Origin of the sequence: Pseudonocardia tropica, from assembly GCF_040105315.1 — a bacterium.
GTDB lineage: Bacteria > Actinomycetota > Actinomycetes > Mycobacteriales > Pseudonocardiaceae > Pseudonocardia > Pseudonocardia alni.
In genome coordinates, this window is sequence record NZ_JBEDNP010000004.1 from 167,502 (window position 1) to 225,172 (window position 57,671).

General features: G+C 74.4%; 43 protein-coding genes (2 of these 43 cut by a window edge). 14 read left to right on the forward strand and 29 right to left on the reverse strand.

The genetic code is table 11. The annotated features are described in order from the left end of the window. From WHI96_RS08685 to WHI96_RS08720, 8 genes are all read right to left on the reverse strand, one after another. Window positions 1–1,406, reverse strand: the 5' portion of a protein-coding gene (locus WHI96_RS08685) for a DEAD/DEAH box helicase (RefSeq protein ID WP_345652411.1). Its footprint begins 694 nt before the window's first position; only the first 1,406 of its 2,100 coding nucleotides appear in the window; the start codon lies at window positions 1,404–1,406; its stop codon lies beyond the left edge, outside the window. After that, complete coding sequence (gene brxD / locus WHI96_RS08690) at window positions 1,403–2,734, reverse strand: BREX system ATP-binding protein BrxD (RefSeq protein WP_345652910.1); 1,332 nt, start codon at window positions 2,732–2,734, stop codon at window positions 1,403–1,405. Before brxD ends, WHI96_RS08685 begins: the two co-directional genes overlap by 4 nt. Beyond that, complete coding sequence (gene pglZ / locus WHI96_RS08695; RefSeq protein ID WP_345652408.1) at window positions 2,728–5,454, reverse strand: BREX-2 system phosphatase PglZ; 2,727 nt, start codon at window positions 5,452–5,454, stop codon at window positions 2,728–2,730. The genes brxD and pglZ overlap by 7 nt, the downstream gene beginning before the upstream one ends. Beyond that, a complete protein-coding gene (locus WHI96_RS08700; protein WP_345652405.1) occupies window positions 5,451–9,194 on the reverse strand; it encodes a DUF6079 family protein in 3,744 nt (1,247 codons plus the stop codon). The genes pglZ and WHI96_RS08700 overlap by 4 nt, the downstream gene beginning before the upstream one ends. Continuing rightward, on the reverse strand, window positions 9,191–12,784 hold the full coding sequence (gene pglX / locus WHI96_RS08705; protein ID WP_345652403.1) for a BREX-2 system adenine-specific DNA-methyltransferase PglX: 3,594 nt from the start codon (window positions 12,782–12,784) through the stop codon (window positions 9,191–9,193). Before pglX ends, WHI96_RS08700 begins: the two co-directional genes overlap by 4 nt. A gap of 29 nt (window positions 12,785–12,813) precedes the next feature. Continuing rightward, window positions 12,814–14,001, reverse strand: a complete 1,188-nt coding sequence (locus tag WHI96_RS08710; RefSeq protein WP_345652401.1) for a Fic family protein — start codon at window positions 13,999–14,001, stop codon at window positions 12,814–12,816. 67 nt (window positions 14,002–14,068) lie between these two features. After that, the gene (pglW, locus tag WHI96_RS08715; RefSeq protein ID WP_345652399.1) at window positions 14,069–18,352 is read right to left on the reverse strand and encodes a BREX system serine/threonine kinase PglW; all 4,284 of its coding nucleotides are present in this window, start codon (window positions 18,350–18,352) and stop codon (window positions 14,069–14,071) included. Between the two features lie 105 nt (window positions 18,353–18,457). Further along, on the reverse strand, window positions 18,458–20,716 hold the full coding sequence (locus tag WHI96_RS08720) for a GmrSD restriction endonuclease domain-containing protein (RefSeq protein ID WP_345652397.1): 2,259 nt from the start codon (window positions 20,714–20,716) through the stop codon (window positions 18,458–18,460). A 151-nt stretch (window positions 20,717–20,867) separates the two neighbouring features. Here WHI96_RS08720 and WHI96_RS08725 point away from each other — a divergent pair, with 151 nt between their 5' ends. Both WHI96_RS08725 and WHI96_RS08730 read left to right on the forward strand, forming a co-directional pair. Then, window positions 20,868–21,209, forward strand: coding sequence for a hypothetical protein (locus WHI96_RS08725; RefSeq protein ID WP_345652395.1), 342 nt, complete (start codon window positions 20,868–20,870; stop codon window positions 21,207–21,209). Further along, window positions 21,209–21,763 (forward strand): DUF3558 family protein, encoded by a 555-nt coding sequence (locus WHI96_RS08730; protein WP_345652392.1) that lies wholly within the window; start codon window positions 21,209–21,211, stop codon window positions 21,761–21,763. The genes WHI96_RS08725 and WHI96_RS08730 overlap by 1 nt, the downstream gene beginning before the upstream one ends. A 2-nt stretch (window positions 21,764–21,765) precedes the next feature. Here WHI96_RS08730 and WHI96_RS08735 read toward each other — a convergent pair whose 3' ends face one another. The 4 genes from WHI96_RS08735 to lipP1 form a co-directional block, all read right to left on the reverse strand. Continuing rightward, window positions 21,766–22,194, reverse strand: coding sequence for a pyridoxamine 5'-phosphate oxidase family protein (locus WHI96_RS08735; RefSeq protein WP_345652389.1), 429 nt, complete (start codon window positions 22,192–22,194; stop codon window positions 21,766–21,768). A 17-nt stretch (window positions 22,195–22,211) separates the two neighbouring features. Then, complete coding sequence (locus WHI96_RS08740; RefSeq protein ID WP_345652386.1) at window positions 22,212–22,607, reverse strand: transglycosylase family protein; 396 nt, start codon at window positions 22,605–22,607, stop codon at window positions 22,212–22,214. Between the two features lie 199 nt (window positions 22,608–22,806). Next, entirely contained in the window at window positions 22,807–24,027 is a 1,221-nt protein-coding gene (locus WHI96_RS08745) for an MFS transporter (protein ID WP_345652383.1), read from the reverse strand. Window positions 24,028–24,141: 114 nt separating this feature from the next. After that, the gene (gene lipP1, locus WHI96_RS08750; protein WP_345652381.1) at window positions 24,142–25,113 is read right to left on the reverse strand and encodes a LipP1 family hormone-sensitive lipase; all 972 of its coding nucleotides are present in this window, start codon (window positions 25,111–25,113) and stop codon (window positions 24,142–24,144) included. A gap of 208 nt (window positions 25,114–25,321) precedes the next feature. Here lipP1 and WHI96_RS08755 point away from each other — a divergent pair, with 208 nt between their 5' ends. Then, window positions 25,322–25,801 carry a hypothetical protein gene (locus tag WHI96_RS08755; protein WP_345652379.1) on the forward strand — a complete coding sequence of 160 codons (480 nt, stop codon included), beginning with the start codon at window positions 25,322–25,324 and terminating at the stop codon, window positions 25,799–25,801. An 89-nt stretch (window positions 25,802–25,890) separates the two neighbouring features. Here the strand turns inward: WHI96_RS08755 and WHI96_RS08760 are convergent, their stop codons facing one another. From WHI96_RS08760 to WHI96_RS08780, 5 genes are all read right to left on the reverse strand, one after another. Then, window positions 25,891–26,382 carry a Dps family protein gene (locus WHI96_RS08760; RefSeq protein ID WP_345652376.1) on the reverse strand — a complete coding sequence of 164 codons (492 nt, stop codon included), beginning with the start codon at window positions 26,380–26,382 and terminating at the stop codon, window positions 25,891–25,893. Window positions 26,383–26,509: 127 nt separating this feature from the next. Continuing rightward, window positions 26,510–26,767 carry a universal stress protein gene (locus tag WHI96_RS08765; protein WP_349302362.1) on the reverse strand — a complete coding sequence of 86 codons (258 nt, stop codon included), beginning with the start codon at window positions 26,765–26,767 and terminating at the stop codon, window positions 26,510–26,512. Between the two features lie 156 nt (window positions 26,768–26,923). Then, a complete protein-coding gene (locus WHI96_RS08770) occupies window positions 26,924–28,729 on the reverse strand; it encodes an NAD(P)/FAD-dependent oxidoreductase (RefSeq protein WP_345652370.1) in 1,806 nt (601 codons plus the stop codon). A gap of 157 nt (window positions 28,730–28,886) precedes the next feature. Beyond that, the gene (locus tag WHI96_RS08775; RefSeq protein ID WP_345652368.1) at window positions 28,887–29,714 is read right to left on the reverse strand and encodes a DUF1684 domain-containing protein; all 828 of its coding nucleotides are present in this window, start codon (window positions 29,712–29,714) and stop codon (window positions 28,887–28,889) included. Window positions 29,715–29,763: 49 nt separating this feature from the next. After that, window positions 29,764–30,591: a hypothetical protein gene (locus WHI96_RS08780; protein ID WP_345652365.1), complete on the reverse strand. Its 828-nt coding sequence runs from the start codon at window positions 30,589–30,591 to the stop codon at window positions 29,764–29,766. A 100-nt stretch (window positions 30,592–30,691) separates the two neighbouring features. Between WHI96_RS08780 and WHI96_RS08785 the strand changes: the two genes are divergently transcribed. Genes WHI96_RS08785 through WHI96_RS08795 form a run of 3 tightly spaced genes read left to right on the forward strand, consistent with a single transcriptional unit; the run spans window position 30,692 to window position 34,657 of the window. Next, the gene (locus WHI96_RS08785; RefSeq protein WP_345652362.1) at window positions 30,692–32,563 is read left to right on the forward strand and encodes an amino acid adenylation domain-containing protein; all 1,872 of its coding nucleotides are present in this window, start codon (window positions 30,692–30,694) and stop codon (window positions 32,561–32,563) included. A gap of 47 nt (window positions 32,564–32,610) precedes the next feature. Next, window positions 32,611–33,873 (forward strand): DNA polymerase IV, encoded by a 1,263-nt coding sequence (dinB, locus tag WHI96_RS08790; RefSeq protein ID WP_345652359.1) that lies wholly within the window; start codon window positions 32,611–32,613, stop codon window positions 33,871–33,873. Window positions 33,874–33,922: 49 nt separating this feature from the next. Next, on the forward strand, window positions 33,923–34,657 hold the full coding sequence (locus WHI96_RS08795) for a Clp protease N-terminal domain-containing protein (protein WP_345652356.1): 735 nt from the start codon (window positions 33,923–33,925) through the stop codon (window positions 34,655–34,657). A gap of 188 nt (window positions 34,658–34,845) precedes the next feature. On the opposite strand, the gene WHI96_RS08800 is transcribed toward WHI96_RS08795, so the two are convergent. The 6 genes from WHI96_RS08800 to WHI96_RS08825 form a co-directional block, all read right to left on the reverse strand. Then, window positions 34,846–35,721, reverse strand: coding sequence for an HTD2 family dehydratase (locus tag WHI96_RS08800; RefSeq protein WP_345652353.1), 876 nt, complete (start codon window positions 35,719–35,721; stop codon window positions 34,846–34,848). Then, window positions 35,718–36,512 carry an alpha/beta fold hydrolase gene (locus tag WHI96_RS08805; protein WP_345652350.1) on the reverse strand — a complete coding sequence of 265 codons (795 nt, stop codon included), beginning with the start codon at window positions 36,510–36,512 and terminating at the stop codon, window positions 35,718–35,720. Before WHI96_RS08805 ends, WHI96_RS08800 begins: the two co-directional genes overlap by 4 nt. Next, window positions 36,509–37,945 (reverse strand): wax ester/triacylglycerol synthase domain-containing protein, encoded by a 1,437-nt coding sequence (locus WHI96_RS08810; RefSeq protein WP_345652347.1) that lies wholly within the window; start codon window positions 37,943–37,945, stop codon window positions 36,509–36,511. Before WHI96_RS08810 ends, WHI96_RS08805 begins: the two co-directional genes overlap by 4 nt. Next, entirely contained in the window at window positions 37,942–39,459 is a 1,518-nt protein-coding gene (locus WHI96_RS08815) for an HAD-IB family hydrolase (protein ID WP_345652344.1), read from the reverse strand. Before WHI96_RS08815 ends, WHI96_RS08810 begins: the two co-directional genes overlap by 4 nt. After that, window positions 39,446–41,848: a glycerol-3-phosphate 1-O-acyltransferase gene (locus WHI96_RS08820; protein WP_345652342.1), complete on the reverse strand. Its 2,403-nt coding sequence runs from the start codon at window positions 41,846–41,848 to the stop codon at window positions 39,446–39,448. Before WHI96_RS08820 ends, WHI96_RS08815 begins: the two co-directional genes overlap by 14 nt. A 103-nt stretch (window positions 41,849–41,951) precedes the next feature. Beyond that, window positions 41,952–43,373 (reverse strand): aspartate aminotransferase family protein, encoded by a 1,422-nt coding sequence (locus WHI96_RS08825; RefSeq protein ID WP_345652339.1) that lies wholly within the window; start codon window positions 43,371–43,373, stop codon window positions 41,952–41,954. A gap of 115 nt (window positions 43,374–43,488) precedes the next feature. On the opposite strand from WHI96_RS08825, the gene WHI96_RS08830 reads away from it, so the two are divergent. Together WHI96_RS08830 and WHI96_RS08835 are read left to right on the forward strand one after the other, a co-directional pair. Beyond that, a complete protein-coding gene (locus WHI96_RS08830) occupies window positions 43,489–45,018 on the forward strand; it encodes a PucR family transcriptional regulator (protein WP_349302357.1) in 1,530 nt (509 codons plus the stop codon). Window positions 45,019–45,128: 110 nt separating this feature from the next. Next, the gene (locus tag WHI96_RS08835; protein ID WP_345652333.1) at window positions 45,129–45,656 is read left to right on the forward strand and encodes a hypothetical protein; all 528 of its coding nucleotides are present in this window, start codon (window positions 45,129–45,131) and stop codon (window positions 45,654–45,656) included. Here WHI96_RS08835 and WHI96_RS08840 read toward each other — a convergent pair. After that, window positions 45,569–46,678 carry a glycosyltransferase family 4 protein gene (locus tag WHI96_RS08840; RefSeq protein WP_345652330.1) on the reverse strand — a complete coding sequence of 370 codons (1,110 nt, stop codon included), beginning with the start codon at window positions 46,676–46,678 and terminating at the stop codon, window positions 45,569–45,571. The two genes, WHI96_RS08835 and WHI96_RS08840, sit on opposite strands and share 88 nt — an antisense overlap. 186 nt (window positions 46,679–46,864) lie before the next feature. Here WHI96_RS08840 and WHI96_RS08845 point away from each other — a divergent pair, with 186 nt between their 5' ends. Beyond that, window positions 46,865–47,284, forward strand: a complete 420-nt coding sequence (locus tag WHI96_RS08845; protein WP_345652327.1) for an ATP-binding protein — start codon at window positions 46,865–46,867, stop codon at window positions 47,282–47,284. A 90-nt stretch (window positions 47,285–47,374) separates the two neighbouring features. On the opposite strand, the gene WHI96_RS08850 is transcribed toward WHI96_RS08845, so the two are convergent. Then, window positions 47,375–48,274, reverse strand: a complete 900-nt coding sequence (locus WHI96_RS08850; protein ID WP_345652907.1) for a methylenetetrahydrofolate reductase — start codon at window positions 48,272–48,274, stop codon at window positions 47,375–47,377. Window positions 48,275–48,486: 212 nt separating this feature from the next. Here WHI96_RS08850 and WHI96_RS08855 point away from each other — a divergent pair, with 212 nt between their 5' ends. From WHI96_RS08855 to WHI96_RS08870, 4 genes are all read left to right on the forward strand, one after another. Beyond that, window positions 48,487–49,587 (forward strand): polyprenyl synthetase family protein, encoded by a 1,101-nt coding sequence (locus WHI96_RS08855; protein ID WP_345652905.1) that lies wholly within the window; start codon window positions 48,487–48,489, stop codon window positions 49,585–49,587. Between the two features lie 5 nt (window positions 49,588–49,592). Further along, window positions 49,593–51,152: a phytoene desaturase family protein gene (crtI, locus tag WHI96_RS08860; RefSeq protein ID WP_345652324.1), complete on the forward strand. Its 1,560-nt coding sequence runs from the start codon at window positions 49,593–49,595 to the stop codon at window positions 51,150–51,152. 92 nt (window positions 51,153–51,244) lie between these two features. After that, window positions 51,245–52,858, forward strand: a complete 1,614-nt coding sequence (gene mptB / locus WHI96_RS08865; RefSeq protein WP_345652322.1) for a polyprenol phosphomannose-dependent alpha 1,6 mannosyltransferase MptB — start codon at window positions 51,245–51,247, stop codon at window positions 52,856–52,858. Continuing rightward, entirely contained in the window at window positions 52,839–53,834 is a 996-nt protein-coding gene (locus WHI96_RS08870; protein ID WP_345652319.1) for a phytoene/squalene synthase family protein, read from the forward strand. The genes mptB and WHI96_RS08870 overlap by 20 nt, the downstream gene beginning before the upstream one ends. Before the next feature lie 18 nt (window positions 53,835–53,852). Here WHI96_RS08870 and WHI96_RS08875 read toward each other — a convergent pair whose 3' ends face one another. Beyond that, window positions 53,853–54,206: an Rv2175c family DNA-binding protein gene (locus WHI96_RS08875; RefSeq protein WP_062396076.1), complete on the reverse strand. Its 354-nt coding sequence runs from the start codon at window positions 54,204–54,206 to the stop codon at window positions 53,853–53,855. Between the two features lie 123 nt (window positions 54,207–54,329). Here WHI96_RS08875 and pknB point away from each other — a divergent pair, with 123 nt between their 5' ends. Continuing rightward, window positions 54,330–56,192 carry a Stk1 family PASTA domain-containing Ser/Thr kinase gene (gene pknB, locus WHI96_RS08880; protein WP_345652315.1) on the forward strand — a complete coding sequence of 621 codons (1,863 nt, stop codon included), beginning with the start codon at window positions 54,330–54,332 and terminating at the stop codon, window positions 56,190–56,192. A 131-nt stretch (window positions 56,193–56,323) separates the two neighbouring features. Here the strand turns inward: pknB and WHI96_RS08885 are convergent, their stop codons facing one another. The 3 genes in view from WHI96_RS08885 to uriH are tightly spaced (each overlapping or abutting the next) and all read right to left on the reverse strand, a layout consistent with a single transcriptional unit that may run on beyond the window. Then, window positions 56,324–57,187 (reverse strand): ribokinase, encoded by an 864-nt coding sequence (locus tag WHI96_RS08885; RefSeq protein ID WP_345652312.1) that lies wholly within the window; start codon window positions 57,185–57,187, stop codon window positions 56,324–56,326. Next, a complete protein-coding gene (locus WHI96_RS08890) occupies window positions 57,184–57,375 on the reverse strand; it encodes a hypothetical protein (RefSeq protein ID WP_345652309.1) in 192 nt (63 codons plus the stop codon). The genes WHI96_RS08885 and WHI96_RS08890 overlap by 4 nt, the downstream gene beginning before the upstream one ends. After that, window positions 57,372–57,671, reverse strand: partial view of a uridine-preferring nucleoside hydrolase UriH gene (gene uriH / locus WHI96_RS08895; RefSeq protein WP_345652306.1) — the 3' portion only. It continues 681 nt past the right edge of the window; only the last 300 of its 981 coding nucleotides appear in the window; its start codon lies beyond the right edge, outside the window; the stop codon is at window positions 57,372–57,374. Before uriH ends, WHI96_RS08890 begins: the two co-directional genes overlap by 4 nt.

Here is a 57,671-nt window from a genome sequence, read left to right on the forward strand (position 1 = left end):
AACTGGGGCGGTGCGGTGAACACTGCGGTCATCCCCATGAAGTGCCGGCGCCCGTACCGCTTCTCCGCGGCCGGCCCGATGCCCATCAGCTCGCCGTCCCGGTCCACGAATCCTTCCTCGAGCAGATGGTCGAGGATCGGCCGGGAACCGTGGTCGAACGGGTGCAGGCCATTCCAGGCGTCGAGCGCGAGCTCGGTCCCTACGGAGTTCTGCTGCAGGCAGAGCGCGAGGAGTTGCTGGGCGACGATGTGCCGTGGCTCGGGCGGTGCGGTGACGGGTTCGACGTAGCCGGTCCCCCACAGCCGTAGCAGGCCGGCCGCCCACAGCAGTGACTTCTTGTCGAGGGCCAGGAACAGGCAGTTCCGGACCGTGCCGGGACGCCGTCCGGTGCGGCCGAGCCGCTGCAGGAAAGACGCGACCGTGCGCGGTGCGTTGATCTGAACGACCCGGTCGAGGTCGCCGACGTCGATGCCGAGCTCCAGTGTGGACGTCGCGACGATCACACAGTCGCGGGCGTCGGCGAACGCGGCCTCGGCCTGGCGCCGCTCGTCCACCGACAGCGACGCGTGGGAGAGGAACGTCGTCACTCCGCGTTCGCGCAGCGCGGTGCCGAGCTTCTCGACCAGCGCTCGGCTGTCGCAGAACACCAGCCGCTTCTCACCGCGGTGCAGCGCCGCGAGGACGGTCGCGGCGTTGTCGACCGAGCCGACGTAGTCCAGCTCGATGTCGGCCTCGGCGGCCGGGCCGCCGATCTGCGGTGCCACCACGGTCGACGTGCGGGTGCCGCGTCCGGAGCCCTGCAACCACTCCAGCAGCTCGGCCGGGTTGCCGACGGTCGCTGACAGCCCGATCCGCTGCAGGGGACGGCCGCACACACCGGTCAGCCGTTCCAGGACGGCGAGGAGGTGCCAGCCGCGGTCGTCGCCGGCGAAGGCGTGCACCTCGTCGACGACGACGGCTCGCAGCCCGGCGAAGAACCGCTCGTGGTCGACGCGGTTGCCGACCAGCATGGCTTCCAGCGACTCGGGCGTGGTGAGCAGGACGTCCGGCTGGTCGGTCAGGATCCGCTGCCGCGCGGACGGTGTGACGTCGCCGTGCCAGAGCTCGACGCGGCGGCCGAGCCAGCCGCCGTAGGCCTGCAGGCGCGGCAGCAGGTTGTTGAGCAATGCCTTGAGCGGGCAGACGTAGAGCACCGAGGTGCCGGTCCAGCGCTGCTGTTCCATGGCGGTGAGCAGCGGGAACATCGCGGCCTCGGTCTTGCCGCCCGCGGTGGGGGCGAGCAGCACGGCGTCGTCGCCGCGCAGGACCGGCTCGATGGCGTCGGACTGCAGCGGCCGCAGGTTGCGCCAGCCGAGGGTGTTGACGACGTGATAGGCCAGTCCGGGTGCCAGGCGGTCGACACTCACGGGAGGTCCAGGGCGACGTCTCCAGCGCTCCCGGGCCGGGCCGCGTTGCGCTCGACGTCGGTCATCTCGCCCGTGCTCAGCGTCAGTGCGTAGTGCCGGCGCGGGTCGAAGTCGGTGTGCTCGTCGACCCGGTCGAGGACGTCCTGCACCAGCTTGCGCAGGTAGAGCCGGGGCGCGATGCCCACCTTTCCGCCGAGCTCGCCGGTGAGGGCCCGGGCGAGCTCGTCGAGATAGCCGTCATCCACCGTGGACCGGAGGCGGTCGGGGTGACGCGCCGCCCCTGCGTACAGCTCGCGGACGGCGCGGCCGAGCTCGGAGAGCCGGTCCAGGTCGAACCCGGTGAGTCGGAGCTGAACGGCCCGCGGGGAGTCGAACCGTGGATCGGTGGCGAGGTCGGTGGCGAGACGCTGGTCGAGGGGTGGCAGCCGCTTCACACCCTGCTGCCCGTCGAAGAACGCGGGGGTACCGGTGATGATGAGGAAGAGGCCGGGGAATCGTCCGGAGTCGATCTCGTCGAGGAGCTGGCGCAGCGCGTTGAGGCCCTTCTCCCGCACGTCCCCCCGGACCCGCTGCAGGGTCTCGATCTCGTCAAGCACCACGAAGAGACCGGGGTGGCCGGAGTCGCGGAGCACGCTGAGCAGCCCCTGTAGGAAGCCGAGTGCGCCGAAGTGGTCGAGGTCGCCGCGGACCCCGGCAGCGCGGCGGGCCGACGCCGCGACGGACTTCTGGCCTCCCAGCCAGGCGATGAGCGCCTCGGCGGTGGCGATGTCGCCGGCCTGCTGGGCCTGCCGGTACCCGCGGATCGCCGCGGCGAACGCCGGGGTGGTCCGGGCGACGGCGGCGAGCCGCTGCTCCATGAGGCCGTCGACGGCCGAGGCCAGGCCGGCTGCGTCGGACTCGTCGACCTCGCCGGCGTCGAGTACCTCCTCCTCGAGGGTGTAGAGCCAGGAGTCGATCACCGCGCGGAGCGCCGAGGGTGGGTGTGTGCTGGTCGTGAGCCGCTCGGTCAGGCGCCGGTAGACGGTCTCCAGCTTGTGCAGCGGCGTCTCGGTCTCCGAGATCTGGATCTCCGAGGTGGCGAGGCCGGCGCGCTTGGCCCGCTCGGCGAGCCATCGGGCGAAGAACGTCTTGCCCGAGCCGTAGTCGCCGCGCACGGCGTGGAAGGCGGCTCCGCCGCGGGCGGCGGTGGAGATGTCGTCGTCCATGGCGTCGGCGAACCGGTCGAGGCCGACGGCGAGCAGATCCAGACCGGAGGCGGGAACGGTGCCACGGCGCAGTGCGTCGATGACGTCGCGGCGACGGGCCTCGCTGACCGGGCCGGTCACGATCCGCCCAGCCCGAACTGCAGGTACAGCATGTCGATGTCGAGCCGTGCGGTGCGGCCGTCGAAGACGATCACCGGATACCCCTCCACGTTGAGCAGCCGCTGCAAGTGGGCGAGGACGATGCCGGGGTCGCGGCCGGCGCGACCCAATCGGGCCACCGCAGCGGTACCGGTCAGCTCCCCCCCGGCTGCGACCAGGGCGTCGATCAGGTCGGCGACCTGTACCGGTTCGGGCGCCCGGCGCACGGACGCGTGCTGGGCGGTGAAGCGGGACGACGCGATGACGCGACGCCCGACGGTCCTCGTCGGCGGCGGCGCCGGCGGTACAGGAGTCACGGCGGCGGGGACCGGCATGTCGTCGAGCGTCGGCTGGGTGTCCTCGACGACCTTCGCGGGCTTGCGCTTCCTCGCCGGCGGCGCAGGGACCGAGGTGGGGGGTGACGCTGTCGGGCGCCCGTTCCACCAGTCCGGTCGCGTGCTCTCCGCGGGGAGCACCGCGTATCCCATCGGAACGGGCCGGTCCCCGGCCGGGACGAACACCAGCACGGGGACGGTCATCTCGGCCAGCGAGGCGCCACCGTGATATCCGGCGCGCCGGTTCGTGTACCGGATCGACTCGTCCCACGGCACCACGACCCGACCGTCGCCCTCCAACACGCGCGGTCCGCGCAACTCGATCTCGCCCTCCCCGGGGGTGCCGGTGCGCCATCGCGCCGACGGGGCCGCCGCGCCGTCGCCGCCCTTCTCCGACGCGGTGGAACGTTCCAGGACGTGGCCGTGATCGGAGACGACGACGACGGGGCGGCCGTAGCTGCGGGCCGCGTCGAGCAGGTCGGGCAGGTAGGTGATGTCGGCCAGCCGCCAGCCGGTGCGGTCGCCCTCCCGGCCGTGGTCGAGAGCGTCGTCGACGGTGTTGAGCACGACACCGACCACCGTCGCCGGATCGGCGAGTGCTTCGACGAGCTGTTCGGAGAGCCGTCGTCCGGCGGCTCCGGCAATGTCGGACTTGTGGAGCAGAACGGCGCCGCGCCGGTGTCGGTTCCAGAGCGCGGTGAACCCGTCGCGCTCCGCGTTCCGGTCACCGGTCCGGGCCCGCCCGGCGAGCAGGCTGGTACGTGAGGCGCGGGTGACCGACGGGACGACGGCGACGGCGGCCTCGCGCCCCGCGTCGTCGCGACTGATCTCGGTCCAGCCCCGGTCGAGGATCTGCTCCCCCAGCTCGGCGGCGACGGCGGCGCTCATCCCGTCCACCACGATCACCAGTGGGGCGTCGTTCTCGGTGAGCAGCGGCGCGACGACCTCGTCGAGGACCGACTCGACGAGCAGAGCGCCGCCGGGCGCAGCCGCGGCGGCGTGTTCGGTCCAGGACCGCAGGCGAGTGGCGAAGCGCTGGTCCTGCCGGTCCCGCCGGACGCGGGCGGCGTCGTGGATGCGTCCGAACGCGTGGCCGACGGCCGCGCCGGCCGACACCTCCCCCGCCCAGACAGCGGTCAGCGCGCGGTCGACCCAGCCACCGATGCGCAGATGTGCGGCGACGGCGTGGGCGACCGGACCGGGCTCGGTGGGCTCGGGTAGCGCGAGCCAGCGCATCAGGCGGACCGCCATCTCGGCGGCCGCGACCCGTTCGGGGAGCAGCCGCGCGATCCGGTGTTCGCGCAGCCGGTCGAGCGCGCCGAGGGCGGCGGGTACACCGGTGTCGTCCGGCTGCGGGGTGAGTGCCGCGGCGACGGCGGCGAGCCGGCCCCGGAACCCGGAGGGCAGGAACGGGTGGTCGTCGGCCTCGATGCCGCGGGCGGTCGCGATGGTGTCGGCCCGGTCGAGGACCTCGCCCACGCGGTCGCGTGCCTCGGCCGCGCCGAGTCCGCCGCCCTCGGCGTGGACGATCCAGCGTTCGAGGGTGCCGAGGACGGCGGTGACGAACGCGTCGCGGCTGCGTTCGTCGCTCACCACGTCGCCGAGCAGGCTGCCCACGGCCATCATGGTCTGCGCCGGGACGTCCGGTTCGTCGATGAGGGAGACGAGAACACCCAGGGGGAGCACGTCGGTGGCCCGGCCGACGCGGACGAGGCGGGTGAAGAGTCCGGCGAACGGGCCGACGGTCTCGCCGAGCCAGCGGGCGAGACCGTCCTGCTCGGCCGGCGGCAGCGCGACGAACCGGTCCGGTCCCGTGGTGCGCGACCACTCCAGCAGCGTCCCGGCGTCGGGGGCGGCGTCGTCGAGTCCGAACCGGACGGCGACGAGGGCGCGGACCGCGGCGGCGTAGGTGAGCACCGGCCCGGTGCGGGACCAGCCGTCGGGTGGCTCCGCGGTGAGCAGGGCGTCGAGCAGCCACGGCTCACGCCGCACACGCGGCTCGACCTCGCCGGCGCCGAAACGCTGGGCGACGATCTCGGCCCGGTCGACGGTCAGGGTGCGCTGCCGCAGGGCGTGGCCCCGCACGTCCCAGCCGAGGACGTTGTCCGGCACCCCGGTGGTCACCACGAGGACCGACGTGTCGTCGCCGGAGTCGCGATGCTGCTGCCACGCGTCGAGCACGCCCAGGACGGAGTGTTCGTCGGCGACGGTGACCGTGCGGATGGTGTCGCCGACGTCGACGGTGAACGATGCCCGCGCGGCCGGGGCGTAGCGACCGTGCACCAGGACCAGGCGTCGGTTCGGGTCGCGCGGCAGGGCGCTGCGCAGCAGCTGGCCGAGGGTCCGGTCGTCGACCTCGGGCGGGGTCACGCGCTGCCCTCCTCGACGACCCGCCAGATGACCTCGTAGCGACGCCGGGGGTGGGCGCCGATCTCGGCGCGCAGGTCGGTGAGGAGCGCGTCGAGCCCGGCGGCGGTCAGCTCGCGTCGCCCGCTGTCGCGTCCCGGCTGCGGAGTCCCTCCGCCCGTCGGCGGTGGGACCGGATCGGCGGGCCCGGGCCGGGGGACGACCGGACCCGGACCGACCGGGTCGGGAACGACCGGTGGCCGCGGCGTGGCCGCCGCGATGATCGCGACGACGTCGTTCGAGGCCTCCCGCAGCACGGGAGCAAGCGCGGTCGTGAACTCCTCGGCGCCGACCGCGCTGCGGAGGCGGGTGGCGAGCTGTTGCGCGCGCTCACCAACCGTCGGGTGCTGCTGCAGGCCGAGCGCCGACCCCAGCAGCGGCCACTGGACGGCAGCCAGTCCGTCGCGCACCGCAGACGCGGAGGCGATCGCGGCCCCCAGTGTCTGGTCCGACACGTCCGGGGCGCCGGCGTTCGCGAGCGCACGGACGAGAGCGGTGGCACCGGCCGTGGCCGACAGCGTCGCGAGCAGGTCCGCAGCCGCGCGGGCCGTGGTGATGCGGGGAGCGTCACGGGGCACGCCGAGATCGTCGGTGTGCCGGACCAGCGCCTCCCAGACCTCGACGGTGCCGCGCTCGGACCGGGCGACCTGCTCCTGCACGCGGGTCGCGAGCAGCGCGACGTTCCGGGCGAACAGCGGCTCCGGAACGGTGACCCCGAACAGGGTCGCGGCCCGGTCGCGGGCGAGCGCGAACTCGGCGGGGTCGGGCAGCTCCTGGGCCCGCAGCGCGTCCCCGGCGCCCATCCGATCCAGGTCGGGAGCGTCGGCCGGTGCGCCGTGCCGGATCCACGCGCGGTCGGCGAGCAGGGCGTAGGTCGCGACGACCAGGTTGGCGACGGGCCGTTCCAGGCCCGGCCCGGCGAGCTCGGCGATCCAGCCGCGCATCGCGTCGACGGGGTAGTCGCCGGTCACCCCGAGCGAGGCCGCGTGCTGTTCGATGCGCTGCTTCCATTCGACGTGCAGGTACAGCGGACCGTCGGCGACCTCGCCGAGGCCGAGGCCGTGCACCACCCGCCGGACCAGTTGCAGGTCCTTGCTCGCGACCTCGGTGCGCCGGTCGCCGGTGGACATCGCTTCGGTGATCCAGCGGTGGACGGTGCGCAGCTCGCCGAGGGTCAGCGCCTTGCGCTTGCCGGCCGGGTCGAAGTCGGGGTGGCGTGGGTAGAGGGTGGCGAACAGTCCGTCGGCGAGGGTCTCGACGTTCTGTGCCAGCGGCGCCCCGCCCGCGAGACGCGGCTGATGGCCGGGGAGCAGCGACAGCGTGCTGACCACGCCGTCGTCGAGGTCGATGCGGACGCTGGTGGTGTCGGCCCTCGCGATCCCGTAGGCCTGGTCGAGGGCGGCGGAGAGCTGGGAGGTGAGGTTGTCGCGCTGGGCCTGCAGCTGGACGCGGACGCGGATGCGGTCGTCGCCGGACAGGTGCGCGGCGAACTCGTCGAGCCGGTTGCTCTCCAGCAGCCAGCTGATCTTGATGAGCCGGCCGAGCTGCGTGGTGCGCTGCTCGGTGAGGAAGTGCGGAATCCAGACGAGCGTCGCCTCCTGGATCCCGCCGCGGCGCAGGTTCTCGACCCGCTGGACGTCGTCGGAGGGGAATCGGCCCGACTCGTCGAAGGGGTAGTCGAACACGAACCGGACCCGGCCGTCGGTGCCGGGCCGGAACTGCGCCTCGGACAGCTCGGTGGCGTCGCGGACGTTGCCGAACACGAACTCGACGGTGCGGCGGGTGCCCCGCCAGACGTGGTCGCGTTCGGACACGAACGCCTGCTGGTCGGGGACACCGAGTGCGGACCACAGCCGGTTCTTGACCCAGATCCGGCGGGCGCCGGCGTTGTCCTGCTCCCCCACCGAGTCCAGGATCGGGTCGAGGTCGAGGTCGGACAGGTGCAGCGCGAAGACGGGGTCCTTGTCGCCCTCGCTGCGCAGCTCACCGAACTCGGCCTGCAGCTCGCGGAGCCGGGTGACGACGAGCTGCCCGGGTTCGGCGGTGCGCGACCGGATCGAGCCGAGGTTGAGCGCGGCGAGGCGGGCGCCGGTGAGCCGGGTCAGTGCGGGGACGTCGCGGGCGAGCGAGGCCAGCAGCATGGTCTTGACGAACCGGTCGGCGGCGACATAGCGGGGGTCGGTGTCGGAGCCGTAGATCCCGAGCAGGTGGGCACGGACGCGGTCGTGGAACCGCTTGCCGGCGTCGGCCTCCTTGCGGAGCGTGGAGCTGAACGCGGCGCCGGTGCCGTCGGTGAGCACGTCCCACAGGTCGCCCAGCGGGATCAGCTGACCGAGCTTCATGTCGCCGCGGCGACGGTGCAGCATCTCCTGGAGAAGCTTGAGGCCGGTCCGTTCCCGTTGCAAGGCACCGGCGAGGACGACGAGCACGTTGAGCAGGGCCGGGGACAGCGGGTAGACCTGCTTGAAGTCGTCCCAGCTCGCCTCGGTGACACCGGTCGCGTCGAGCAGCACGTCGCGGTCACCGGGCCGGCTGGACTCGATGGACGCGAACGCCTCGTCGAGCAGGTGCTCCTTTCCGGCCCGCGGCTTGAGGACGCGTTCGCGGACGATCGCGGGCAGGTTGGAGTCCTCCAGCGACACCACGGAGAACCGCTCGGCGAGGTAGCTGACCTGGGTCTCGAGGTTCTTGACGTCGGCGCCGGTGACGTCCTCGCCAACGAGCTGGGACAGGTCCCGCTGTCGCGAGATGAAGGAGATGATCGGGACGGCGCGGTGGGCGACGCCGGACTCGATGAGCTTGACGAGCTTGGAGACCTGGGTGTCGACGAACTCGCGGTTCGTCATGTGCGCCTGCAGCCACAGGATCAGCTCGTCGAGGAACAGGACGACGCCGTCGTAGCCGAGGGACTTCGCGTGGTCGGTGATGACCGACAGTCCGTCGTCGAGCGGGAGGTAGGCGTCCCTGTCGCCGCGGGTGCCGCGGGCGTAGGCCGACAGCGGCCCGGCGAGCAGCGCGGACTCCAGGGCACGGCGACGCTGGTCGCCCTGCGGGGCCGCGAACGCGGCGTCGAGCGCCGCTGCGTCCCAGCCGCCGCCGTCGGCCTCGCCGATGACGTCGAGGCCGTCGTCGTCCGCGGCGGAGGTGCCTGGGGCGCCGAGCAGCCCGATGAAGGCGTCGTCGCCGAGATTGCTCCGCAGGGTGCGGGCGTCGTCGAGCATGGCGTCGGAGCGGTAGACCGCGGGCGGTGGCGCGTCGGGGTGGCGCTCGGCGACGGTGGCGACGTAGCCGCCGAGCAGCGCCGAGTCGAGGTCGGCGGCGCCGATGAGGTGGTAGGGCACCATCAGGAACCGCTTGTCGCGCAGCCACCCGTCGTGCGGGGCGATGACAGGCTGCAGGCTCGGCTTGTCGCGGGCGGCGGAGTCGCCGTTGAGCACGGCGTGCAGCACGGTGAGGAAGTGGCTCTTGCCGGAGCCGAAGGAGCCGTGCAGGTAGGCGGCGTAGGAGTTGCCGGTGCGGACGCCGCTGCGGACGAGGTCGAGCGCGTCGCCGAAGGCGGTGGCGAGCTGCGGGGTGACGACGTACTCACGGACGCGGTCGGCGGTCTGCTGGGCGGTGAAACCGCCGGTCAGCTCGATCTTGTAGTCACCGGCGTGCACCGACTCGGGCAGGTCGAGTACGTCGCGCAGGTAGGTGTCGGTCACGTGCGGCTCCTCGGTCGGCGTCCGCGGGTGGGGGCCGCGGGGCGCCAGTCGCGCAGGGTCTGCTCGGTCAGCTCGCGGGCGGCGCGCTGCTGGTCGAGGAAGGTCTGGTACTCCTCGGCGGGGGTGCCGTCCCACTCCGGGTCGTACTCGCCGTGCCACTGGTGCACCCACGGCATCAGCTCGGCGAGCCCGGCGAGCAGCGGGACGACCTTCGCGGTGTCCCAGCCGGCCTGGGTGGTCCGGTCGTTGACCAGGTTGACCAGCGCCTGGGCCTGGTCCTTGTGGTCCCAGCCGGCCCAGCCGAGCAGCAGGGTGTCGTCGGCGTCCGGACTCGCGCCGGGGTAGGAGACGAAGCGTTCCTTGGGCACGTCGAGCTTGCCGCGGTGGGTCCAGTAGCTGTTCTTCCGGAAATCGGCGGGCTTGTACTTCGGAGGGACGGCCAGCTTGAGCTCCTTCCCCGTCCGGTCCTCCTCGCGCTGCCCCTCCCAGGTGCGTTCCCACTCGGCGCGCTTCTCCAGCCCGGAGTCCTGGTAACGCAGGGCGGCCAGGTAGGGGACGTGCTCGTCGGCGACGACCTGTTCCAGCACCTGGGCGAGGGTCATGTCCCGGCGGTCGAGGTGGTCGGCGGCATAGAGCGCGGCGACGGCGTGGACGTCGGAATCGGGCGGGAACCGGTCGGCTAGCCGGGCGACGGTCATGGTCCGCGGCTGCTCGATGCCGTCCCGCATCTCGAACCACAGCGCGCGGTCCTCGATCCGGTCGAGCAGCCAGGTCCGCAGGGCGGTGGCCTCCTTCTTCTGCCAGGTGTCGGACGCCCAGCGCCGCTTGCACTCGGGACGCTCGATCAGCGCGAGGTCGCGGCGAGCCTCGATCAGCCCGATCCGGGCCTCGACGACGGCGCGGTACTCGGGCGACCAGTGCGCGGGCAGCTCGGTGATCGGGGTGGAGCGGTGCCGGTCGAACCAGGCGGTCTCCGCCTGACCGGCGGCGACCCGGCGGGCGAGGACGATCTCGAACGCCCGCTCCCCGAGTGCGAGGGGTTCGGGGTCCGGGCTCTGCACGGTCTTCGCCCCGGCGTCGGTGAGCAGGCCGTAGGACCGGTAGACCTCCCAGTCCAGCTCCTCCTGCAGCGCGATCATCCGCTGGCGGATGCGGGAGTGCTCGGCGCGGGCAAGGTCGAGCGTCGACCGGGTGGGGACGTCACGGTCGCACACGGCGGAGGGTTCCTGGGCCGTGAGCTCCTGGGCGAGGGAGTCCAGGCGACGGCCGGGGTCGAGCGGGAGGTCGGCCGGGAGCGGGAAGTCCTGGAGCTTGGTGCCGGTGAACTCGAAGAAGTGCTCCCACGGGTATCGGGCCGTGGATCGCTCTCCACCTCGATTGCCTTTGTCCTGACAGACCTGCTTCAGCCAGAAGCACGCGGTCGACGAGTTGAGCACCCCGATCAGCGCCAGGTGGTCGTCTTCGCTCGCCCCCGCCGGGAGCTTGATCACCGGCGCGGACCGATTGAACACCTTCCCGCCGCGGTCCAGCACGAAGTGGTTGTGCGTGGCGACGAACGCAAAGGTGATCGACAGGGGCGTGCGGTACGCGGACGGCGTGTGCTGCATGTACTCGAACCACGCGAGCCCGGCGTCGGCCATGTCACCCTGGAAGGTTCGTCGTGCCGCCATCAGGGCTCGGTGGGTCCACAACTCCCGTTCCAGGGCGGCCGTGTCCAGCCCGGGCCCGTAGGGGTAGTAGATCGCGTCCTCGGGGTCGGCGGACCAGTCCCGGACCACCTCGCCGATCATCAGCGGTTTGACGACGCAGCCGGTGGGCGCCATCCAGCGGATCGGTCTCATGAACGCCTCGTCGGCGCCGGCGCGGATGCTGCGACCGACCGGCTTCACGATCGCCTCGGCGAGCGGTCGCGTTGCCCGCTCGACGTCGGCGAGGAGCCCGTCCGCACCCCCGCCGCTCAGGGTCCAGGGATGGGTCCGGAACCGTTCCGGTTCGAGGTCGGCGACCGACACCCACTCGGACTCGGTACCCGGCTCGTCGAGCTGGCCGGTGATCGCGGTCCAGACCAACCCGTGCGCGGGGTCCGCCGGCTGGCTCGGCTCGCCGCGGATGCCGAGCACCGTCCGGATCGGAGCCGATGTCCGGCCGTAGTGGTTGCGGCCCACGAGGATCACCGTCGGGGTGCCGTGTCCCGGGATGTAGGCACCGGAGGTGTCGACGACCGCAGTCAGCTGCACCTTCGGGAGGTAGTTCTCGATCAGCTTCTTCCCGAACTCGCGCTTCATGAACGAGTTCGCGGTGATCTGCCCGACTATTCCGGAGCCGCGACTCCCCTCGGCACCGTCCGTGCGGACCGCGAGGCGGAACAAGCGCTGGGCGAACGGCACCGACAGCGCGAAGGTCCCGGCGCAGGCGTCGTAGTTGCTGCGGTAGAGCCGGTTCTCGCGCTCGTCCTTGACCGTGATGTAGGGCGGGTTCGCGACGACGACGTGGTAGGAACCCTTGTCCAGCAGGTCGCAGGACTGCACGTAGTCGAAGACGTCCTCGGTCGAGTAGGTGTGCGGTCGCCCCTCGTCGAGCAGGTCGCCCTGCTCACCGATCATGTCCCGTCCGTGGGCGAGGGAGTCGCCCACCGCGACGTCGATCGGGAACTCCCCCGCCCGATCGAGCCGGTTCACCTCAGCGGCGTCGAGGGCTGCCACGAGCAGCCGGAACCGCGCGACCGACACCGCGAACGGGTTCTTGTCGCATCCGTGCACCGATGCCATGGATCGCCGGATCAGCTCCCAGTCGTCGGTCCCGGGCTCCTTCTTGCGCCAGGCGGCGAGGATCCGTCGGAACAGCCCCAGCAGGAAGTGCCCGGACCCGCAGGCCGGGTCGATCGTCCGCAACCCGGCGAGCCCGAACTCCTCGATCGCCGGGTCGAGGGTCAGATCGAGGATGAACTCCTCGACGAACTCCGGGGTCTGCAGCAGCGCATAGGTCTTCCGCGCCGCTTCCGACAGGTCCTGGTAGAGGTCGCCGAGGAACCGGGTGTCCCAGCCGGTGAGGTCGTAGCGGATCGCGGTGCCGCTGTCGTCGCGCCGGCGCCAGAAGCCGATGAGATCGTTCGCGGCCTCGTAGGAGATCGTGATGTCCCACAGCGGGTTGTGGGCGGGGTCGAACAGCCCGGCGACGGTGGGGTGGGCGTCAGCGAGGTGCCGGAACGCCGCCTCCAGCCAGTCCCGGTTGTTCAGGGTCGGGTTGGCCGCGGTGAACGCGCCCTGCGCCTCCTCGGCGTCGGCGACCTGGTCCAGCGGTCCGGCCAGGAAACGCCGGTCGATCAGCCCGTTGTCCTCGCAGTAGCGCACGAACACCGTGCTCAGCACCCACGCGGCGGCGGCCTGGGTGACCCGGCCGCCGAGCCACTCGGGATAACCGGCTGCGGTGCGTTCCGCGGAACGCGCGGCGTCGTACTCGCCGCGCAGCCGGACGGCGATCTCGTCGTCGTCGCGGGCGCGGGTGGTGAGGTCCTTCTCCAGGTCCAGAGCCAGCCTGCGGAGATCCTTGACCAGAGCCGTGATCGTCGCCGTCGATTCGGTACTCGTCATCGTGCCGTTCCCGTGCTCGTCGCCGTCGGTCACCGGATGGTGCTGACGGATCGGTCCGGGGCGAACAGCCCGGAGGTGTCGATGGGGGTGCGTTCCTTCCGGGCCGCGGTCCGCACGGCGCGGAGCCGGTCGGCTGCCACGTAGTAGGCACCGCGGTTCTTGCCGCGCTGCACCAGCAGACCTGCGGCGACCATCGCGCGCAGGTCGGCCGATGCGGTCTGGTTGCTGATCTGCTCGTCCCAGCCGCGCAGCTGGGACCGGTAGGCGGCGTTGCGGACCTGTAGGCCGATGGCGGCGTCGAACAGCGCCGCGATGGTGCGCTCCCCCAGCCCGGCGTCGTCACGCAGCCGCTCGATCTCGCTCCAGATCCGGCCGGACTCGTCGAGCCGGCGGATCACGCTGGCGGCCTGCACGTAGTGCGCCTCCAGACAGAACCGGATCCATGCGCGGGCGTCACCACCGGGCTTCCACGAGCCCTGGCCGACCTCGGCGAGCACGTCGTAGTAGCGCTGGGTGTTGCGGCCGAGGTACTCCTCGATGCTGCAGAGGTCCGGGGTGAGGATCTTCTCCCGCGCGAGGACGAGGGTCTGCAGGCACCGCGACATGCGTCCGTTCCCGTCGCGGAACGGGTGGATCATCACCAGATTCAGGTGCGCCATCGCGGCGCGGACCAGGGGCGGAGCCTCGCTGGCTTCCTCCAGCGAGGCGACCAGCGCATCGATCAGCGCGGGTACGTCCTCGGCTTCCGGAGCGGCGTAGACCTCGTCGCCGCTCGCCTCGTCGCGCACCCAGATCGGGCCGGGTCGCCACCGTCCCGGCCACGCGTCGAGCTCGTACTCGGTCATCATGAAGTGCAGGCTGCGCAGGATGTCGGCGCTGAACCGGAAGTGCTGATCGCCGGCCAGGTTCACCACGTAGGTCATCGCCCGCTGGTAGCCGGCGACCGCCTTGGAGTCGAGCGATCGCGGGTCCGTGGTCTCCTCGCCCTCGGCGACGGCGATGGCGTCCTCGACCGAGACATGGATCCCCTCGATGCTGTTCGATCCCTGCACCGCTCGAGCCGCGAGGACCCGACGCACCGTGCCGAGCCACCGCCGCGGCTCGGCGGTGCGGAAGCGAAGCGCCCGACGCTGACCGTCGATCGCATCGAGAGCTGCCTTCTCGGCCGGGCCCAGCTCGGGCGTCCGGTAGATCACGCCGATCGCCCCTCCCGCCATCGATTACATGATTAGATGTCGCTGTGTCAGCGATACTATCGCTGAACGGCAGCTATTGCATCATTCTTCATGCCGCTCCCGGCTCGTCGCCCTGCAGCTCGGCCAACGAGTCGCGGTCCAGGGCGATCCGTTCGGAGCCGTCCACCACCTCGACGACCATCCCGTCGAGCTGAGCCGCCCCGACCGCCGACTCCCCCGGACACAGCAGCCACAGGCCGTACGGGGAGCGGTGCGGGCTGCGGGCGGCTGCCTGCAGCCGGACCAGCAGCTCACGCCCGCCGGAATCGGCGTAGCGGGCGAGCAGGCCGGCGCCGTGCAGGAACAGCACGGTCTCCGGCCCCGCCTCGGCGTCGATCCTGGTGCCGGTCCGTTCCCAGGCCAGACGCACCCAGGAGTCGAGCCCGGCCGACATCGTCGCGGTCTCGGTGAAGCGCAGGTCCGCCTTCACCACCGTCGACCAGTCGCGGCTGCGCTCGACGGCGATCCCGCGCAGCTCGGACAGGAACAGCACACCGACGTCGAGCGGTCGCACCTGCTCACGGCGCGCGATCGTCGCGGCGGCGCCGGAGAGGTCCTTGCCCCGCACCGTCAGCGCGACGAACCCACCGCGTTCGAAGGATCGGGCGAGCATCCGCGCGACGCCCTCACGGGCGTCGCGGGTGAACGGCGCGGGCGGCAGCGTCGTCGACGAGGCGACCGGGGCGGGCGGGGCTTCGGGGTAGAAGCGCCGGTCATCGGTGTCGTAGGTCAGGGTGAAGCCGGCGTCGGTCAGCGCTTCGCGCAGCGCGACGTGGGTGAGGCCGCCGGGCAGCCGGAGCTCGGGGAACCGCGCACGGACCCGGTCGAGCAACGCATCGACGGTGATGCCGGTCGGGAACCGGACGGCGGGGTCCTTGCGGCGCACCCCGGCCGCGGCCTGCGAGATCCGCAGCGCGGACACCAGGTCCAGGGTCCGCGGGTACAGCTCCCCGCTGGGTGAGACGAGCGCGTCCTGCGAGGCAGCCGAGGCGAGCTTCAGCAGCCGGGCATCGGGCAGGGCCGGCATCCCGGCTGGAGCGGGGACCGCCCGCAGCCGCCGCAGGACCGCGGTCCGCCCGGGTAGCGGATCCTCGACGGCGATCTCATCGGCCGCCGTTCCCAGGCCGACCGCGAACTCGGCGAGCTCCGCCGGCGTGGGGTCGTCGGTCCCGGGAAGTGACTCCGCGGCCACGAGCACGCGACCGCCGCGGCGGGACACCGCCACCCGTGGGCCGTCGTCGTCCGCTCCGTGCTCCCCCGCCCAGACCTCGGCCTCGACCGCGGCCCGCACGACGGCGAGCGCGGCCGCCTCCCCGTCGTCGCTCGCCACACCGAGCCGGGCCCGGACCGTCGTCGCCAGTTCCGCTGCGGTCGCGACGCGGCCCTGGGCGATCACCGTCTCCACGACGACGTCCCGCACGTCGGCCAGGTGCGGCGACTCGGCCCACTCGGCGAACAGCGCCTGCTGGTGCTTCGAGACGGTCGGCTGGGAGACGCCGACCGCCTGCACGATCATCGACTGGGTCGGCCAGCTCGGAACTCCGTCGACGAGACCGAGCGTGGCGCGGGCTACCTCGACCTTCTTCGTCGTCCGGCGACCGGGTGCGGCGGTGAGCGTGGCGACGAGCTGGTCGACCGTGGGCCGGGTCCCCTCGGTGATCTCGACGAGATCGGGCGCCGGGGTGCTCAGCAGCGGGGCCCACTGCTTGTGCCGCCGGATCAGCTCCTTGCGGACCGCGGCGCCCGCACCGCGGGCACGGGCGACCTCGGTCGTGCGCAGCCTCAGCAGCTCCGCGACGGTTCCTGCACCCAGCCCGGCGGCGACGGACACCGCGCGGGGGCTGAGACCCGCGTGCTCCAGCGTCGTGTCCAACGCCGCTGCGGCCGCGAGTGTGTCGCGGACGGCCTCCGGTGCCTCCTCGGTATCCGTCTCGACGGGGACCCGCTGGTCGGCAGCCGCGAACACGGCTCGCCAGGCGTCGTCCATCTGCTTGAGGGTGTCGAAGCGTCGTCCGACGTCTCGGTGCAGCGCACGCCGGAAGAACGTGAGCAGTCCGTCCTTCAACGCCGGGTCGAACTGGTCGGAGGCGACCTCCGGGGTCTCGTCGGACGTGGTGCGGGGATCGGTGAGACCGTCGCCCCACTCGGGCCGCTGCTTGGAGGCCATCTCGTGCAGGGTGACCGCGACGGCGTAGCGCTCGGCGTGATCGTCGTAGACGGGGCGGCGCGGGGTGTCGAGGAACGGGTCGAGGTAGCCGCGGGTGCCGACCCCGACCTCGCTCGCCGGTGCCCCGGCCAGGGAGAAGTCGAGCAGCATGAGCTGCCGGGACCGGTCGGCACGACGGAAGATCGCAAGGTTGTCGGGCTTGATGTCGCGGTGCCAGACGCCCTCACCCGCCAGGACGTCGAGCGCGGCGAACAGGTCGCGCCCGAACCTCTCCAGGTCGTGGTAGCTCAGGCGCCCCTCGGCACGGAGCAGGGAGCCGAGGGTCCCGCCGTCCAGGTCGCCGCCGCCCGCGTACTGCAGGTCGATGACCGTGCGGTCGGCCAGCGTGCGCGGCCCACCGAGCTTGCGGACGATCTGGGCCCCGCCCACCCGCTCGAGGATGCCGCCCTCGACGCGCAGCCCTTCCGCCTTCTGCTCGTCCAGCGCGACCTTCAGGACGCGGTACTCGAGCTGCTCACCCTCGTCGGTGTCGCGGGGCCGCTGCACGAGCAAGGCGCGCGACGTGGACCCGGTGCCGAGGACACGCTCGACGGTCCAGTCGCCGTCGACCCGCTGTCCCGCGGTCGCCGTCAGCGGGTCGACCTCGGGCACGCTGGAGGGTGCGGTGTCGCGCTCGGTCTCGTCGAGTCCCAGCAGGAACTTCTCGGCGGCGTCGAGCCGGTCGTCGACCGCCGCCCGGGTGGCGTGGAAGACCAGTTCGTCGAGGACCTGTGGCAAGGTTCCGTCCACGCCGTGCAGGTGCAGGCCGCCGTCGGTCCGGACCCGCTCCACCATCTCGGCGCGGTTCGCAGCGGGCGCCCGGCCCGTGAGGATGAGGTAGCCGATGGCACCGAGACCGAACATGTCGAGGTCGGCCGGGTCCGGGTAGGGCGCGTCGAACTCGGGTGCGAGGTAGGGCCCGGCGGAGTCGGCGACCACGTCGTCGGCCAGCGACGAGACCCCCACCGACGAGCTCATCCCGGGATCGAAGTCACGCGCGGCGGTCTGCCAGTCGATCACCCGCAGGATCGGGTCCCGCCCGTCGGGCCGGGACGAGACGTAGACCGAACGCGCGGCCAGGGCGCGGTGGTAGAGCGAACGGCTGTGGGCGTACCGGACGGCTTCCGCGAGCTGACGGACCAGGTCCAGCCGGGCCTCGGGGGTCAGCCGGGCACCGTGCAACCCGAGATAGGAGTCCAGGCGCAGGTCCGCCGCGTCGTGCCGGAACAGGATCGCGGGGCGGCCCTGGTGCTCGCGGATCTGCAGCGGTTGGGCGATTCCACGGTGTGCGATGCCCTGCAGCACCTGGTACTCGCGCTTCGCCGCACGTTCCACCCGGGTTCTGCGGTCCTCGCCCGCCTGCTCCCCGGTGAGGTAGATCCGCACGCGGCCGGACTCGTCCACCAAACCGGAGCGCTTCGCGAGACGGTCCTCCCAGGCCGGACCGGCGTCGAGAACGGACGGCGCGAGCGTCCAGTCGTCGCCGAAGCGCAGGTGCGCGGTGGAGGCGCGGATACCGATCTCGGACATCAGCCCCGGCAGGACGTCCCGGCTGAACAGCGGATCGATCCGCTGGGACTGGCTCTGCGGCGGGCGCGACAACAGATCACGCCAGATCCAGTCGAGCCCCACACAGTGGTCGTCACGGCCGTACACCCGGGACCGCTGCACCTCGTCGAGCGTCGACACGAGACCCGGATGGGTCAGGAACACCGCCGGTTCGATGCGCGGGATGCGGAGCCCGGACCTGTTCCGCCGCTTGGCGGCCCACTCCAGCCGCCCCTTGAGCGCCTTGGCCTTGACGTCGGTGAAGTGCAGAGGGTTGCGCAGGGTGCGCGGCCAGTTCCGGCCCTGCTCACGGAAGATCCAGTCGTCGCCCCGGTTCTCGACGGCGCCGGGATGGGCCTTCAGCTCGACCAGGTAGAGCCCGCCGGGAACGGCGATGAACAGGTCGCACTCGTGGATGCGACCGGACTGCGCGGTGAACGAGAACGTCGCCCAGGCCCGGAAGGGCTCGGCCTGGGGCATGAGCCTCTTGACGACGTCGAGGCCGTCCTGCTCCCACGGGAAGTCGGAGGGGCGCTCCTGGAACCAGCGTCGGACGCCGGCCGGCGGGGGACCCGGCACCGGTGGTCGTGCCCCCGTTCCCTGACCCACGTACTCACTCCCCGCGACGGATCCCTGCCTTGAGTAGGCAGGTGACCCTATCGAACGGCCGGACGGACGCCGTCACTAGACCGGCTGGCCGACATCCTGTCGAGAACTGTCGAGGCGGCGCTGCGCGATGTGGCGCTCACGGTCGCCGAACAGGGCGGCGAACCGCGGGTCGACGGCCAACGCCTCGACCGTCAGGTCCAGACGCCCCGCCTCCCAGAGCCGGACGAAGCCGTCGCTCGGGGTGGACGAGGCGAGCAGCCGACGGACCGCACCGACCGCGCCGTGCTGCAGCACCATCTCGCGGAAGTAGCGCGGATCGTAACCGAGGTCGGTCCGGCAGGTCTCCATGGTGGCGAAGACAGCCTGCTCGAACTCCCCGTCGGCCGGCATCTCGAACTCGACGGGATCGGACTGGGCACCCGGAACGTCGCCGGCCGCCTCCTCCCCCAGCCGCTGCACGTAGCCGCGCAGCGTGTCGACGGTGGTGAACACGTCGTACCCCAGCTCGGTCAGCCGCGGCACGTCGGCGTCGTCGGGGTCGAGCTCCAGCACGACCGGGTTCCCCTGCCCCGGTTGCAGGCCACGCTCCCAGTGGAGCTCCGCTACGGCCAACACCCGCCCCGTCTCGTCGTCGGCGATCTCGGAGTTCCGCTGGGGTGCCGCGTAGCCGAGTGCGGCGAACTCCTCGACCAGCGCGCCGAGCTGCGCCGCGCGGGCGTCGGATTCCGGCACGGCCTCGACGACGGTGACCGCGTCGAGCTCGCGGGTCCACGGCATGCGTCCGGTCAGCAGGTCGTCCATCAGGCTCGTCGCGGCCTGGGCCAGCAGCTCCCGGCGGGCGTCGAGGAAGTCGCGGTAGCGCTCCACCCTCCACAGCGACGGATCGTCGGGGATCCACTGCGACCGGCGCGCCGCCTCCGGCAGCGACGCCAGGTACTGCGCCGGGTCGGCCCCCGACAGCCGGCTCGCCGACGCGGGCCCGGCGAAGGCGAAGTTCGCGATCGCGTTGACCTCGGCGCGGGAGTACCCGGCCTTCACCAGCGCGGCCTTCGGGAAGATCTCGTGGACCTCGATCGACGGGCTCTCCGAGCCGAGCACGGCACCGGTGACGGGGTCGCGGCCGTCGCGGACCCGGGTGAGCAGGTACAGCAGCGGGTAGGACCGCGCGCCCCGGCCGGCACCCTCGAAGTCCTGGGCGTCGATCCGCATCGCGCCCTTGCGCGAGCGCGACAGCGACGCGATGACGGCGTCGATCCCGCCGTTGTCGACGGTCTCCAGGTCCTTCGACAGGGCGGTCTCCGCAGCGCCGGCGAACCGGCCGCGCAGCGCGGCGTGGACGTACCAGTAGAGCGCCTTGTCCGCCTCGGCGCCGTCGGTGAACCGGCCGCCGACGTTGTGCAGGTGCCGGCTGATCACCGGGATGGCGTAGCGGCCGAACAGGACGCGGTCGTGGTCGATGCCCAGCCGCGATGAGATCAGGTAGAGCACGTGGTCGACGTGGTGCAGCGTCTCGTTCAGGGCGTGCTGGAAGTCGCCCGCGGACACGTTCTCCAGCGCCGAGAACGGAGCGCGGCCGGTCGCGACGGCGGTGGTGTTGCGCAGCAGCCAGTCCGCGGGGAACGTGAAGCCGCCCTCGGCCCAGCGATCAAGGTTGCGCCGCATCGTCGGGCGGGCATCAGCCCACTCCGAACAGATCCGGGCCAGCGCGAGGTCCCCCTTGGACAGCTTGGTGCCGCCGGAGTTGACGCGGTTGAAGATGTCGACGACGACGTCGACCGTCTTGTCCGCTCCGGTGATCTGCTCGATGTGGAAGTCGCGGTTGGCGATGTTGAGCAGCTTCTGGATGCGCGGCAGGTACTCGCCGTAGAAGCGCGTGGCGGTGTCGGGATTCTCGTTGAGCGCCTGCGCGGTCGGGCCGATGCCGTCGCCGAACAGCGCGGTGACGTCGACCCAGCGCGGGTCGTCCTTCATCTTGATCGGCGCGTGGAACTGGAAGGTCTCGTCCTCGACGTTGAACCGCAGTCCGGTGAACGCCGCCGGATCGCCCTCGAAGAACGACGGCGCCTGTCCGCGGATCAGGCCGTACAGCGTGGTGACGCGCTGCTGCCCATCGAGCAGCAGCTGCTTCTGTCCCGCGGTGGACCCGCCGCCGCGGACCGGTTGCGCGTCGCCCTCGGTCTCCCAGACGAGCAGGGCGCCGACCGGGTATCCGAGGTAGAGCGAGCGCATGAGCCCGCGGACCTGGTCCCGATTCCACACGTAGCCGCGCTGGAACTCCGGCAGGAGCATCGATCCCGCGTCGATCTGGTCCAGGATCGTGCCCAACTTCGTCACTGCTCTGCTGCCCCCGCGCTCGACGTCAATACTTGTCGACTATCGGGGGCGACCGGACGACCGTTATCCGACTCACCCCATCGGCTCCGGGCCCCCATGAGATTCTGCCCGTCCGGCCCCGACGGGCGCCAGCACGCCCTACGCTCACGCGGTGACGATCAGTCCGCTGCAACAAGAGTCGATCGAGAGCCTCGTCTCCCAGGTGAGCGCGGACAACGTGCTCGCGGTCGCGCGTGTGCTCCGAACCCGGGCGGATGAGATGGAATCGCTGCTCAACGCCAGTCTGAACGAGCTGGAACTCAGACCCTGCGGGCAGGATCCCGTGTCACTGGACGCCCGCGATCTCTTCCAACAGAAGATCGACCACATACTTTCCCGGCACTGGGACCACTACACCGAACTCCGGACCGCGCACACCGCGCTGCGCACAGCCGCCGTGGGATACGGCGTCGCCGATGCCGATCTCGCACACGAGTTCGGGAGCGTGTCCTGATGCGGACCCGGCTGGCCATCACTCTCGCCGTCGCCGTGATCCTCACCGGATGTGGACCCATGCCCGGTGATGAGGACCGCGATGGACAGACGTTGTTCCCCGCCCGGCAGTTCGCTCTGGACGTGACCACCCTCGATCCGTGCGACGCACTCGGCGCCGAGGATCGAGACCGCCTCGACGTCCGGACGACGAGACCGGGTAGGAGCCAGGACAACGCATCGCGCGACTGCACGTGGAGCACCCGCGACGGCCTCGGCTACACCCTGCAGACCTTCGACGTGAGCGCAGAGGAGGCATTCGACACCGGCGACTCCGAGATCGTCGACGTCGCAGGCGTAGGGGCCGTCCAACGACGCGCATCCGCCCCCGGGACGGGTCTCCCCCTGTGCCAACTCGTGCTCGATGTGGCCGATGCAGCCTCGCTCCGCGCTCAGCTCCAGGTCACACCGCCGGGAGAAGCAGACACATCAGACGGCCGACGCGACATCTGTGACCGTCTGCGCGACGACACCGCACGCATGCTGGAGAACCTGCGCGCGGCGCAGACCACCTGAGGTCAGAAGTTCCCGACCACCCGCTCCGGTGTCACCAGCACCGCGGCGCGCCGCTGCTCGGCCATCACACGGTCGTACTCGGCCCAGTCGTCGTGGGTCCCGCCGCAGGCGACGAACACCGCCCGCAGCAGTGCCGGGACGTCGACGCCGTCCCGCGGGTCGTCCGGCCCGATGATCTCGGAGCTGCCCTCGACGGCCGCCCAGCGCCACCCGGCCCGCCAGTGCAGCGACGTCGCGGGTCGCGCACGCAACGCCGTCAGCTTGACGGGGCCGTAGGTGACGTAGGCCGCCACCGGGGCGCCGGTGACGGGGTGGTCGAGCACCCCCGCGTTGACCAGCGAGGTGTGCGGGCGGCCGTCGGCGCGCACGACCGCGACGGTGCACAGCCCGGAGTCCTCGGCGACGATCCGCCGTACCGCGTCCAGATCCATGCCGTCAGTGTGGCGGGTCAGCGCCAGCCGAGCTTCTTGGTGCAGGCGGGCCAGGCCTTCCAGCCCTGCTCGTCCTGCACCTTCTTCGCGATCTCGATCTGCTGGGCCTTGGTGGCCTGCTCGGCGCTCGGGGCGTACTGCCTGCCGCCGAACTCCTTCCAGGTCGACGGCGTGAACTGCAGGCCGCCCTTGAACCCGTTGCCGGTGTCGGCGTCCCAGTTGCCGGTGCTCTCGCAGTGCGCGAGCTTCTCCCAGGTCGCGGTCCGCTCGACCGACGGCGCCGCGGACGAGGCCGACTCGGCCGCCGAGGCGGTCCCGACGACGCCGAGCGGGGCGGCCGCCATCGCGGCGAACGCGCCGATCCGGGCGACCTGGCGGCCGGTCTCGGTGGGTTTGCGGTGTCGTCCAGCCATGGTCGTTCCTCTACCTCGGGGAGCAGGTGCCGCCCGGGCCGGAGTGCGGGGAGAGCCCGGAGCGGCGGCCACCGTAACCACGCCGGGACCATCGGTCACAACCCGTGACACCCGCCCACCGCGGAGCACGCGACGAGTGGTCGCCCACCCGCGTTCACCGACGGACGGAGTAACGCATACCGCTCGCGCCGTCCGCCGATCAGCCGCCGCAGGTCGGCGCGGGGACCGGTTCTCCGGTCGCGGGAACCGGGACGCGGCGGCCCAGCACGGCCGCGACGACGGCCAGCAGCGCGACGACGCCGCCGTACACCAGCGCCGTGGGACGCAGCTCCCCCAGCGTCGCGGCGACGCCCGCGACCATCGCCGGCACCGAGAACGCCAGGTAGGCCAGTGTGTAGAGGGCCGCGAACAGCTCACCGCGCTCGTGCGGGGCGGCGAGTGTGGACATCGTCCCGAACGTGGCGTAGGCGGCCGCACCGAACCCGAGGCCGGCGACGACCGCGCCGACGGCGGCGAGCGCGAGCAGCCCGGTGATCACCCCGGCCAGGGTGACGACGGTCCCGGCGGCCAGCAGCCCGGCCGCCGGGACGAGCAGCGTCGACGGGACGCGCCCGCGCAGCGCGAACGCCGTCACCGCGCCGGTCCCGACGAGCGCGACGACGGTGAGCCCGCCGACCAGGTGGTCGTGCACCCCGAAGACCTGCGCGACGACCGAGCCCCCGAGCGACAGGTACAGCCCGCCGAGCGCCCAGCTGGCCAGCAGGATCGGCACGATCGCGACGAAGCCGGCCCGCACCCCCGGCGGCACCCCGACCCGCGGGCGCAGCGACGCGAGCGCCCCCGGCCGACGGTCGATCGTCTCCGGTATCAGCGCGACGGCCGCGGCGGCCAGGACCAGGCCGGCGAGCAGCAGCGCCCAGACCAGGCGGGTCGGGGCGGGCGCGTACTCGACGAGCAGGCCGCAGCCGAGCGCGCCGAGGGCGAGCCCGGCGAGCGGCGCGGTCCCATTGACCGCACCCGCCCGGCCCGGCCGGTCGCCGCGGGCCGCGAGGTCGACCAGCGTCGCGGGCAGGGTCGCCGTCGCCGCGCCGGTCGCGACGCCCTGGACGACGCGCGCGACGAGCAGCCAGCCGACGCCGTCGGCCAGCAGGAACAGCACCAGGGACACGACCTCCAGCGCGATCGCACCGAGCAGCACCGGCTTGCGTCCGATGTGGTCGGACAGTGACCCGGCGACGAGCAGGGCGGCGATCAGCGCGAGGACGTAGACCGCGAACACCGTGGTCAACGTGAACTCGGTGAACGCGAAACGCTCCTGGTAGACGACGTAGAGCGGGGACGGCGCGGACGACGCGGCGAGGAACCAGACGAACGTCGCTGCGACGGCGGCGAACGCCACCGGCGGGGACAGGCGGGGCACGGTGCTCCTCGGGTCGGTCGGCCTTCTGAGCATCGGCAACGACCGGTCCGGGGCGGGCATTCCCACGCCGTCCGGCCCCGCCCGGCCGCAGTGGGCCGGACGGGGCCGGGTCGCTCAGGCCAGAGCGGCGCGCAGGGCGGCTCCCGCCTCGTCGAGCAGGGCGCGGCTGTCGTCGACCGCGGCGCCGAACTGCAGGAACCCGTGGATCATGCCCGGCGACTCGCGCAGCTCCGCCTTCACGCCCGCGGCGTCCAGCGCCGCGGCGTAGGCGGCGCCCTGGTCGCGGAGCGGGTCGAACTCCGCGGTGACGACGAGCGCGGGCGGCAGCCCGGACAGGTCGGTGGCGCGGGCCGGGGACATCCGCGGGTCGCGCAGGTCCTCCTCGCCGGTGAGGTAGTGACCCATGAACCACTCCATCCAGGCCCGGGTCAGCAGGGGCCCCTGGGCGTTCTCCGACATCGACGGGCTCTCGTCGGCGCCGTCGACGGCCGGGTAGACCAGCAGCTGGAACCGCAGGCCGGGGCCGTGGTCGCGGGCGTGCTGGGCGACGACCGCCGACAGGTTCCCGCCCGCGGAGTCGCCGCCGACCGCGATGCGGGACGGGTCGCCGTCGAACTCGGCGGCGTGGGCGTGCACCCACTCCAGGGCGGTGAGGGCGTCGTCGACGGCCGCGGGGAACCGGTGCTCGGGCGCGAGCCGGTAGTCGACCGCGACGACGACCGCGCCGGACCGGTTGGCCAGCGACCGGCACACCGGGTCGTGGCTGTCGAGGTCGCCGATCACCCACCCGCCGCCGTGGTAGAAGACCAGGATCGGGAACGGACCGGTGCCCTCGGGCGTGTAGATGCGCACCGGTACGTCGCCGGCGCGGTCGTCGCGGACCGCCGCGACCGGCTCGGGCGGACCGGACACCGCGGCCATCTCCCGGATCATGGCCCGGTTCTGCGCGACGGTCATGGTCTCCGGCGGGTCCCCGCCCTGCTCGGCCATGAGCGTCAGGAGGGCTTCCACCTGGGGGTGCAGCGGCACGGTCGGTGCTCCTTCGAGGTCGTCGTCCTGCGGGGCGGCGGGCCCCCACCGCGTCATCCTGCACCCGGCGGGCGGCGACGGCACGGACGACGACCGCGGCCGCGGCGAGCGGCGCCGGCCCGACGGCGCCGGCGAACGCGCCGCCCGGCGCGACGACGGCCCGGACGTCCACCACCCCGGCGCACGCGGCCGGCGACGCGAGGACCGGCGCACGGTTCACCGCCCGGTCCTCCCCCGGCGGCCCGCGGGATGGGAGGCTGGTCCGGTGCAGCTGCGCGCCGGGTCGACGTCGTCGGGGTTGTTGCGTGCCCGCTACGAGGTGACCGCGGACGGTCGCGTCGTGACCGGCTGGACCGCGCGGACGCCGCGGGCGCACCGGGAGCTGGTCGTCGACGGGGCCACGTACGTGCTCGACGCGCACGGCGTCGCCCGGTTCGCGCTGGAGGGCGAGGTGCGCGCGCACCTGCGGCGCACGGTCGATCCTCGGCCGCGTACGAGCTGGACGCTGGAGGCGGGCGCGCTCGCCTACCGGATGACCGGCTCGGGACTGGGCCGCCGGTTCACCCTGGCCGACGTCGACGGCGGGACCGAGGTCGGCGCGGTGTGGCGGACGACGGGGCTGCGCCCGTCCTACGGCGCGGAGCTCCCGGACGAGGTCCCGGTGCCGGTCGGGGTGTTCGTGCTCTGGGCGGCGATGGCGATCTGGCGGGCGACGGTCACCGCGGCCGCGACGGCGGTGCGCTGAGCCGGGGCCCGGACGCACGGTCCCGCACGCACCGCGGCCCCGGGCGTCGTGGTGGGAACGCCCGGGGCCGGTGGTCGTGCGGACGGTGCTCAGGCCTCGCCGCGGTAGCCGGCGGCCTGCGCCTGCCACATCCAGCGGGCCTCCTCCAGCGCGCGGCCCAGCTCGATGAGCAGGTCCTCGGTGAGCGGGTCGGCCTTTCCGGCCTGCTCGATGCGCGGACGCAGCCGGTCGACGGTGGCGTCGACGGTCGCCGAGATGGTGAGCACGGTGTCCCGGTCGGACACGTAGCCCGCCGGGTACTCGGGCAGCCCGGTGTCGCGGCCGACGGTCCGCGCGCGGCCGTCCGGGGCGACACCGATCGCGGCGGCCCGCTCGGCGACGGTGTCACCGTGCTCGCGGGCCAGGTCGACGAGCTCGTCGAGGTGCAGGTGGACGTCGCGGAACTGCCTGCCGACGAGGTTCCAGTGCGCCTGCTTCGCGACCAGGGACAGGTCGACGAGGTCGACGAGGGTCTCCTGCAGCACGCGGCCGGTGATGTCGGTGGCGCCGCTGTCGAGCGGGCTGGTGATCGGGGTGGCCATGGTGCTCACCGCTCCTTCCGATGTCGGTTCGGGACGTACCGGGAGTGCCCCGACCGCGCGGCGGCCACACCCGTACGTGATCCGTCCGACACCCGGTGAGGCGTGCCTGACCTGGGGAAAGTCCACCCTACGAGCGCGCCTCGTGGGTCACGAGGTCCGGGATCGGCGCGTCCAGGACGATCCACTGCGCGGTGCTGCCGGTGAGCAGCTCGCCGACCGGGCTGCGCCGCTTCACCCCGACGACGAGCAGCTGCGCGCCCTCCTGCGCGGCCAGGTCGAGGATCGCCTCGGCGGGGTCGCCGCCGTCGTCGACGACCCGCACCGCGGTGAGCGGGTCGCCGTCGGCGCGCAGCCCGACGAGCCGGGAGCCGATGGCCGAGTCCAGCGCACCGGGCCGTGCGCGGGCACGTCCCCGGCGGCGGGCACCGCCGCGGCCATCGGCGCCGGCAGCGCGGCGAGCGCGGTCCGGAGCACCCGCGCCGGGCGCACCGCACCACCGGGGATGATCATCAGGGCACCCCGGGGCTCTCCCGCTCGGCGGTCAGGAGAGGTGGTGGCGCTCCTGCAGCGCGTAGACGGGGGTGTCGATACCCGCCTCACGCGCCTTGAGCTGCAACGCCAGGTACAGCGAGTAGAACCGGCTCTGGTGCAGGTTGCCGCCGTGGAACCACAGGTTCTGCTGCTGGGTGGGCTTCCACATGTTGCGCTGCTCGCCCTCCCAGGGACCGGGGTCCTTGGTCGTGTCCGAGCCCAGACCCCACACCTTGCCCACCTTGTCCGCGACGTCCTGGCCGACGATGTCGGCGGCGAGGCCGTTCATCGACCGGTAGCCGGTCGCGAACACGACGAGGTCGGCGTCGAGCTCGGTGCCGTCGGCGAGCCGCACCCCCTTCTCGGTGAACTCCTGCATCTGGCCGCGGACCAGCTTCACCTTGCCGTCGGCGACGAGCTCGGCGGCACCGACGTCGATGTAGTAGCCCGAGCCGCGGCGCAGGTACTTCATGAACAGACCGGAGCCGTCGTCGCCGAAGTCCAGCTCGAACCCGGCCTCCTCCAGGCGCCGGTAGAAGTCGGCGTCGACCTCGCGGGCCTTGTCGTAGGCGGGCTTCTGGAAGGTGTGCATGATCCGGTACGGCAGCGACGCGAAGATCATGTCGGCGGTGTGGGTGTCCACCCCGGCCTTGATCGCGCGCTCGGAGTAGAGGTCGCCGAGGCCGTACTCCATGAGCGTGTCGGACTTGATGATGTGGGTGGAGGAGCGCTGCACCATGGTGACGTCGGCGCCCACCTCCCACAGCGCCCCGCAGATGTCGAACGCGGAGTTGTTGGAGCCGATGACGACGACCTTCTTGCCCTTGTAGGCGTCCGGGCCGGGGTGCTGCGAGGAGTGCTGGACCTCGCCGCCGAACTGCTCCTGCCCCGGGAAGTCGGGGAGGTTGGGCTTGCCGGAGACGCCCAGCGCGATCACGAGCTGGCGCGGGCGGAGCGTGACCTGCTCGCCCGCCCGGTCCACGACGACCGACCAGCGGCCGGTGGCCTCGTCGAAGTCCGCGGAGTGCGCGGTGGTGGAGCTCCAGTAGTTGAGCTCCATGATCCGCGTGTAGAACTCCAGCCAGTCGCCGACCTTGTCCTTCGGCGCGAACACCGGCCAGTTGTCCGGGAACTTCAGGTACGGCAGGTGGTCGTACCAGACCGGGTCGTGCAGGGCGAGGCTCTTGTAGCGCTTGCGCCAGGAGTCCCCCGGGCGCTCGTTGCGCTCGACGATGATCGTCTCGACGCCGAGCTGGCGCAGCCGCGCGCCGAGCGCGATGCCGCCCTGTCCGCCGCCGATGATCACGACCTCCGGGTCGCGGGTGTAGCCGAGCTCGGCCAGCTCGTTCTCCCGGCGCTCCTTCCAGGTGACCCGGTCGGGGTTGGCGCCGTGCTCGGTGCCGAACGGGCGGTTCTCCCGCATCGGCTCCTCGTGGCCCTTGAGCTCGTCGAGGGTGGTGAGGAAGGTCCACGCCTTCCCGTCGACGATCCGGGCGTGGCCGGAGCCGCGCCCGACGGCGGTCTCGAAGGTGAACCAGGCGTCGGTGACCCCGTCCGCCTCGCTCGGCTCCTTCGACAGTTCCCAGTGCGACGGGTCGGTCGCGTCCAGGGTGTGGGTCAGCAGGTCGCGGACGCCGTCGTGGTGCTCGACGGTCCTCATGTTCCAGGTGAACGCGACCAGGTCGCGCCAGTAGCTCTCGTCGGCGAACAGCGCGACGGCGCGGTCGATGTCACGGGCGGACAGGGCGTCGGAGAAGGCGGTGAGCCAGCCCTCCGCGGTCGTACGTGCCGCCGTCTTCTCCTGCGTGGTGGTCACGGGAACCTCCTGCGAGCGGTTCGCCACGACCGGGGCGGCGCTCGCCGTCCTGCCGCGGTCGTCGGGGCAACGGAGGTGAGTGAACACCACGCGCGTGATCCACGACACCGGTTGCGGGGAGGTTGCAACTCCTCCCCACCGCGGCAGGACGGGGGCCTCAGGCGAGGTCGGGCCGCAGCGGGCTCTTCTCCCCCGCCTCGACGGCCACCTCCAGGGTGTTCCCGGCGGGCGGCAGCGGGCAGGTGGCGTGGGCGGTGAACGCGCACGGCAGGTTCACCACCCGGTTCAGGTCCAGCTCCAGCGTCCCGTCCGGCGCCGGGTCGTCGGTGCGCAGGATGCGGCCGCCGCCGTAGGTGGTGTCCCCGGAGGTGGCGTCGCGGAAGTGCAGCGACAGGCCGCCGTCCTTCCCGGCCAGCGCCACGAGCCGCTGCGGAGCACCGGCCCAGGTGAACGCGACCTCGCCGACCGCGGTCGGGAAGTGCTGCAACCCGGCGACGACGGCGTCGACCGTCACCGTCCGCGGCGCGTCGTAGGGGGTGAACACGGCGTCGACGACGGCGGCCGGGTCGTAGGGCCAGGCGGGCACCCCGGTGAACGCGGTCCGGGTGAGGGCCTGCGGGTCGCGCACGCGCAGCGCCCACGAGTCGGTGCGCCGCGCGATCTCGACGACCCGCTCCCCCACCGCGACCATCACGCCGGGGGCGCCGTCGACGGGCCGGACGTGCGCGGTGCCGTCGAGCGGCCCGGTCGCGCCGGGCAGCACGACCCCGTCGGCCGCGACGGCGGTGACCGCGACCTCGTCGGGTCCCGCGGCGCGCCAGGTCCCGGGCAGCCCGGGGACCGTGTCGACCGGAGCGCCGTCCGCGGTGCTGTCGGAGGTGCCGAGCCAGTGCAGAGCGGTCAGCGACAGCCAGCCGTGCGGCTCGCGGAGGGTCTGCTCGCGCGCGGCACGCCACGCGTCGTGGGCGGAGAGGGTGCTCGTCATGTGGGGGCAACACCACACCCGGGCGGAGGTGTTCCCCGGTGCCGGCGGCTCAGTGCACGCGGCGGCGGACCGACTCCGGGTCCGGGCGGGTCAGCGCGGTCACCCCGGCGAGCGCGACGAGTACTCCCGCCAGCGCCGCCCCCTCCCAGCCGGGCCGGATCCGGTCGCCGAGCAGCGCGATCCCGACGAGGCCGGGCACGACCACCTCGGTCACCGACAGCACCGCCGTCGCCGGGCCGACGGCGCCGTCCTGCAGGGCGCGGGCGAAGGCCAGCACCCCGAGCACGCCCATCGCGACGACGCCGTACACCAGCGGGTCGAGCAGCAGGCCGCCCGCGGTCTCCCACCGGAGCGGTCCGGGGTGGATCGCGCGGACGGCCAGCGCCGTGCCGCCGAAGCCCAGCCCGGCCAGCAGCGCCAGCAGCATCGGCCGCCCGGCCCGCCACACGAACGGGGCGGCGGCGAGGATCAGCACGAACGACACCAGCAGGACCGGGGTGGCCACGGGGGGCAGCGCGTCCGGGCGGTCCGGCGCGGCGCTCGCGGCCACCACGACCAGCCCCGCCAGCACCGCGACGACCGCCCACCGGTCGCGCCGGACGAGGTTCCACGGGTTCCAGCCGTGGTCGGCCAGCGTGGTCAGCGCGATCGCGCCGGCCAGGATCGACTGCACCGCGAACACCGGCAGGTACCGCAGCGCGACGACGGTGAGCACCCAGGCCACGACGTCGGCGAGCAGCCCGGCCAGGAACCACGGCTGCAGCCACACCGGGCGCCCGTACTTCGCCAGCCTGCTGCCGCGGGCCTCCCAGAGGGCGGCGACGGTGTTGCCGACCATCGCGGTCGCGGCGATCAGCAGGGCGAACAGTGTGGTCATGTCCGGGCCCATCCTGCCCGCCCGCGGGACGACCTGCTCCGGACACGCCGATCGGCGCCCGCGGGTGTGGTGGCCGGTGCCGGGCGTGCACACTCGGCCCATGCGCATGCGGTTCGGCCCGGACTCCGACGACGAGTTCCACGCGGCCGCCCAGGAACTGCTCGACGGGTTCGCGGCGTGGCTGGCCCAGAACGAGGTGGTCGCCGAACCGATGTCGGCGGAGCTGCTGCTGCAGTACAAGTGGCTCGCCGGCGACGGCGATCTCGCCGAGTGGCCGCTGGAGCACATCGAGACCTTCCTCGACGGCTGGTGCCCGCACGTCGTGCTGGAGCACCGGCTGCCGGTGCGGCTGGTGCCCGCCAGCGTCGCCGCGTTCGTGGAGTTCCTCGACGAGCGCGGGCTGCTCGCCCCGGGCTCGCCGCGGCCGTCGCAGGTGCGGCGGCTGTGCGGCCGGTACGTCGAGGAGTACGACGAGCTGGAGGCCGGCGCCGGGTCGCCGCTGCTCACCGAGCTGGGCGACGACCCGGACCCGGTGCGGATCCCCTCGCCCGCCGACCGGGCGGCGTCCGCGGCGCAGGCCCGGATCCTGCACGACGCGCGGACGCTGGCCGGCTGGTGCGGCCCGCGCGGCCGCTCCCTGACCGCGACGGGCAACCTGCGCCTGGCCGACGCCCGCGAGCTGGTCGGCCTGCTCGGCACCGGCGACGAGCCGGACCGCGTCGCCCGCCTCGACCGGTCGACCCGGCTGCGGACGCTGACCTGGGTGCTGGAGACGAGCGTGCGCGCCGGTGCCGTCCGGCGGGAGTCGGGGCGGCTGGTCGCGGTGCCGCGCTTCGCCGGGCTGGACGACACCTCGGCGCACGAGGACCTGGTGCTCGCCGCCCGCGAGGTGGGCGCGCTGTCGACCGGCTGGCCGCACGTCGCCGCCGAGGACACCGCGGACCCGGACCTGCCCGTCCGGGAGGCCACGCCGCCCCTGCTCGACGACACCGCACCCGACGCGGACGTGGTGTTCACCGGGGAGGTCGACGACGAGGCGATCGAGGCGCTGCTGCGCGCCGAGGGCGGTCCGTCGTCGGAGGACGCGACCCCGGCCCTGCTGTTCCTGCTGCGCCACGTCGACGACGGCGTCGACCACGACGACCTGCGCCACGCCCTGGACGTGCTGCTCGACTGGACCGAGGACGCCGACGGGGACACCGACGTCGCCTCGCTCCGGACCGCGACGCTGCTGGAGCAGCTGGAGCGGCTCGGGATGGTCGCCTGGACCGGGTCCCGCCACGAGTCCGACGGGGCGGACGAGGTCCGGGTCGGCGGGATCGTGCAGCTCACCCCGGGCGGGGTCGCGTGCGCGCTGCTGCTGCTCGCCGCGGAGGACCTGCACTACCCGACCCGCCCGGACCCGGCGGTCGCCTCGGCCGCCGAGATCGTCGAGCTGGCCGGGGAGGTCCCGCCCGACGAGTGGCGCCGCGACATCGACGCCTGGCACGCCGCGCAGCCCGATCCGGCGCAGGCGGTGGCCGAGTTCGTGGCGGCGGCGCTCGCACCGGGACAGACCCTGCTCGTCGCCCTCACCGCGACCGGCGTGGCCGCGGACCGCTTCGGCGCCGAGGCCGTCGACACGCTGCTGCACGACCACCTCGACGGCCCGCACCGCGGCATGGTGGCGCGCCGGCTGGTCGCGCGCGGCGAGCTCGACGCCGACGCCGTCGAGCCGGAGCTGCTGCTCACCGCCTCGATCGACGTGCTGGCCGTCGCACTGGACACCGTCGAGGCCGAGGACTGGCCGGACGCGTTCGCCGCCGAGTTCCCGCCCGAGGCCCTCGAGGTGTTCGACGCCGTGTGGCAGCTGGACCACCCGCGGGTCGGCGAGGTGCTGGCCGCACTCGGCGAGCACCACCCGGACGCCGCGGTGGCCACGGCGGCACGCCGGGCCCGGGAACGCTGGCGCAGCAGGACCGGGGGCGCCTGAGCCGTCGGGCGCAGCCGCTCGCCGCGGACCCCGCCGCATGCGAACATGTGTTCGTGCGCGGCCTGGCCACCATCCTGCACGCCGACCTGGACTCGTTCTACGCGTCGGTCGAGCAGCGTGACGACCCACGCCTGCGGGGGCGGCCGGTGGTCGTGGGCGGCGGCGTCGTGCTGGCCGCGAGCTACGAGGCGAGGGCGCACGGCGTGCGGACCGCCATGAACGGCCGCCAGGCGCGGGCGCTGTGCCCGCAGGCGATCGTCGTCCCGCCGCGGATGGCGGCCTACTCCGAGGCGAGCCGCCGGGTGTTCGCGCTGTTCCGCGACACGACCCCGGAGGTCGAGGGGCTGTCGATCGACGAGGCGTTCCTGGAGATCGGCGGCCTGGCGAGGATCGCGGGCACGCCCCGCGAGATCGCCGCGCGGCTGCGCGAGCGGGTCGCCCGGGAGGCGGGGCTGCCGATCAGCGTCGGCGTGGCGCGCACGAAGTTCCTCGCCAAGGTGGCCAGCGGGGCGTCGAAACCGGACGGGCTGCTCGTCGTCGACCCGGCACGGGAGCGGGAGTTCCTGCACCCGCTGCCGGTGCGCAGCCTGTGGGGCGTCGGGGCGGTGACGGCGGGGCGGCTGCACGAGGTGGGCGTGCGGACCGTCGCCGACGTCGCCGCGCTCGGCGAGGCCGCACTCGTGTCCTACCTGGGACCGGCCGCGGGGCGGCACCTGCACGCGCTCGCGCACCTGCGGGACCCCCGCCCGGTGGACACGCACCGGACGCGCCGCTCGATCGGGTCGCAGCGGGCCCTGGGCCGCCGGCCGCGCACCGACGCCGAGCTCGACGGCATCCTGGCCTCGACCGTCGACCGGCTGGCCCGGCGCCTGCGCGCCCCCCGCGGGTCCGACCGCGACGAGCCGGACGAGACACTCGACCCGCTCGGGGCCGCGGGGGGCGGGCGGGTCTGCCGCACCGTCGTGCTCCGGGTGCGGTTCGGCGACTACGCGCGGATCACGCGTTCGCACACGCTGCCGGTCGCGACCGCGCACACGCCGACGATCCTGTCCGCCGCCCGCCGGCTGCTGCGCGACGCCCTGCCCGACATCCACGCCCGCGGCATCACCCTGCTCGGCCTGTCGCTGACCAACCTGGACCGCGACGACGCCCTGCAGCTGGAGCTCCCCCTCGACGCCCACGCCGGACCGGCCCTGGACACCGCACTCGACGCCGTCCGCAGCCGGTTCGGCTCGGCCTCGGTCGGCCGCGCCAGCCGCCTCGGCCACGACGAGGGACTGCAGGTACCCCTCCTCCCGGAGCACGAGTGATCGTCAACCCGAGGTTGACGAACGCATCTCGTCAACTTACGGTTGACGCATGACGTCACCGACACCGCTGGGCGGCACCGTCCGCCTCGACGACCTCATCCACGCCATCACCTCGGTCCACCAGGACCCGCTGGAGCAGCTCTCCGACGCCGTGCTCGCCGGGGACCACCTCGGCGAGGTCGCCGACCACCTCATCGGCCACTTCGTGGACCGGGCCCGCCGGGCCGGGGCGTCGTGGACCGACATCGGCCGCAGCATGGGGGTCTCCAAGCAGGCCGCGCAGAAGCGGTTCGTCCCCCGCCCGGACGCCCCGGAGAACATGGCCCAGGGCTTCGAGCGCTTCACCCCGCGGGCCCGCAACGTCGTGGTCTCCGCCCAGAACGAGGCCCGCACCGCGGAGAACGACCGGATCACCCCGGCGCACCTGGTCCTCGGCCTGCTCGCCGAGCCGCAGGGGCTGGCCGTCGCGCTGCTGACCGGGCTGGGCACCGACACCGCGGCGCTGCGCGAGGCCGCCGTCGCCGCGCTCCCGGAACGCGCGACGACGGTGCCCGCCCTGATCCCCTTCGACCCGGCGGCGAAGAAGGCCCTGGAGCTGACCTTCCGGCACGCACTGCGGATGGGCCACAACTACGTCGGGACCGAGCACATCCTGCTGGCACTGCTGGAGCAGGAGGACGGCGACGGTGTCCTGACCCGGTCGGGCGTCGACGGCGAGCGCGTGGAGCAGGCCGTCACCGAGGCGATCGCCGCGATGACCGGGGGCGGGGCCGGAGAGAGCTGACGGCGGAGCCGTGGTGCGCCGGGCGCTGCAGCGGCCCTGTCGACCGGGGCCCGGTGGCGGCCGCGCCGGACAGGCCTCCTCGTCGGGAACCGCCGGGGCAGGCGGGCGGTTCCGGGACGGACCCACCCCGCGGCACGTCACGGCGGGGAGGGATCGTCCGCAGCCACCGGGGCGGGCCCCGGACGGGCTCAGGTCGCGAGCTCGATGCTCCCCCGCACCGACTCCGGTGCCCCGTCGGACCCGGCGGCGACGTCGATGCGGTCCCCGTCCGGGGTCCCGCCGACCCAGACGTCGGCGCCGGCGAAGGCGGGTGCGGTGAGGCGGTACTCGAAGCCGCGGACGAACGTCGTCGGGCGGTGGCGGCGGGCGATCTCCAGGCCGAGCAGGGCGAACAGCGGACCGTGCACGACCAGACCGGGGTAACCCTCGACGCCGGTGGCGTAGGGCAGGTCGTAGTGGATGCGGTGGGTGTTGTAGGTGAGCGCCGACATCCGGAACAGCAGCTCCGGGCCGGTCGGCACGGTGAAGGCCCACTCGTGCCCCGGGCGCGGTGCCGGGTCCGGCGCGACCGTGCCCCGGACGGTGCCGGCCGGCTGCGAGCGGTAGACGATGTCCTGCTCCTCGACGCAGAGCAGCGTGTCGCCGCGGCGGAACTCCGCCCGCGTCGTCACGAACGCCATCTCGCCGCTGCGGCCCTGCGTGACCCGGACCGGGCCGAGCTCCTGGCGGCGGGTCACCGGGTCGCCGACCCGCCACGGGGCGTGCCAGGTCAGGCGTCCGCCGGCGAACATCCGTCGCCGGTCCGGGACCGGCGGCAGGAAGTGGCCCTCGCGGAGGTGGCCGTCGTCGCCGAGCGCGGACATCGGCGGGATGTCGAGGAAGGCGAGCCAGTGCCACAGCGGCGGGAGCGGGTCGCCGTCGGCGGCGACCGGGTCGAGGTCGAGCAGCCCGGAGAACGCGGCGACCGCCCACGGGGTGGCGGTGTCGGTACCGACGAGCGGTCCGGGGGCCCAGCCGTCGAGAGCGGCGGCCAGGTCGGCGGGGGCGTTCCCGGGGCCGGTCACGAGGCGACCTGGTAGCGGGTGTGCTGCAGGATCGTCCAGGCCACCAGCGCCGGGTTGTCCACCATCGGCACGTGCCCGACGCCGGGGAGCACCACCAGCTCGGCGCCGGGGACGGCGTCCATCATCGGGCGGCCGTAGCGGCCGTAGGGGATGGTGCGGTCGGAGCCGGACCAGGCGATCCGCACCGGGCAGGGCAGCTGCTCGAACGGGGCGATCGCGGTGTCCATCCGGGCCGCGGACAGCAGCGGCTCCAGGATGGTGCAGCCCGCGAGGTCGTCGAACAGGTCCGCGACCTCCTCGGGGGTGTAGCGGTCGGTGTGCTCGGCCAGGGTGAGCAGCAGCAGCCGCCGGATCACCCCGCACGAGGCGAGCGCGCGCACCGGTGCCCACCCGGCGAGGAGCGCCCCGATCCGGAAGGTGGCGAGCAGGCGGTACAGGTCGGCGGGGACCGACCAGGCCCCGGCCGGGGACAGCGCGACGACCGAGCGGGCCCGTCCGCGGCGGGCCATCTCCAGCGCGGCCCAGCCGCCGAGGGAGTTGCCGACCACGTGCGGCCGGTCGGGCACGCCGATCGCGTCGAGCTGCTCGGTCAGACCGCCGACCAGCAGTTCGACGCTGAACTCGCCCTCGGGCATCGGCGGGCCGTCGCGGTGGCCGGGCAGGGTCACCGCCCAGACCTCGTGGTGCTCCTCGAGCATGGGCAGCAACGGCGTCCAGGCCCGCCACGAGGAGGTGACCCCGTGGAGCAGGAGCAGCGGCTCCCCGGAGCCGCCGACGTGGTACGCGCTCATCCGAGGATCATGGGTTCCGCGGCCCCGGGGTGCAGCGCGAGGACCTCCGCGAAACCGCCGGCCAGGCAGCGGGCGAACTCCTCGCGGTCGGTGATGGCGGCCGCGTCGATGTTCGCGCCGACGCAGCACTGGTCCCCGTGGGTGACCGCGGAGATCATCGCGGCGCAGCCGGGCAGCGGCGCGAACGGGTAGACGCGGTCGATCCGGGCGCCGCAGAGGAAGGCCTCGGACCGCAGCCCCGGCACGTTCGACGCCTGGAGGTCGTTGCCCTGCGTCGACCCGCCCGCGACCAGGGTCAGCAGCGGGCCGGGCAGCCGGGCGAGCAGCGGCGCGACGACGTCGGGGCTCTCCAGTGCGGGCTCCTCGCGGGCGGCACGCATCTGCTCGCCCACCTCCCGGATCCTCCGGGCCGGGTCGGCGACGCCCATCGGCGCGGCGAGCCGGGCCGGTGCCCAGCGGTTGCCGCCCGCGGCGTCGCCCTCGCGGCGCACCGACACCGGCACCGAGGTGCGCAGCGTCGCGTCGCCGGTGACCGGGTGCCCCATCGCCTCGTGGTAGAGCCGGAACCCGCCGAGCAGCGAGGCGACGAAGGCGTCGTTGAACGAGCCGCCCACCGACCTGCCCGCCGCCCGCAGGTCGGCGAAGTCGACGTCGAGCGCCACGAACCGCCAGGACATGCCACGCGGGCGCAGCAGCTCCGAACCGACGCCCGGCGGCGGGGACAGCACCCGCAGCGCCGAGTCGAGGTAGCGGGCGGTGTCGCGGACCGCCGAGAGCGGGTGGGCCAGCGCGCCGACGACGTCGCGGGCGGCACGGGCGGCCGCCGGGACGATCCCGGCCTCGCGGCGGACGAGCCGGTCGACCTCGGCGAGCGGGTCGGGCGAGGTCGGCTCGGGCGCGTCGGGCTGCGGCTTGGTGTCGTCGTGCTCGCGCTTGCGGCTGTGCAGCTGCGACAGGAGCTGGACCACGCCCATGCCGTCGGTGAGCACGTGGTGCAGCTTGAGCAGGAACGCCGCGCGCCCGCCCGGCAGCCCCTCGACGAGCATCGCCTCCCACGGCGGTCGCTCCCGGTCGATCGGGGTCATCATGAACTGTTCGGCGATCGGCGCCAGCTCCGGCCAGAACCCCGGTCCGGCGCCGGGGATGCGCACCCGTCGCAGGTGGTAGTGCAGGTCGAACGCGACGTCGTGGATCCAGTACGGCGTGCCGAGCCCGCCCAGCGGCTCCCGGATGCGCTCGCGGAAGCGCGGGACCATCCGCGTCGCCCAGTCCACGGCGGCGACGAGCCGGTCCCGGTCGGGCTCGGCGTCGAGCAGCTCGACCGCCAGGACCGGGGACCGGAAACGGGGGTCGTCGCCCTCGGCCCGCCACATCATGACCTCGAACGGCGACATCTCGCGGGCCGAGCCCCAGCCCGCCGGGGAGTCGCTCACGCCGGGTCCTCCTGGTTGTCGTCGCCGCGGTCGTACTGCTGGGCGATGCGGCGCTCCGGCCACGCGGCGAGCGTGTCGAGGAACCGGCCGCGGACCTCCTCGGCGTACTTCCCGGCGTCCTCGGGGACCCAGGACGAGGTGTCCACCGGGGGCAGGACGGCGACCTGCACGGTGCCGCCGCGCAGCGTCTGGGCGCCGCGCCACATGATCTCCCCCGCGTTGCGAATGACCACGGGCACGATCGGCACCCCGGCCTGCATCGCGATGTGGAACGCGCCCTTCTTGAAGGGGCCGAGCCTGGGCGTCGGCGAGCGTGTGCCCTCGGGCGCGATCGCGAGCGAGATCCCCTCGTCACGCAGCTTGTCGACGGCCGGCTGCAGCGCCGCCCGGGCGGCGCGGGAGTCGGAGCGGTCGATGAACGCGACGTCGGCGGCCCAGAACAGCTGCCCCCACACGGGGATCTGCGCGGCCTCCTTCTTCGCGACGCCGGTGAAGCTCTCGCGCAGCAGCTTCATCAGCACCGGCACGTCGAACTTCGACTGGTGGTTGAACACGAACACGCACGGACGGGCGGAGTGGAGGTACTCCGCGCCGGTCACCTCGACGTCGATGCCGGCCAGCCCGAAGCCGACGTCGGCGCCGACCGAGCCCGCCATGTCGACGAAGCGGCGCCGCGAGCCGTGCAGCAGGCCGGCCCCGGCGGCGGCGGCCAGCCCGGCGGCCATGCCGCCGTAGAAGACCGCGGTGCGGGCGACGTCGGCGACACTGGGGAACAGCCCGCCGCGGGGCGCGCAGTCCAGGACCGGCCAGCCCCTCTCGCCGGCGAGCGCGCGCAGCGAGTCGGTCGGTGACACCGCCACCGGGTGGCCGACGGCGGACAGGAACTCCGCGTCCTCGGTGCCGTTGGCGTAGCCGAAGCAGCCCGCCAGGTCGACACCGTGCGCGGCGGCGTCGGCGCGGACCGCCTCGGCCTTGCCCGCGCCCCACAGCGAGGTGCCCGCGACCCGGCCGGTGAGCACACCGTCGCGCACCTCCAGCTCGGTGCACAGCACCCGGTCCGCGCCGAGCTCGTCGGCCATCGGCTGCACCTGGAACCGGGTGGCCGAGGACGCCATGACGACCTGGTGGCCCTGCTCCTGGTGGGCGGCGACCAGCTCCCACACCTCCGGGTGCAGCGAGCCCGCGATCTCGTCGCGGAACAGCGTCCGTCCGAGGGCGTGGAGCTCGTCCTCGCTGCGGCCCTTCCAGGTCGCGAGCGTGATGGACAGGAACTCCTTGAAGTCGTCGTCGGTGCGGATCCCGCGCATGCCCGACAGCACGGTGCGCACCAACTCGACCGGCCCGACGTCGAACTCGCGCAGCCGTCTGCGGTAGAAGGCGCCCGCGGAGTAGCCGTCGATGACGGTGCCGTCGTAGTCGAAGTACGCGACCGTCCCCGGTCCCGGCTCCGCCTCCCGGACGGCCCGGAGCCGGTCCCGGGTGTCCCCGACCGGCGTCCCGTCAGCTGGCGACACCCGTATCCCCTTCCGCACGCTGCTTCGCCCCGGCGGGCGGGACGGCCGGCGTCGCCGCCGCCCCGGGCGGGGTCCCCGCCGACGGCTCGCCGGAGCCGAGGACCACCTCCAGGCGGGCGCGCTGCAGCTCGCCCAGCCGTCCCAGATCGTGGATCACCGCGGTGACCTCCGCCAGCCAGGCCGCGCGCCGCTCGCCCAGGGTCGCTCCGGCCGTGCCGGACTCCGGTTCGCCGAGCAGGTCGCGGTTGTCGGCCTGGCGCACGGCGGTGGCGTACAGCTCACGCGACACCGAGTCGGCGCGGTCGACCCGCTGCTGCAGCAGCATCTGCCAGCCGACGCCCAGGCAGTCCTCCAGGAACTCCTTCTCGTGGGTCATCGGCTCCTCGCCCAGTGCGACGAGCCGGTCCGCGACGACGAGCTGGGCGTCGAGGAACGACCGCAGCACACCCGGTGCGACCAGCAGCGGCGCCTGGCGCAGCGCGCCGCGCACGTCGGACGGGTTCGCCGCGCGGGTCCGCCACTCCGGGTCGACAAGGTCCAGCTCGGCGATGATCTCGGCACGGAACTCGCGGCGGGTGGAGAAGAAGAACTCGAACTTGAGCAGGTCACGCAGCCGGGCCAGCTCGCGCCACGCGACCTCGACGATGTCCTCGCCCGCGTCGGCGTCGCCGACGCGCAGCAGCGCGACCTCGAGCATGGCGCGGTTGAGCAGGTGGTGCAGCGCGCCGTTGCGGTAGAACGCCGCGACGTGGTGGCGGTCGGTGCTGACGGCGAACACCGGCTCGGTGCCGGCGTCGTAGACGGTGACGACACCGGCCTCGGCGAGCCGGTCCAGCGTCATCCGCAGACCGTGCCGGGTCCGCAGCTCGGCGATCGGCACCGGGATCCCGCGCGCCTCCAGGTAGTCCGCCAGCGGCGCGACGACCTCCCGGACCTGCTGCAGGGTCAGCGCCCGGTCCTGCGCCCAGAGCAGCGCGAACGTCGCGAGCGAGGTCGCCGTCGCCGGGGTGACGCGGTTGATGCCCGCGCACACCCGGAACGCGACCTTCTCCAGCTGCGCCCGGCCGGGGCCGGCGTCGGCGAGGGCGCGGCGCAGGGCGAACGGCTCGGCGAAGCGCACCCGGGCGGTGCCGATGTGGCGGCGCTGGTCGCGGAAGTAGCCGTACAGCCAGCCGAGCCCCTCGGCCTTCTTCTGCCCGCCGCGCTGCTCGGCGGCCATCGCGCCGACCTCGTGCAGCTGGTCGTAGACGATGGACACCGGGACCAGCACGGCGTCGAGCTCCGGGCGCTCCTCCAGCGCGGAGACCAGGTAGCGCAGCAGCCCGATGCGCGGCTTGCGCAGCTTGCCGGTGCGGCTGCGGCCGCCCTCGAGGTACCACTCGAGGTTGAAGCGCTTGGCCAGCAGATGGCCGAGGTACTCGGTCATCGCCGCCTTGTAGACGGTGTCGCCGCCGAAGCTGCGGCGGATGAACACGATCCCGGCCCGGCGGCCCAGCGACCCCAGCGGCCAGAACGACAGGTTGTTGCCGCCGAGCACGTGGTTGCGCGGGAAGTTGCGGTCGTGCAGGACCTCGGCGAACAGCAGCGGGTCGGCGTAGGACCGGTGGCTGGGCAGGAACACGAGCGCGTGCTCCTTGTTGAGCTCCCGCAGCCGCTCCAGGCCCGACTCGTCGACCTGGACGTCCCAGGCCTTCGCGTGCATCGGGCTCATCACGGCCCGGAAGGCGTCGATCGCCGGCGGGCTCTGCACGGCCGCCATCTCGTGCAGGCACGACTCCAGGTCCCGCTCGATCTCGGCGGAGGGCTTCCCGGTCCGCGCGGCGAGCGCCTCGACGAGCCCGGGGAAGCGGGCCGAGGAGGTGATCTGCTCGACCATCCGGCGCGGCACCTTGTACCGGTCACCGAGGACGCGGCGCTCGGCGCGGTCGCAGGCCAGGATCGCCTGCCGGGCGACGAACCGGGTGAACCCGTCCGAGCCGGGCCTGCCGGTCTCCTGCGCGACGAACCGGGACACCAGGTCGGCGACGGTCGCCGGATCCCCCGTCACGACCCGGGCCGCGTCCGGGCGGTGCTTGACCATCGACGGGTGCAGCGGCGACCAGGCCATCCGCATGACCGCGGACGTCGCCAGGCCGGTGAGCTTGCGGACCGGGCCGCTGTCCTCCGGCTCGGGGGTCAGCCACGCGACCCGGGCCGGGACGATCACCGTGCCGGCGCCGTGCAGGGCCTCCCCCAGCGCGGACGGCACCTCGCCGTTCGCGCCGAGGCCGACCACGGTCGCGGCCGGGTGCTCCTGTTCGGCCCAGCGGCGCAGGATGCCGCGCTCGGTGTGCGACCGGGCCTGGGTGACGACGACCTCTCGTCCGCCGGTGAGGTCGTTGTTCGTCATGGAGGCCCCCTGTCGGCACGCCCCGCCGCGGTGCGGCGCCTGGGGGGTCAACCTAGTTACCCGCCGGTTGGGTAACAACCCGACGCGGCGGGTCCCGGCGAACTCACACGATCTTGTACGCCTCGGTGAGCACGTCCCGCAGGATCTGCTCCATCTCGTCGAACTCGGCCCGGCCGGCGATCAGCGGCGGCGCCAGCTGGATCACGACGTCGCCGCGGTCGTCGGGGCGGCAGTACAGGCCCGCCTCGAACAGCGCCCCGGGCAGGAACCCGCGCACCAGCCGCTCCCGCTCCTGCGGGCCGAAGGTCTCCCGGGTGTCCCGGTCGCGCACGAGCTCGATCGCCCGGAAGTAGCCGTCGCCGCGGACGTCGCCGACGATCGGCAGGTCACGGAGCCGGTCGAGGGTCGCGCCGAACGCGTCGGCGTGGGACAGGACGTTGCCGTAGAGGTCCTCGCGCTCCATGAGGTCGAGGTTCGCGAGCGCGACGGCGGCAGAGACCGGGTGCCCGCCCCAGGTGTAGCCGTGCGGGAACGTGACGCCGGGGGCGAGGAACGGCTCGATCACCTTCTCCGAGGCGATCATCGCGCCCAGCGGCCCGTAGCCCGAGGTCATGCCCTTCGCACAGGTGATGATGTCCGGGACGAACCCGAACTTCGCGCTGGCGAACGGGACGCCGTGGCGGCCGAAACCGGTGATCACCTCGTCGGCGACGAGCAGCACGTCGTGCCGGTCGCAGATCTCGCGGACCCGGGCGAAGTACGACGGCGGCGCGGTCAGGCAGCCGCCGGAGTTCTGCACCGGCTCCAGCACGACCGCGGCGACGGTCTCCGCGCCCTCGAACGCGATGGCCTCCTCGATCCGGTCGGCGGCCCAGCGGCCCAGGGCCTCCGCGTCGCCGTCGAACTCGGGGTGACGGTAGAGGTTGGTGTTGGGCACGCGGAACCCGCCGGGCGCCAGCGGCTCGAAGTCCTTCTTCATCGCGGGCAGCCCGGTCACGGCCATCGCCCCGTGCGTGGTGCCGTGGTACGCCGTCGCCCGGGAGATCACCTTGTGCTTGAGCGGGCGGCCGCGGAGCTTGAAGTACTGCTTGGCCACCTTCCAGGCGCTCTCGACGGCCTCACCGCCGCCGGAGGTGAAGAAGACCCGGTTCAGGTCGCCGGGGGCGAGGTGGGCGAGCCGCTCGGCCAGCTCGGCCGCGGGCGGGGTCGTGTAGCCCCAGACCGGGAAGAACGCCAGCTCCGACGCCTGCTTCGCGGCGACCTCGGCCAGCTCACGCCGCCCGTGCCCGGCCTGCACGACGAACAGGCCGGCGAGGCCGTCGAGGATGCGGCGGCCGCGGTCGTCCCACAGGTGCACGCCCTCGCCGCGGGTGACGACCGGGATCGGGTTCGCGCCGTCGCGGCCGTGCATCCGGGCGAAGTGCATCCAGAGGTGCCGGCCGGCGGCGTCGGCGTGCGGCGAGAGGGCGGGCGCGTCCGGGGTGGCGCCGGCCTCGGTCCGGGTCGTGTTCTCGACGGCGGTCACGGTGGGCTCCCTCGGTAGCGGCGCGGTACGCCTCCGATCGTCGGCGCCGCGGCCACTCCGGTCAGGGATACGATCCGTATCGTCCTGGGCGTCGCGACCGACGGAGTGGATCCCGGTGCACCCGACCATCGCCGACGTGCTGGCCCGTCCGGAGGTCCGGGCCGGCGCACCCGCCGTACGGGCCGGGCGGGCGGCGCTGGGCACCCCGGTGCGCTGGGTGCACGTCAGCGAGGTCGCCGACCCGGCCGGGACGCTGCCGCCGGGGGTGCTGGTGCTCTCGGTCGGGGTGCCGGTGGCCGACCCCACCACCGTCCCCGCCCGCTACGTCGACGCGCTGCGGGCCGCCGGGGCGGTCGGGCTGGTCGTGGAGATCGGGCGGCAGCTGCCGTCGCTGCCCGCCGGGCTGGTGCAGGCCGCCCGGGCGGCCGGGTTCCCGCTGGTGGAGCTGCGGCGCACGGTGCGCTTCGCCGAGATCGTGGCGGGCGTCCTGGGGCAGGTCGCCGCCCGCCGCGACGACGACCCCGGGCCGCCGGGCGTCGAGGCCGCGTTCCGGTCGCTCGCCCTGCACCGGGTGCCGCCGGGGCGCGTGGTCGACGAGCTGGCCCGCCGGATCGACGCGCCCGTGGTGTGCGAGGACCTCGCGCACCGGGTGCTGCTCACCGCGGGCGGTCCGGACCTGCGGGACTGGGCCGCGCGCTCGCGGCTGGCCGGGCCCGCCGGGCCGGAGGGCTGGGCGATCGCGCCGGTCGGGCGGCCCGGCGCGCGGTGGGGGCGGCTGACGGTGCCGTCCCGGCCGACGCCGGGCACCGCCCACCGGGTCCGCGCACTGCTCGACGCCGCCGCGGACGCGGTGTCGCTGCTCGACCCGGACCCGGGGGTCCTGCTGCGGTCCGCCCGCGACGCGCTGGTGGCCGACCTGGCCGCGGCGGTGCCGTCCGACGCCGGACGGCTGGCGGTGCGGGCCCGGGCCGCCGGGCTGGACGACGCGGGCCCGCTGTCGGTGGTGGCGCTGCGCCCGGCAGGCGACCACGACCCGGAGCGGGCCGTCGCCCCGGAGGAGGCCGTCGACGCGGCGCTCGCCGTCGTCGCGCCGGGGGCGACGGTGGTCTCCCCCGCGCCCGGGGAGCTCGTGGTGCTCGTCCCCGGCGACGGCGGCCCGCTGCTCGCCGGGCTGCCCGCCACGGTGGCCGCGGCGACGGCCGGGCCCGGCCCGTTCGCCGCGCTGCCGGACCTGCTGCGCCGGGCCCGCGACGACGCGGCCGCGCACGCCACGACCGGCGGCCGCGGCCCCGTCCGGGTGCCCGCGCTGCGCGGGCTGGTGCACCGCCTCGGCGACGACCCGGCCCTGCTCGGCTTCGCCGCGGACGTGCTCGGCCCGGTGACGGCGCTGCCCGCCGGCGCGCGCACCGACGCCCGGGACACGCTGTGGGCCCTGGTCGAGGCGGGCGGGGTCGTCACCGACGTCGCCCGCAGGCTCGGGGTGGGCCGCCCCGCCGCATACGCCCGGCTCCGCCGCCTGTCCGGCCTGCTGGGCCTCGACCTCACCGACCCCGAGGTGCGGACGGCGCTGCACCTCGCCCTGCTGGTCGACGCCCGCGCCGCCGCTGAGCCCGCCGCTCGGGGCCGGCGACGGCCCCGTCCTTGAAGTCCGGCACCGTCGGCCGGTCGACCTCCGACACCGTGGTCCCGGCGGGCCCGTACCGACAGTGCGTGTGTGAGCCGTAACACCGCGTAGATCGGGGCCGAGGGGGCCACATGGACCTCCGACGGGTCACCGGCTACCTCGCGCTCACCCTGCTCGCGCTGTACTGGCTGTGGGTGCTCACGCGCACCGCCCCGGTGCTGCGACGAGGCTGCCGCGACCGGCCGCTGCGCCTCCGGCTGACCCTGCTCCGGACGGCCGCGGTCGGCTGGACGGCGCTGTTCGTCGCGACCGTGCACTTCTGGGCGACGTCGTGGTGGCACGTGCTCGTGGCGCTGCCGGTCGCGCTCGCGGGCGGGATCGGGTTGCAGCGGGTGCACCGGCGCCTGGTCGCCCCGCCCCGGCACCGCGTCGCACTGGCCCGGCGGGTCCGCCGCACAGGCCACTTCCAGGTCATCCGCCGCCCCGGGTCCCCCGGACCGCACCGGCACGCGGCCGTCGAGGTCGCGCCGCGGCGCTCCCGGGACGTCCGCGACCCGGCGTGGCCGTCGGGTCAGCCCGCGGCGCCGACCGGCGTGCGGTCCTCGGGGTCGTCCTCCTCGGCGGGCTCGGCGGCCGGGTCACCGACCAGCTCGCCGTAGACGACGGTGAGGGCCTCGGCGATCCGCGCCCGGTCGAACCGCGACACCGCACGGTCCCGGCCCGCGATCCCGAGCCCGGCCCGCAGGGCGTCGTCGCCGAGCACGCCGCGCAGGGCGACCGCCAGCTCGGCGGGCCGGGCCGGTCGCACCAGCATCCCGGTCACCCCGTCGACGACGACGTCGCGCAGCCCGCCGACGCCGGTCGCCACGACCGCCCGCGCGCAGGCCATCGCCTGCAGGACCGGCCCGACCCCGACGTCGTGCTCCGGGGCGGCGACCACGACGTCGGCCGAGCGCAGCAGCCGCGGCAGCAGGCCACCCTCGACCGGCCCGACGAACCGGACGCGCCCGGCGACGCCGGCCTCACGGGCGACGCCGAACAGCCGCGCGCGGTCGGGGTCCGGGTCCGCCGCGCCGCCGGCGACGAGCAGCTCGGCGGCGCGGATCCGGGCCAGGGCCCGGATCACCGTGTCCATCCCGGCCCCGTCGGCCAGCGAGCCGAGCGCGACCAGCCGCGGCCGGTCGCCCCGGCGCAGCGCCGGGCCCTCGGGGGTGAAGGCGTCGGTGTCGACGGCGGTCGGCACCGTGCGCAGCGCGGCCCGGGGCACCCCGCGGCGGAGCAGGGCGGTGTGCTGCTCCTCGCTGGAGGCCAGCACGCGGGCCACCCCCTGCGGCGACCCGGTACGGGCGGCGGGGACCGCGGCCGGGCCCGGGCCGTCGGCCGGGTAGACCTGCACGACCGGCACCCCGGTCGCGACGGCGACGGCCCCGGCGCGCGGGCCGATGGCGTGCACCACCTGGGGCGGGTCGTCGGACCACGCCGCGGCCAGTGCGGTGTCCTGCCCGGCGTCCCACGGCTGCACCCGCAGTGCGCCGCCACCGGCCGGGGCGGTCAGGTCGGGGTCGTCGGGCACGTCGGTGAACACCCGGACCGTATGACCGGCGGCGGCCAGCGAGGCGGCGGTGACACCCGCGCCGCACGTTCGCGGGACCTCGGGGGTGCGGATGACGGCGATGCGCAAGCGGATCCTCCACGTCGTGCTCGCGGCTGCGGGCACGCGCAGTTGGCTCTACGCGTCGGACCCGTGACCGTACCCGTTCCGGCCCGTCCACGGGTGGGGGACCGCGGGCGTGTGCGAAGCGGGCACATCGGGTAACCGGGTCGCGTCGGGCGGGCCGGCCCGGCAGGACGCGGAGGGGGCGGGGCCGTGACGGCGCAGTCCTGGATCCTGAGGGTGGAGCCCGACGCGGCGGCGTGCCGTACGGTCCGGCACGAGCTGACGCGGTTCCTGACCCCGCTGGTCGACGACCTGACCGTGGACGACGCGACGCTGGTGCTGCACGAGCTGGTCGCGAACGGCGTCGACCACGCGCACACCCCGATGCTGGTGACCGCCCGGGTACGCGACGGCGCGGTGCGGCTGCGTGTGCGCGACGGCTCGGTCGTGCGCGGACGCGAGCAGCCCCACGACCCCACCGCCACCCGCGGGCGCGGGCTGCAGATCGTCGGCCGGCTCTCGCAGCGCTGGGGGGTGCGCCGGCACCGCGGCGGCAAGACGACCTGGGCCGACGTCGGACCGGCCGGCGCCCGCCCGGCCCCGGACCTGCACCTGGTGCGCCCGGCCTGACCGACCCGGACCTGCACCTGCTCCGACCGACCCGCCCGGTCCGGTCCGGTCCGGTCCGGGGCGGGTCCGGTGCGGGCGCCGCGGCGGGGGTCAGGCCCGGGCGGACAGCCGCGCGCCCTCGGACCGCGGAGCCAGCCCGAGACGCTCGACCAGCTCGGTCGTCGCCGTCGACCGGTTGAGGCAGTAGAAGTGGATCCCGGGGACACCCTCGGCGAGCAGCCGCTCGCACAGCTCGCCGGTGACCTCCATGCCCGCGGCGCGGAACGCCGCCGTGTCGCCGGAGTAGGGCGCGAGCCGCTCGACGAGCGCCGCCGGCAGCGGCGAACCGGACAGCTCGGGCCCCTTGTGGAAGGTCTTCTCCGAGGTCAGCGGCATGATGCCGGGGATGATCGGCTGGTCGAACCCGGCCGCGGCGACCCGGTCGCGCAGCCGCAGGAAGCCGTCGGGCTCCAGGAACAGCTGGGTGACGGCGAACTCCGCCCCCGCCCGGAACTTCCCGACGAGCCGCTCGGTGTCGGCGTCGAGGTCGGCCGAGCGCGGGTGGCCGTAGGGGAACGCGGCGACCCCCACGCAGAACGGGCCCGACCTCTTGATCAGCGCGACGAGCTGGTCGGCGTACTCGAGCCCCTCGGGATGGGCGACCCAGTCGCCGAGCGGGTCGCCGGGCGGGTCCCCGCGCAGCGCCATGATGTTGCGGACGCCCGCGGCGGCCAGCGACCCGATCACGTGGCGCAGCTCGTCGGTCGAGTGCGAGACGGCGGTCAGGTGCGCCATCGAGCAGAGCGTGGTGTCGGTGGCTATCCGCTCGACCGTCCGGACGGTGCGGTCGCGGCTGGAGCCGCCCGCGCCGTAGGTCACCGAGACGTAGGCGGGGTCGAGCACCTCGAGGCGGCGGACGGCGCGCCACAGCTCCGCCTCGCCCTGGTCGTCCTTCGGCGGGAAGAACTCCACCGCGAAGAAGGGTCGGTCGACGCTGATCCGTTCGGTCACCGTGGATGCGGAGCTCGTCGTCACGGCGTCGACCTTACGGGGCGCGCCGCCCGCCGGTGGCACGCCGACGGCCGCCCGGCGCACCGGGACGGTCATGACGTGCACCACCGTGGATCGACGGGCCGGGTCCCAGGAGCACCGATAGCCTGGTCGTCGTGGCCGATCCCGTCTCCCCCGTGTCCGCACCGTCCGGTCCGTCCGGGTCCCCGGGCCTGTCCACGGCAGGCCCGGCTCCACTGGACGACGCGCTGCCCCGGCACGTGGAACGGGTGCTGGCCGGGTACCTGGACCGGCGCCGTACCGAGGTGCTGGGCATCGACCCGGTCGTGGTGCAGGCCGCCGACGCGCTGGCCGGGTTCGTCCTGGGTGGCGGGAAGCGGCTGCGGCCCACCTTCGCCTGGTGGGGCTGGCGCGGTGCGGGCGGCGACCCGGCCGACCCGCACGCGCAGGGGGTGCTGAGCGCGATCGCGTCGCTGGAGCTGATCCAGGCGTGCGCGCTGGTCCACGACGACCTGATGGACGCCTCCTCGACCCGGCGCGGCCGGCCCACGGTGCACGTCGAGTTCGCCCGGACGCACGCGGCGAACGGCTGGTCGGGCCCGCCGGCCCGGTTCGGCGCCGCCGTCGCGATCCTGGTCGGGGACCTGGCCCAGGTGTGGGCCGACGACATGTTCCACGCCGCCGCGCTGCCCGAGGGCGCCCACACCCGCGCCGCCGAGCCGTGGCGGGCGATGCGCACCGAGGTGCTGTCCGGCCAGTACCTCGACGTGCTGGCCCAGGCCTCCGGGGACACCGCCGAGTCGACCGCCCTGACCATCGACCGGTTCAAGACCGCCGCCTACACCGTGGAGCGGCCGCTGCACCTGGGTGCGGCGATCGCCGGGGCCGACCCGCGGGTCGTCGCGGCCTACCGGCGCTACGGCGCCGACATCGGCGTCGCCTTCCAGCTCCGCGACGACCTCCTGGGGGTGTTCGGCGACCCGCGGGTCACCGGCAAGCCCGCCGGGGACGACCTGCGCGAGGGCAAGCGGACCCTGCTGGTCGCCGCGGCCCTGCAGCGCGCCGAGCAGCGCGGGGACCGGGCCGCCGCCGACGTCGTCCTCTCCGCGCTCGGCGACCCCGACCTGGACGCCGCGAGCCTGGACCGGGCCCGCTCCGCGCTGTCGGAGCTGGGTGCGGTGCAGTCGGTGGAGCAGCGGATCGCCGCGCTCACCGGCGCCGCCCTCGACGCGCTCGACTCCGCACCGGTCGCCGAACCGGGCCGGTCGCACCTGTTCGAGCTGGCCGAGCGCGCGACCCGGCGGGCCTGGTGAGCGGGGTGCGGCGGATCGAGGGACACGCCGACCACGTCGTCGTCGTGGGGGCGGGGCTGGCCGGGCTGTCGACGGCACTGCACCTGCTGGGCGCCGGCCGCCGCGTCACGATCGTCGAGCGGGAGGACTTCCCCGGGGGCCGCGCCGGGCGGCTGGACGTGACCGACGACCACGGCACCTACGCCCTGGACACCGGGCCGACCGTGCTGACCATGCCGGAGCTGCTGGACTCCGCCTTCGCCGCCGTCGGCGAGACGACCGCGGACCGGCTCGACCTCGTCCGGCTCGACCCGGCCTACCGGGCCGAGTTCGCCGACGGCTCGGCCATCGCGGTGCACACCGACGCCGCCGCGATGGAGCACGAGATCCGCGAGCAGTGCGGCCCGGACTCCGCGGCCGGGTACCGGCGGCTGCGGCGCTGGCTCACCGACCTCTACCGCGCCGAGATGGACGGCTTCATCGGCGCGAACATGGACTCGCCGCTGTCGCTGCTCGGCCCCGACCTGGCCCGGCTCGCCGCGCTCGGCGGCTTCGGCAGGCTCGGCAAGCGGATCGACCGCTTCCTGCCCGACGAGCGGCTGCGCCGGGTGTTCTCCTTCCAGGCGCTCTACGCCGGGGTCTCCCCGCGCGACGCGCTCGGCGCCTACGGCGTGATCGCCTACATGGACACCGTCGCGGGCGTGTACTTCCCGCGCGGCGGCATGCGGATGATGGGCACCGCGCTGGCCGGCGCGGCCGCCGACGCGGGAGCGGAGATCCACTACGGCCGCACCGTGACCGGCCTGGACCGCTCCGGGGACCGGGTCACCGCGGTCCGGCACACCGGTCCCGACGGCGCCGACGAGTCGCTGACCCCGTGCGACGCGGTCGTGCTCACCCCCGAGCTGCCCGCGGCCTACGCCCTGCTCGGCGGGGCCCCGCGGCGCCCGGTCGGACTGCGCTGGTCGCCCAGCGCCGTCGTCGTGCACGCCGGGATGCCCGCGCCCGCGCCGGGCACCGCGCAGCACCACCACACGATCTCCTTCGGCGGCTCCTGGGCGGGCACCTTCCGCGAGATCATCGACGAGGGACGGCTGATGTCCGACCCGTCGCTGCTGGTCACCCGGCCCGGGCTGACCGACCCGTCGCTGCAGCCCGGCGGGCGCGAGGTCATGAGCGTGCTCGCCCCGTGCCCGAACACCGCGGTGGCGCCCGGCATCGACTGGGACCGGGTCGGCCCGGCGTACGCCGAGGAGCTGTTCGGGGTGCTCGCCGACCGCGGTCTGGTGGACCCCTCCGTGCAGCCGAGCTGGACCCGGATGTGGACCCCGCAGGACTGGGCGGCAGCCGGGATGGCCGCGGGCACGCCGTTCTCGGCGTCGCACACCCTCGCCCAGACCGGCCCGTTCCGGCCGCGCAACCTCGTCCGCGGGACGGCGAACGCGGTCCTCGCCGGGTGCGGCACGACCCCCGGTGTCGGGATCCCGCCGGTGCTGATCTCCGGGCGGCTGGCGGCCGAGCGGATCACCGGTCCGCGCCCGACCGAGCACGCCGGGCACGGGACGGCGGCCCGCACGGGGCCCTAGAGGAGGGGCACTGCGGGCGGGCGCCGAGTACGAGCGCCGAGGGGCGTGGAATCATGGTTCCCGACGACGCCCGACCAGCACACACGGACACGATGACGGCTCAGCCCTCGCCCCCGCTCCCCCGCCCGGCGGCACCCGAACCGGTGACGCCGGACCCCGGTGCGGGCGCGGTCGTGCCCCCGCCGCCCGCACCGCGGCCCGCGGGCCCCGGCCTGGCCGAGCGGCTCGGCTCGCCGCCACGGGGCGTCCTGCTGCTGGGGCTGGCCGGGACCGTGCTGATGTTCCTCGGCTCGTTCGGCGGCGGCGGGATCCCGATGCGGGACCCGGTGATCGGCAACTCCTCGCTGTCGTTCTGGCGCTACGGCCACGGCGCGATGCTCGCGACGATCGTGATCTACGTCGGCCTGGTACTGATGGTGTGGGCGTGGGTGCGGCTGGGCCGCGCCGTGCTCGCCCGGCGCGCCGGTGGCCGCGCGGTGCTGACGACGGCGGCGGTGTGGATGCTGCCGATGCTCGTCACGGCGCCGTTGTTCACCCGCGACCCCTACAGCTACCTCGCCCAGGGCGCGCTGCCGCTGGCCGGGTACGACCCGTACGTCGTCGGGCCGGACACCATGGGCGGGATCTTCACCGACAACGTCCACTTCTTCTGGCAGGACACCCCCGCCCCCTACGGGCCGCTGTTCATCCTGCTCGCGCAGGGCGTGGTCCTGCTGGCCGGCCAGAACGTGCTGCTCGGCGTCGTGCTGATGCGGCTGACCCTGGTCACCGGACTGCTGCTGCTCGTGGCGGTGCTGCCCGCGCTGACCCGGCGCCTCGGCGGGCGTCCCGCGGTCGCGCTGTGGCTGGCCGTGGCGAACCCGGTGATGGTCGTGCACATGGTCGGCGGGGTGCACAACGACCTGCTGGTCGTCGGCCTGCTGCCGCTGGCGGCGCTGCTGGCGCTGCGGCAGCGGTTCGTGTGGGCGATCGTCGTCGCGTCGCTGGCGATGGCGGTGAAGGCCTCGGCCGGGATCGTGCTGCCGTTCCTGGTGCTGGTGTGGGCCGCGACGCTGTCCGGCGGGTTCTGGTCGCGGCTGGTCCGGGCCGGGGTGCCGTCGGTGGCCGTGTTCGGCGTCGTGTTCGGCGGCGCCACCTGGCTCACCGGGTTCGGGCTGGGCTGGCTGCCCGCGCTCAGCGCCCCGTCGATGATCGTGAACTGGCTGTCGGTGCCGACCGCGTTCGGTCAGGCGACCGCGAGCGTGGCCGGGATGTTCGCCGGTGAGGTGAACACCCAGGCGTTCGTCGACACGTTCCGGTTCCTCGGCGCGCTGGTGATGGGCCTGCTGATCGCCCGGCTGTGGTGGCGCGGCCGCGACGACCCGCGGGCCGCGGTGACGGGCGCCGCGATCGCCCTCGCGCTGGCCGCCGTGCTCTCCCCCACCACGCTGCCGTGGTACCTGAGCTGGGGGTTCTGCCTGCTCGCGATGACCCCGTGGAGCGCGCGCGGGCTGCAGTGGGTGGTCTTCGGCTCGGTCTGGCTGATGATCGTGTACTTCCCCGACGGCGAGACCGCCCTCTACGTGCCGCACTACCTGCTGGTGTGTGCCCTGGCCGGTGTCCTGGCCGCGGTGTCGCTGCTCCGCCCGGACCCGCTGGGGTTGCGCCGGGGCGCCCCGGAGGCACCGTCGACCGCGCCCACCACCGATGCGGGCGTCCGCGGCTGAGCGGGCCGGGCGCGTCGAGCTCGACGCCGCCGGCCTGACCGACCCGCAGCTGCGCGCCGCCTACGCGGCCTGCCGCGCGCTGCACGCCGAGCACGGGCGCACCTACTTCCTGGCGACCCGGCTGCTGCCCCCGGCACGACGGGTCGACATCCACGCCCTCTACGGCTTCGCCCGCTTCGCCGACGAGATCGTCGACGACCCCGACGGCGCGGGCGGCGGGGACCCGCACAGCCGGCTCGACGCGCTCGACGTCGAGCTGGCGGCCGCACTGGCGGGCGCCCCGCTGCCCGGCAGCAGGCCCGAGGTGCTCGCCGTCGCCGAGACCGCGCGCCGCCACGACCTCGACGCGTCGCTGTTCCGGGACTTCATGGTCTCGATGCGGATGGACCTCACCGTCTCCGACTACGCCACCGACGACGAGCTGGCCGTCTACGTGCACGGCTCGGCCGCCGTGATCGGGCTGCAGACGCTGCCGGTGCTCGGGACGGTCGTCCCGCGGGCGGAGGCCGAGCCGCACGCCGCGCTGCTGGGCGTGGCGTTCCAGATCACGAACTTCCTGCGCGACGTCGGCGAGGACCTCGACCGCGGCCGGGTGTACCTGCCCGCCGACGAGCTCGCCGCGTTCGGCGTCGACCGGGAGCTGCTGACCTGGAGCCGGCGCACCGGGCGCCCGGACCCGCGGATCCGCCGCGCCCTGGCCCACCTGGTCGCCCGGACCCGGGCCACCTACCGGCGGGCCGACCCGGGGATCCCGATGCTGGAGCCGGTGTCGCGGGCCTGCGTCGGCGCCGCCCGGGTGCTGTACGCGGAGATCCTCGACGAGATCGCCGACGCCGGCTACGACGTGCTGACCCACCGGGTCGCGGTGCCGAACCGGCGCCGGGCCGCCGTCGCGCTGCCCCGGCTCGGCCGGGCGCTGGCCGCCCGCGGTACCCAGCTGGCGCGCGAACGCGCCGGGCGCCCGTCCCGCGGGTGAGCCGGGCCGGGGAGAACCTCAGAAGGCCATGGCCTGGGCGCGGCGCTTGATCTCCTTGTGCCGGCCCGCGCGCAGCGCGGTGATCGGGGCACCGGAGAGCGACTCCTCCTCGGTGAACAGCCAGCTCAGGATGGCGTCGTCGTCGTAGCCGCCGTCGCGGAGGACGACGATCGTGCCCGGCAACCCGCGCACGACACCGTCGTCGTCGAGCAGCGCGGTCGGGACGACGACGTCGTGCCCGTTCTTGAACGACAGGAGCTGCCCGTCGCGGACGAGCTGGTGCACCCGGGAGACGGGGATCGACAGGCGGTCGGCCACCTCGGCGACGCTCAGCGTCTCCTCGGTGACAGCGGCGGGGAGGGACTCGTTCACAGCCGGACACTGTCCCACACCGCCCCGGGCGGCGCCGACTCCCACCGGACCGGCCGACGCGGTGTGGTCCTACGCCGACCACCTGCACGACCGACCCGATCCCCACCGGTAACCTGACCCGCGATGAGCTCACCGTCCGGTCCGGTCGATCCCGGCGCCCCGGGTGGGGCCGGGCGGCTCGCCGCCGACGGCCCCGGCGAGGTGCTGCTCGACGGCCGCTACCGGGTCGGCCCGGTACTGGCCCGCGGCGGCATGTCGACGGTGCACCACGGCACCGACACCCGTCTCGAACGCGCCGTCGCGATCAAGGTGATGGACCCGCGGATGGCCGGGGACCACGCCTTCCGCACCCGGTTCGACCGGGAGGCGCGGCTGGCGGCCCGGATCGACCACCCGTGCGTCGTCGCCGTCTACGACCGGGGCACCGTCCCCGCGGGGCCCCTGGGCGAGGCCAGCCTGTTCGTCGTCATGGAGCTGGTCGACGGCGGCACCCTGCGCGACGTGCTGCGCGCCCGCGGTGCGCTGGGGCTCCCGGCCGCGGTCCGGGTGCTCGAACCGGTCCTCGCCGGGCTGGCCCGCGCGCACCGGCTCGGCATGGTGCACCGCGACGTGAAGCCGGAGAACGTGCTGATCTCCTCCGGCGGCGAGGTGAAGGTGGCCGACTTCGGCCTGCTCACCGCGGCCGCCGAGGCCGGGGTCAGCCACGCCGGGATGATCCTCGGGACCATGGCCTACCTCTCCCCCGAGCAGGTCGTGTCCGGTCGCGCCGACGGCCGCAGCGACGTCTACGCGGCCGGTGTCGTGCTCTACGAGATGCTGACCGGGCAGCCGCCCTACACCGCCGACAACCCGCTGTCGGTGGCCTACCGCCACGTGAACGAGGACGTGCCGCCGCCGTCGGCGCTGGTCCCGGGGCTGCCGCCGGCCGTGGACGCGCTCGTCGCCCGGGCCACCTCGCGGGACCCCGAGCAGCGCCCGGTCGACGCGGAGCACTTCCGGCGCGAGCTGTTGGACATGGCCGACCGGCTGGGCCTGCCCCGGACCGCGACGCCGCGTCCGCCCGGCCCGCCCCCGCCCGACGACGGCCCCACCCTCCCCGCAGGCCCCCTGCGCCACCGGCCGCTCGACGCCGCAGCGCCGGGCCCCGGCGGCACCCGGGTGCAGACCCGGGCCCGCGGCGCCCACGGCACCGCCGTCACCCCCGCCGGGCAGCCGGAGCCGATGACCCGCGAGGAGCTGGCCGGGCGCCGCCGTCGCGGCCGCCGGGTGTTCGCGCTGTGGATGGTGCTGCTCCTGCTGCTGGCCGCGCTGGCCGGGACGGGCGCCTGGTGGCTCGGGTCGGGCCGCTGGACCACGATGCCCGCGGTCACCGGCCTGGACCGCGAGCGGGCGACCGCGCTCGTCGCCGAGTCCGACCTCACGCCCACGGTCACCGAACGGGCCGACGACGACGTGGCGCCCGACCTCGTCGCGCAGGTGGACCCGGCCCCGGAGACCCGGGTGCTGCGCGGGACCACGGTCACCCTGGTGGTGTCGACCGGCCGTCCCGCGGTGCCCGACGTGCCCGCGGGCAGCGCCGTGGACACCGCGGAGGACGCCGTGCGCCGCGCCGGGCTGACCCCGGTGCGCTCGACGAGCGCCGAGGAGTTCAGCGCCGAGGTGCCCGCCGGTGCGGTGATCCGGACCGACCCGCCCGCCGGGACCCGGCTCGCCGGGGGCGCCCCGGTCACCCTGGTCACCAGCCGCGGGGCCGAGCCCGCCCCGGAACCGCCCCCGCCGCCCGTCGACGAGACCGCGCCCCCGGTGCCGTTCGTCATCGGGATGCGCGCGGACGAGGCCGAGGAGCTGCTGCGCCAGGACGGCTTCGAGGTCGAGATCGAGCGCAGCTTCCCGTTCGGCCGCCGCGACGGCCACGTCGTCGGGCAGGACCCGGGCTCGGGCAGCGACGCCCGGCCGGGCGACACGATCACCCTCACCGTGCTGTGAGCAGTGCCGTGACCGGTGCTGTCGGCGGCGCCGTGAGCGGCGCTCCGGCCGGTGGGCCGACCGCGCCCTGAGCGGGAGCCGGTGCCCCGGCCGGGTGGCGGCCCGGCCGGGACACCGGCGTTCGAGGGGCCCTACAGCCCGAAGCGGGTGCGCTCGGCGTCGCCGATCTCGGGCAGTTGCGCCCCGGCGACGGTGACCGCGAGGGCACCGGCGCGCACGGCGTAGCGCGCGGCGTCCGGCAGGTCGTCCCCCGCGGCGAGCCGCACGGCGACCGCCGCCAGGAACGCGTCGCCCGACCCGGTGGTGTCCACCACGTCGGCCCGCATCGCATCCACTGTGGACACCGTAGCCGCTCGCCGGTCGCGCACCTCGCAGCCCGCGGCCCCGCGTGTCACGACCGACCGGGGCACCGGGTGCTCCCCCAGCAGCGCGGCCTCGTGCTCGTTGACCACGAGCACGTCGGTGGCGGCGAGCAGCTCGGCGGGCACCGGGGCGTAGGGCGAGAGGTTCAGCACCACCGTGGTCCCGGCGGCGCGGGCGGCCCGCGCGGCGGCCAGCACGGTCGGGGTCGGGATCTCCAGGCACAGGGTCAGCACCGCGACGTCGTCGAAGGCGGGCAGGTCGCCGGGCTCCAGGGCGGCGTTGGCGCCGGGCGAGACGACGATCGTGTTGTCGCCCGCGGCGGCGACGGTGATGACCGCGGTGCCGGTGGCCGTGCCGGTCCGCACGGCGACCCGGTCGACGTCGGCACCGGCGGCGGCGACGGCGTCACGCACGGTCCGGCCGTGGTCGTCGTCGCCGATCGCGCCGACCATGCCCACGCCGACCCCGGCGGCGGCCCCGAGCCGGGCGGCGGCGACGGCCTGGTTGGCACCCTTGCCACCGGGGCCCACGGTCAGGTCCGACCCGGCCACGGTCTCCCCCGGACCCGGGAAGCGCTCGGTGCGCACCACCAGGTCGGCGTTGAGCGAGCCGACGACCAGCACCCGGCTCATCGGGCGTCCACCACGTCGTGCGCGGCGCCGGTCTCGGCGGCGGCGTCGTCGGTGCCCGGCTCGCGGGCCGTGGTGACCAGGGCGGGGCTGAGCATGGAGGCGTTGAGCTGGAACGCCACGCAGGCGGCCGGCACCGCCACGACGAGCGTGACGACCGGGCGGCGGTCCCCGGGTACGGCGGTGGTCATGCGATCTGCTCCGTCGCGGTGGGATCGGTGAGATCGGCGGGGTCGCCGATGGCGCGCAGCGCGCCCACGACGAGCTCCCAGAAGCGGGCGTGGTCGAGCTCCAGCGCGGCGTGCGTGCGGCAGCCGGCCGGGGCCGGGCCACGCCGGTCGGCCACGGTCATCCCGGTGGTGTACCGGCCCGCGGTCTCGACCACGATCGGCATGGCGACCGCGCGCACGATCGTCGGGTCGATCACGTGGGCGACGGCGCACGGGTCGTGCACCGGCGGGGCGTCGAAGCCCTGCACGTCGCGGTA

Coding starts and splice junctions, on each gene's coding strand:
- WHI96_RS08835 (WP_345652333.1), top strand. CDS start 45,129: ATGGACCTCCGACGGGTCACCGGCTACCTCGCGCTCACCCTGCTCGCG.
- mptB (WP_345652322.1), top strand. CDS start 51,245: ATGACGGCTCAGCCCTCGCCCCCGCTCCCCCGCCCGGCGGCACCCGAA.
- WHI96_RS08870 (WP_345652319.1), top strand. CDS start 52,839: ATGCGGGCGTCCGCGGCTGAGCGGGCCGGGCGCGTCGAGCTCGACGCC.
- WHI96_RS08740 (WP_345652386.1), bottom strand. CDS start 22,607: ATGGCTGGACGACACCGCAAACCCACCGAGACCGGCCGCCAGGTCGCC.
- WHI96_RS08785 (WP_345652362.1), top strand. CDS start 30,692: ATGCGCATGCGGTTCGGCCCGGACTCCGACGACGAGTTCCACGCGGCC.
- WHI96_RS08885 (WP_345652312.1), bottom strand. CDS start 57,187: ATGAGCCGGGTGCTGGTCGTCGGCTCGCTCAACGCCGACCTGGTGGTG.
- WHI96_RS08890 (WP_345652309.1), bottom strand. CDS start 57,375: ATGACCACCGCCGTACCCGGGGACCGCCGCCCGGTCGTCACGCTCGTC.
- WHI96_RS08730 (WP_345652392.1), top strand. CDS start 21,209: ATGCGGACCCGGCTGGCCATCACTCTCGCCGTCGCCGTGATCCTCACC.
- WHI96_RS08805 (WP_345652350.1), bottom strand. CDS start 36,512: ATGAGCGCGTACCACGTCGGCGGCTCCGGGGAGCCGCTGCTCCTGCTC.
- WHI96_RS08780 (WP_345652365.1), bottom strand. CDS start 30,591: ATGACCACACTGTTCGCCCTGCTGATCGCCGCGACCGCGATGGTCGGC.
- WHI96_RS08775 (WP_345652368.1), bottom strand. CDS start 29,714: ATGACGAGCACCCTCTCCGCCCACGACGCGTGGCGTGCCGCGCGCGAG.
- WHI96_RS08795 (WP_345652356.1), top strand. CDS start 33,923: ATGACGTCACCGACACCGCTGGGCGGCACCGTCCGCCTCGACGACCTC.
- WHI96_RS08760 (WP_345652376.1), bottom strand. CDS start 26,382: ATGGCCACCCCGATCACCAGCCCGCTCGACAGCGGCGCCACCGACATC.
- pglX (WP_345652403.1), bottom strand. CDS start 12,784: ATGACGAGTACCGAATCGACGGCGACGATCACGGCTCTGGTCAAGGAT.
- lipP1 (WP_345652381.1), bottom strand. CDS start 25,113: ATGACGCGGTGGGGGCCCGCCGCCCCGCAGGACGACGACCTCGAAGGA.
- WHI96_RS08710 (WP_345652401.1), bottom strand. CDS start 14,001: ATGGCGGGAGGGGCGATCGGCGTGATCTACCGGACGCCCGAGCTGGGC.
- WHI96_RS08735 (WP_345652389.1), bottom strand. CDS start 22,194: ATGGATCTGGACGCGGTACGGCGGATCGTCGCCGAGGACTCCGGGCTG.
- pknB (WP_345652315.1), top strand. CDS start 54,330: ATGAGCTCACCGTCCGGTCCGGTCGATCCCGGCGCCCCGGGTGGGGCC.
- WHI96_RS08820 (WP_345652342.1), bottom strand. CDS start 41,848: ATGACGAACAACGACCTCACCGGCGGACGAGAGGTCGTCGTCACCCAG.